This is a genomic window from Thermoactinomyces vulgaris, from assembly GCF_005886755.1.
Taxonomy (GTDB): domain Bacteria; phylum Bacillota; class Bacilli; order Thermoactinomycetales; family Thermoactinomycetaceae; genus Thermoactinomyces; species Thermoactinomyces vulgaris.
The window spans coordinates 74,642-132,312 of record NZ_CP039710.1; the positions used below are offsets into that span (position 1 = coordinate 74,642).

Genomic DNA, 57,671 nt, shown 5'->3' on the forward strand with positions numbered 1-57,671 from the left:
ACGACCGGTTTCGCCACCGTTTCATTCGCCAGTTTGACCACTTCAAACAGCACACTGATGGCATTGGCTGTATTGAAATCATCGTTCATCTCGGCTTCAAACTGCTCTTTGTACCGTGACAGCTTCGCGGCCGTTTCCGGATCTTCCCCGCCGGGCATCGCCGAATCCAACCGGTGTTTTAAATTTTCCACCGCGGTTTGGATCCGTTCAATGCTTCCTTCCGCCTGTCTCATCACTTCATCGCTGAAGGAAATCGGATGCCGGTAATGGGCAGATAAAAGGAAATACCGGATCGCCTCCGGGGAATAGGTCTTACGCAATTCAACCACGCGTTTGACATTCCCGAGCGATTTCGACATCTTTTCATTTCCCATATTAATATACCCGTTATGCAGCCAATAACGCACAAATGTTTTGCCCGTCCATGCCTCGCTTTGTGCGATCTCGTTTTCGTGGTGGGGGAAGCAGAGATCCGCTCCGCCTGCATGGATGTCCAACGTGTCCCCCAGGTATTTGCGTGCCATTACGGAACATTCGATGTGCCAGCCGGGCCGCCCGCGTCCCCAAGGCGTTTCCCAGCTGATTTCCCCGGGCTTGGCGGCTTTCCACAATGCAAAATCCAACGGATGTTCCTTTTGTTCATTGATTTCAATCCTGGCCCCCGCCTTCAATTCTTCCAACGATTGATGGGACAGTTTTCCATAATCTTTTTTGCGCAAGGAGCGGAAGTAAACATCCCCGTTCTTTTCATAAGCATATCCTTTGTCAATCAGATCCCGAATCGCTTCAATCATCTCCGGAATATGCTCGGTTGCCCGCGGATGCACATCCGCCCGTTGCACCCCCAATGTATCCATGTCCTCAAAATAAGCTTGGATGTATTGTTCGGCAATTTCCGGGACCGGTTTTCCCGTTTCTTGGGAGGCCCGGATCAACTTGTCGTCGACATCGGTGAAATTCTGCACATAAGTCACACGATAACCCCGGGAGCGCAAATACCGCCGCACCACGTCAAAAAAGACAAAGACACGGGCGTTCCCGATATGAATAAAGTTATATACCGTCGGGCCGCACACATAGATGCGAACCTCATTATTTTGCACTTGAAGCATTTCTTTCTTTCTGGTCAGCGTGTTGTAAAGCTGTATTGTCATCGTCGGTTGTTCCTCCCTGATCCACTGGATTTTCCCTGCAGTTTAACTTCGCTTCCAACTCACTCAACCGGGCTTTTAACGCATCCATTTCAACATGCATGGATCGCAATGTTTCCGCAACCGGGTCGGGCAGGTTCACTTGATCCAAATCATCTTTCACCCTCACGCCGTCCTGAATCACTACCCGTCCCGGCACTCCGACAACGGTGGAATTGGGCGGCACATCCCGCAAGACCACCGAGCCGGCTCCGACTTTGGCAAAACGTCCGACACGAATGGAGCCCAAAACTTTCGCCCCTGACGCAATCATCACATGATCCTCGATCGTCGGATGCCGTTTTCCTTTTTCTTTGCCTGTTCCTCCCAATGTGACGCCCTGATAAATCGTCACATAGTCGCCAATTTCACATGTCTCTCCGATGACCACACCCATTCCGTGATCAATGAAGACCCCCCGGCCGATTTTGGCACCGGGATGAATCTCAATCCCGGTAAAAAAGCGGTTTAACTGAGATATTATACGCGCAATGAGCAACAAACGTTTTTTGTAGAACCAATGCGCCAACCGGTGAGCCCATAATGCATGCAATCCGGAATAAGTCAACACCACTTCCAAAGTGCTCCGAGCCGCCGGATCCCGGTCAAACACCGCTTGAATATCTGCCTGCAGAGTTTGGCGAATTCCATTTTTCTTACTCCACAGCATGTCAGGTTTCCCCCTCTTATCGCCGATTTGAAATAGGAAATAAAAAATCTCTGCAGCACGCAAGCTACAGAGACGGTATATCCGCGGTTCCACTCTGTTTGGGCCAACCAGGCCCCTCTTTTTCCCGATAACGGCGGGTGGCCGGATCCTCCTACTCCGGACCGCATCCGTTTCAGAGGTCAGCTCCCGGGTGCATATCAGATGTTCAGGAATGGAGCTTCGCACCGGCCAGCTCCTCTCTGGAATCCCTTTAACATCTGACTCTCCCGATCACAGCCTTGTTACTCGTTTCTATCTATATTATTTTGGCGGCTTCACAAAACATTGTCAATGACTTGATGCAAACGTTTTATCACCCGGTCCCGGCCAATCAAAGAAAGGCTTCCGCGCAGATCGGGGCCGTGTTCCAAACCGGTGACGGCCACCCGGACCGGCATGAACAATTTTTTCCCTTTATAACCGGTTTCTTTTTGCACCTGTTTAAACATTTTCTTGATATCATCCGGTTCAAAGGACCCGCTTTGTTGAACTTGTTCCAAAAAGGCCTTCAAGACAGCGGGAACTTGCTCTTCCGCAAGCACTTGCCGGGCTTGTTCAGAGTAATTGATTTCATCTTGGAAGAACAAATCCGACAACTCAACAATTTCCGCCGCATACTCCATTTGCTCCTGATACAAAGCGACCAGGCGGGTCACCCAGGCTTTCTGTTCCTCATCGAGCGGCGTCCGGATGCGGCCAGCTTTTTCCAAGTGGGGAATGGCCAGCTCAACGACCCGTTCCAAGGATGCTTTTTTGATATATTGCCCGTTCATCCATTTTAATTTTCCGGTGTCAAAAATCGCCGGCGCTTTGGACACCCGCTCAAGCGAGAACACTTCTACCAGCTCTTGCGGTGTAAACATCTCTTCTTCCCCTTCCGGCGACCAACCCAAAAGCGAAATGAAGTTGACGATCGCCTCGGGTAAATAACCCAATTCCTTATACTGATCAATGAATTGGATGATGCTTTCATCCCGTTTGCTCATTTTCTTGCCTTCGCCGTTTAAAATGAGCGGAATATGGGCAAAGACCGGCGGCTTGAAACCAAGGGCTTCGTAAATCATGATTTGTTTCGGGGTGTTGGATAAATGCTCTTCCCCGCGGATCACATGGCTGATTTTCATCAAGGCATCATCGACAACCACGGCAAAATTGTAAGTGGGGCGTCCGTCCGGCCGGCGAATGACAAAATCCCCTATGCCGTCGGATTCGAATTGCACCGTTCCGCGAATTTCATCCTCGATGACAATGGTTTTTCCCTCCGGCACACGAAAGCGGACACTGGGAACCCGTCCCTCCGCTTCAAACTTCGCCCGCTGTTCCGGAGTCAAATCCCGGTCCCATCCGCTGTATTTGGGAACTTCTCCCCGGGCAATCTGCTCCTCGCGCTCTTTTTCCAGCTCTTCTTTGGTGGTATAGCTCAAATAAGCTTTCCCTTCTTTGAGAAGCTGATCAATGTACCGATTGTAAATTTCCGTTCTCTCCATGCAACGATAAGGCCCGTAAGGACCGCCGACATCCACGCCTTCGTCCCATTCGATGCCCAGCCATTTCAACATGGCCATCTGTTTTTCATCGGCGCCCTCCACGTTCCTTTCCGTGTCAGTATCTTCGATCCGGACGATAAAATCGCCACCATTGCGTTTGGCGTGCAAATAACTGAATAATGCCGTTCTTGCACCGCCGATATGCAGATGCCCCGTGGGGCTGGGTGCATAACGTGTGCGAACCCTGTCCATGTTTTACTCTCTCCTTTTATGCCAGATTCCATTCTTTATCGATTTTGCACAAGACAAACCACCGCCATGGATGCCATTCCTTCTTCGCGTCCGGTGAAACCCAGCTGCTCCGTGGTGGTGGCTTTCACATTCACCTGAGAGGTTTCCGCTTCCAAAATCTCCGCAATTCTTTGCGTCATTTGAGGAATGTACGGAGCCATCTTCGGTTTCTGGGCAATGATCACGGAATCAAGATTCCCCAATGCGTACCCCTTTTCTTTCACTTGCTTCCAGACCTCTTTTAACAACACCGCACTGTCGGCGTCTTTGTAAGCATCATCCGTATCCGGAAAGATTTTTCCGATATCCCCCATCCCTGCGGCACCCAAAATCGCATCCGTAATGGCATGCAATAAAACATCCGCATCCGAATGGCCCATCAACCCTTTTTCGTATGGAATGGTGATGCCGCCGACAATCAGCGGTCTTCCAACAGCAAACTGGTGAACGTCAAATCCTTGTCCAATGCGAATCATTTCTTCTTTCCCCTCATCTGATAAATCGCTTCTGCCAAATATAAATCATCAGGTGTGGTCAGCTTGATATTTGTATATTCCCCTTGAACCACACGCACATCCACGCCCATTTCTTCCACCAGCATGGAATCATCCGTCGCCACCGTTTCCCGTCCGGCAAAATGCTCATGCGCCGACAACAGGACCTCGCGCCGAAAAGCCTGAGGCGTTTGGACTGCCCACAGGCGCTTCCGGTCCGGGGTGTTTTCAACAATTCCCGCATCATCGACCACTTTGACCGTATCCTTCACCGGCACAGCCAATATGGCGGCTCCGTGCATGCGGGCTTCCTCCAACAAACGGGAAATCGCTTCATGACTGACAAAAGGACGGACCGCATCATGCACCATGACCCAGTCCGTCGAAATCTTCTTCAATCCCAGATAAACACTTTCTTGCCGTTCTTTTCCTCCGGGAACGACATGCGTCACTTTTTGAAGCCCCGCTCCCCTGATCATCTTTTGCGTCCGCCCGATCTCCTTTTGATCAGCGACAACCACCATCTCATCAATTTCGGGAAAAGATTCAAACAAGGCCAAAGTATGTATCAAGATGGGTTGACCGTGAAAGGTTAAAAACTGCTTCGGTTCACGGGTCCCCATTCTTTTTCCCATTCCTGCGGCAGGAACCACAACTCCGACACTCAAGCACCTGTCTCCTTTCGCTTTGCAACAAAATATGCCCGTCCTTGGTTTAGAATATAAACCAATCACGGGCCTCAAGCAACGGCAATTTCATTTTTTCCTTAAAGATTTAAAAAGCCTACAACGCCTTTTCCAAAAGTTTCGGTTTGGCAAAAATCATCCGACCCGCAGATGTTTGCAACACACTGGTGACCAAAACATCAATCCGTTCCCCGATGTATTCACGCCCGCCTTCAATCACGATCATGGTTCCGTCATCCAAGTATGCCACGCCTTGACCATGTTCTTTCCCGTCTTTAATCACTTGAACATTGATTTCTTCCCCGGGCAACACAACGGGTTTCACGGCATTGGCCAAGTCATTGATGTTGAGCACGCTGACTCCTTGCAACTCACAAACTTTGTTCAAGTTGAAATCATTGGTGACCACTTTCCCCGACAAAACTTTGGCCAATTTAACCAGCTTGCTGTCCACTTCCTGAATTTCTTCAAAGTCGCCTTCATAAATCAGGACATCAACATCCAGCTCTTTTTGGATCTTGTTCAGGATATCCAATCCGCGACGTCCCCGGTTCCGTTTCAGCACATCGGATGAGTCTGCGATATGTTGCAGTTCTTCGAGCACAAAGCTCGGAATCACCAACGTCCCCTCCAAAAAGCCCGTACGGCAAATATCGGCAATGCGTCCGTCAATAATCACGCTGGTGTCCAAAATTTTATGCTCAACATAAGGCTTTTCTTCGTTTTTCTGTTTTCCTTCTTTATTTTGACGCCCAAGCGTAAAAACCGAGATCAGTTCATCCCGCTTTTTGTATCCCACCCTGAATCCAAGATAACCGAACAAACCGGAAAAGATAAAAGGCAACACACGGTTTACGCCCGGTATCGGCAGCTGTGCCAACGGTTGTTGAATTAAAAATGCAACAATCAATCCGAAAATTAAACCAAGAGCCCCGAAAAGTCCATCCGCAGCCGGTATTTTAACCAAACGTTCTTCGCTCCAGCGAATCCACTTCACCACATTATTCGACAACCAAAATGTTGCGACAAACATGATGATCGCTCCAAGAACCGCGCCAATATAATGCGGTCCCGGCACTTCGCCAAAATTCAGAGGAGACTCTTGAAGCAACCCGAAAAACTCAGGACCTAAATAATAGCCAGCGGATGCTCCGACCAAGGTGAAAGCAAGTTCGACAAAACGTTTTAACACGGGGCTTCACCTCCTCCCAAAACGATGCTCGTAATAATCATTATAGACATTCTGCAAAAATGAAAACCTGATATCAAAAATTTTTCTTATGACCTTTTTGTTACAACAGAAAATAGAAACGATTATGAGTCCTTATCGGAAAAGATGCCGTCAATCAACTCCATCGCCTTTTCCTCATTCATGTCTCTTGCCAGCACCAGTTCACTGATCAAAATCTGCCTGGCATTGTCCAACATTTTCCTCTCTCCGGTGGATAATCCTTTTTCTTCATCGCGGAGCATCAGCGAACAGACCACTTCTGCCACTTCATAAATGTCTCCGCTTTTGATTTTGTCCATATTGGCACGATAACGTCGGTTCCAATTGAGTGTATCATGGTTGTCCCTTTGCCTCATTTGTTTCAGCACTTTGTCAACGGTCGACTCATCGACCACTTCGCGCAAACCGATTTTCTCCACATTGCTCATGGGAACCATGACCTTCATATCTCCAATGGGCATCCTCATGACATAGTACTTCTTCCGCTCACCCAAGATCTCCTTCTCTTCAATCGATTCTATGACACCTGCACCATGCATGGGGTATACCACTTTATCGCCAACATTGAACAAAAGATCCACCTCCAGAGGCAATATCTGTTTCCAAGATATCACAAAACTTCAGCACAGTCAATAAAATAAAAATCATTATCTTAGCATACAAAACTGATTATCGTCAATCCCTTTTTCCATTTGTCCTGCTGTTCCGTCTTGTCAAAAAATTGACACTATAATTCCGCTCCCTATATAATAAAACTGACTTCCATTGCGACCACAAGGCTGATGACACAGGTCATCCCCCGAAGTCTTTCTATAAATCTGCCGTCTCTATACGAAAAAAAGAGGTGAAAGGCATGAGCGAAAACCCTTTTTCTTCCTTTCAGGAACAAGTCGATGAATTACTCATCCGGCATCGCAGTTTTTTAGATGTGACATCAAAATTTCAAGAATCCGGCACCCGGATCAACCGGTCTCTCACCAAAGCCGTCACCGAATGCGGATGCATCCGGATCGATGCACAGAAACAACCTTACCCCACCGATGCCCCCCGTGAAGAATGGAAAAATCACTTCAAAACGCATTTATCCGGCAGGTTGTGTGACCAATGCCTGGAAACCGTTCAGACCGAAATCGGAAAAAACCTCTTTTATCTTACTGCTTTATGCAATCTGTTGGAGATCTCCCTCCCCGAAGTGATGGAAAAGGAATCAAAAAAACTCACAACACTCGGAGTATTCAATCTCCGTTAATGATTCAAAGGAAAACAACCCTTTTAAAAAAGGGTTGTTTATTTTTCCTATTTCCACTCTTCAATCGCTTTTTCGCCATCTTCTTCACGTTTTAAACTCACGGCTTTTTTCACACCATACAAAGCATACAAAAACAAGGGAATAAACAGGACTTTTGGCAATTCGCGCGGGTATAACACGGCTGTCGCCGCAATCGCGATCAAAAAAAGCGGGGCCATCCATACGGCAGATTTCGGAATGCCCACCTTTTTAAACGTCGGATATTTGATTTGACTGACCATCAGGAAGGATAAGAAAAGCATGGCCACCATGAGGAAATACGCATTGGGCACATGATTATGATACAAAGCCATGGTCGCAAGAATCCCGCCTGCGGCCGTGATCGGCAATCCGATGAAGTAGCCCGGTTCACCAGGATGTACGTTAAAGCGTGCCAACCTCAAAGCTCCGCAAATGGGGAATATGGCTGTCACCAACCAACCTTCCATCCCCATATGTTGAAATGAAGATACATACATGATGACTGCAGGAGCCACGCCAAATGAAATAACATCCGATAATGAGTCCAACTCTTTTCCAAATTCGCTTTGCGTATTCAGCATACGGGCCACCCGCCCGTCCAAGCCATCCAGAATCATTCCGAAAATCACCATGATCGCCGCATATTCCCACGAATCTTGAAATGCCAAAAGAATTGACACAATCCCGAGTAATAAGTTCCCAACCGTTAAACAACTAGGTAATGCTCTGGCAATCATAAAGGGAACCTCCTAATCAGAAATACCAAAACATCTTTCAAAGTTTTCTAATTTGATGTTCTTTGTAATTTTTTAAAGTGGTTTCATTATAGTCTAGGTTATTTATATATGTCTGTCAATAAATACTTGTTCCTGAATTCGCTTCAATCCTTCTTTGATCATCTTTGCGCGCACACTTCCGATTCCTTCGACCTCATCCAGTTCATCGATGGTTGCCACCATGATTCTCGATAAATTTTCAAAGCGCTCAACTAATTTATAAATCACATGGCTTGGCAGGCGCGGGATTTTATGAAGAATCCGGTATCCGCGCGGCAAAACGGCTTCCTCTTCAATGTTGACGGACGATGGATATCCCAAAATCCGCACCAGGTTGGCGTGTTCCAGCAAATCATCCGACGACAACTTCTGCAACTCTTGGAAAACCACTTCTGGAGAAACACACGGATCAATGCAATAGTCCTCAATCAACAACTTCGCTTCATCTTCCGTGTCAGCCACCAGTTCCTCCAATTGCATACTGACCAGTCGGCCTTCCGTTCCCAATTCATGAATATATGTTTCGATCTCGCGTTTGATTCTGAGCACCATTTCTACCCGTTGCAAAACCAGTGCCACTTCGCTCAAGGTGACCAACTCTTCAAACTCCAGCGCCGTCAGGTTCGTGGTGGTTTGATCCAAAACGGATTTGTATTTCTCCAAGGTTTGGATGGCTTGGTTGGCCTTGGTCAAAATCACTCCCATATCTTTCAGGGCGTAACGAAAGTTACCTTTATACAAAGTGATAATATTTCTGCGCTGGGATATTGAGACCACCAATTTCCCGGTCTGCCTAGCCGTTCGCTGCGCCGTGCGGTGACGGATGCCTGTTTCCGTGGAAGGGATTGCGGAATCAGGAACCAATTGTGCGTTTGCATACAATATCCTTTTCCCGTCGTTACTCAGAATAATCGCTCCGTCCATCTTGGCCAATTCATAAAGATAAGCGGGCGTAAACGGACAATCGATATGAAAACCCCCATCCACAATTTCGCGAACTCCCTCGTCATAGCCGATCACGATCAGAGCCCCTGTTTTAGCCCCCAGGACGTTGTCCAATCCTTCTCTCAAGGGAGTTCCCGGAGCGATCATTTGTAAAATACTACTGCTTCCTTGATGTCTGTCGTTTTTCACACCCTACCCTCCCAACGCCACTTCTAATGCTTCTTCCAACGTTTTGACCCCGATTAGTTCGATCCCGTTCGGAGGCGTCCATCCCTGACAATTTTTCTCGGGGAGAATGACTCTTTTAAAACCCATGTTATGCGCTTCGGCCACGCGTTGTTCAATCCGTGAGACCCCTCTCACTTCCCCGGTCAGTCCCACTTCACCGATAAACAAATCAAACGGCGATACGGCCACGTCCCGAAAACTGGATGCCAGACTGACGGCCACACTGAGATCAACGGCCGGTTCGTCAATGCGTACGCCTCCTACAACGTTGATATAAGCATCATAGTTTTGCAAGAAAAGCCCCAATCTCTTTTCCAAAACCGCCATGATCATCGTAACCCGGTTATAATCGATGCCGGCTGCCATCCGTTTGGGGGTGGCAAAACTCGTCGGAGCCACCAATGCCTGCAATTCGACCAAAACCGGGCGGGTTCCTTCCATACTTGCCGTCACAGCCGTCCCCGGCGCTCCCACCGGACGACCCGACAAAAACAACTCCGAAGGATTTTCGACTTCCGCCAATCCTTCTTCCTTCATTTCAAAAACACCTATTTCATTCGTGGAACCAAAGCGGTTTTTGACCGCACGCAAAACGCGGTATGTGTGATGGCGTTCCCCCTCAAAATATAAAACGCAGTCAACCATGTGTTCAAGCATCCTCGGTCCGGCCAGCGACCCCGACTTGGTCACATGCCCCACGATGATGATCGCAATGTTTTGTTCCTTGGCCCACCGCATCAATTGTCCGGTGCATTCGCGAACCTGAGCGACACTTCCCGGCGCTGAAGCAATATCCGGATGAAACATGGTTTGAATTGAGTCGATCACCATCAATTTCGGCCGCACTTCGTCCATCAACAATTCAACGGCCGTCAAATCCGTTTCGGATACCACCAACAAACGGTCGCTCAAAGCATCCAGCCGGTCAGCACGCAACCGGATCTGTTCCGCGGACTCTTCTCCTGACACGTATAAAACGGACAATCCCCGCCTTGCCAGTTCATGCGTCGCCTGCAAAAGCAGAGTCGACTTTCCGATTCCCGGATCTCCACCCACCAAAACAAAAGAACCCGGCACCAATCCTCCGCCCAATACCCGGTTCAACTCTCTGATCCCGGTGTCAGAACGAGGCTGATCCAGCTTCTCCACTTGCGTAATCGGAATGGCTTTTTCCCGTTTGCTCTTTCTGTGCATTCCGGTACCGGGAACGGTTGAACTTTCGCTGTTGAGCTCTTCCACCATGGTGTTCCATTCATGACAGCCGGGGCACCGGCCCATCCATTTCGGCGTTTCATAGCCGCATTCCTGACAAACAAACTTTGTTTTTTTCTTCGCCATGGCTTTTTCTCCCACTTACAATGAATCATGATCTTCAAACATTATAACAAATCACTCTTTAAAAATTTATGGAGACTTTTTCACCGGCAAAATCTCTTCCTATTAAGGAATTTTTTCCCTATACGGGCAAATTTCAACCTCTTTTTTAAAAAATAGTGATAAATAAAAGCACCCGGCCGCTGATACAGCCGGGTGCCTGTTTCTCGATCATTGGGTTGCAGACCGGGACTCTTCTTTTTCGACAACCAATTTTCCGTCTTTCACATCGATGACCACCGAGTTCCCGCGTGCGACATTGCCGCGCAACAACTCTTCGGACAAACGGTCTTCGATGTTTTTCTGGATGGCCCGGCGCAACGGGCGGGCACCGTAGCTCGGGTCAAATCCTTCTTTCGCCAAGTAACGTTTGGCTTCATCCGTCAACCGGAATTCGATTCCCTGTTCAACCAGGCGTTTGCGCAATTGGTTCACCATCAGGGACACGATCTCTTCCAGATGCTCTTCTTTCAAAGGATGGAAAACAATCACATCGTCGATCCGGTTCAAAAACTCGGGACGGAAAGTTTTCTTCAGCTCTTCCATGACATTTTGCTTCATGTGTTCATAGTCATCTTCCGCTTGATTGCCGCCAACGTTAAATCCGAGGCGTGACGTTTTCTTGATGGTGGATGCCCCCACGTTGGAAGTCATGATGATGATGGTGTTACGAAAATCCACCACCCTGCCTTTTCCGTCCGTCAACCGGCCGTCTTCCAGCACTTGCAACAAGATGTTGAAAACTTCCGGGTGAGCTTTTTCGATTTCGTCAAACAGGACGACCGAATAGGGTTTCCGGCGGACTTTTTCCGTCAATTGTCCTCCTTCTTCATATCCCACGTATCCCGGAGGCGAACCGACAAGACGGCTCGTCGCATGTTTTTCCATATACTCAGACATGTCAATCCGGGTCATCGCATCTTCGTCACCAAACATGGCTTCCGCCAAAGCACGGGCCAATTCGGTTTTTCCGACTCCGGTCGGTCCCAGGAAGATGAAGGAACCGATCGGCCGCTTCGGATCTTTCAATCCTGCACGGGCCCGGCGAATGGCACGGGAAACGGAACGGACCGCTTCCTCTTGTCCGATGACGCGGTTATGCAGGATGGACTCCATATTCAACAAGCGTTCCGATTCTTCTTCCGCCAACTTCTTCACAGGAATTCCCGTCCAGCTTGAAACGACATCGGCAATATCTTCCGCGGTGACTTCGGAATCGGTTTTTCCTTGATGTTGTTTCCAGGAATTCCGGTTGATCTCGATTTCCTCACGCAATTTTTGCTCGGTATCCCTCAAAGAAGCCGCTTTTTCAAATTCCTGGCTTTGCACGGCCGCGTCTTTTTCTTTTTTCACTTCTTCCAGCTTTTGTTCCAGTTTTTTCAGTTCCGGCGGCATCATGTAAGATTTCAACCGCACTTTGGATGCCGCTTCATCGATCAGGTCAATCGCTTTATCCGGCAAATACCGGTCCGTAATATAGCGGTCGGATAATCTCACCGCTTGTTCAATCGCTTCATCGGTGATTTTCACCCGGTGATGGGCTTCGTAACGATCCCTCAAACCTTTCAGGATCAACACCGCTTCCTCAGTGCTCGGCTCTTCCACCAAAATCGGTTGGAAACGGCGCTCCAAAGCGGCATCTTTCTCGATGTATTTCCGGTATTCATCCAGGGTTGTCGCACCGATACATTGCAATTCCCCACGGGCAAGCGCCGGTTTCAGGATATTGGATGCGTCAATCGCTCCTTCGGCACCTCCCGCCCCGATCAACGTGTGCAACTCATCAATGAACAAGATGATGTTTCCGGCTTGGCGGATTTCATCCATGATTTTTTTCAACCGGTCTTCAAACTCACCGCGATATTTCGTTCCGGCCACCACCGTTCCCATATCCAGGGTCATAACCCGCTTGTTGCGCAAGGTTTCCGGGATTTCCCCGTCAACAATGCGCTGGGCCAAACCTTCGGCAACCGCCGTTTTTCCGACTCCCGGTTCACCGATCAAAACCGGATTGTTTTTGGTCCGGCGGGACAAGACTTGAATCACCCGCTCAATCTCTTTACTGCGGCCGATCACCGGATCCAGGTTTCCGTCATGCGCAGCGGCCGTCAAGTCGCGGGCCAAGCCGTCCAGTGTGGGTGTATTGACCTGATGATGGGTACTGGAGTGGTTGGAGAAGGTTTCGCTGTTTCCCAAGAGTTGCAAAACCTGCTGGCGGGCTTTGTTCAAGCTCACACCCAAATTGTTGAGAACGCGGGCCGCCACGCCTTCCCCCTCGCGAATCAAACCGAGAAGAATGTGCTCAGTGCCGACATAGGTGTGCCCCAACTTGCGAGCTTCATCCATGGACAATTCGATCACTTTTTTCGCCCGTGGCGTATAAGCAATGTTTACGGGTTGCCCCTGTCCCCGTCCAATCAAATTCTCAACTTCTTTTTGGATTTTTTCCAATCCCAGGCCCAAACCGATCAAGGCCTTGGCTGCAATCCCTTCCCCTTCGCGAACCAATCCAAGCAAAACATGTTCCGTTCCGATGTTGGTATGTCCCAGACGCACGGCTTCTTCCTGAGCAAGGGCGAGAACTTTTTGCGCCCGTTCTGTAAAACGTCCAAACATCATAATCCCTTACACCTCACTTATGCATGGATTTGTCAGGACTTATGTTCCATGGCCAAACGTTCACGAATCAACCGGGCTCTGCGAATGTCCCTTTGTTCGGCATTCAGCCGTTCCCCGGCATACTGTTGCAAAAATCCGGGTTGAATCATCACCATCAATTCATTCATGACACTGGCCGAAACGCCACGGATAAATCCCAAATCAATTCCCAACCGGACATCAGAGAGAAGGCTCATCGCTTCTTTGGAATCAATGATGCGGCAATGGGCCAAAGTCCCGTATGAACGATGGACACGGTCTTCCAGCTGAATCAAAGAAACCTCTTGGAGCCGTCCGCGGGCTGTATGTTCATGTTCAATCATTTGCCGGACAACTCCTTGCAGGTTTTCCAAAATCTCATTCTCATCCAATCCCAGCGTAACCTGATTGGAAACCTGATACAATTGGCCCAAAGCTTCACTGCCCTCTCCGTATATTCCGCGAACCGCAAGCCCGACTTGCGTTATCGCCGGCAACAACCGGTTTAACTGCTGGGTCATGGCCAAAGCCGGCAAGTGAAGCATCACCGAAGCCCGGATTCCCGTCCCGACATTAGTCGGGCAACTGGTCAAATAACCGCACTTTTCATCAAAAGCAAAATTCAAGTGGCTTTCCAACCAATCATCAATCTCATTGGCCAGTTCCCAGGCTTGCTTCATTTGCAATCCGGGGAACAACACCTGAATGCGGATGTGATCTTCTTCATTGATCATGATGCTGACAGATTGGGCTTTATTCAACAAAACGGCGCCATGCCGTGATTCTTCCGCCAACATCGGACTGATCAAATGCTTCTCGACCAACACGCTTTTTTCCAAATCAGACAGGTCCTTCATGCGGATCAATTCAGCACCTGCCAGGAAGGAGTACTTCGACTGATCTTGTTTCAATGCCTGCTCGACTTTGCGAATCACTTCTTCCGCCTGGGATGCGGTGCTCAGCATGGGAAACGGAAATCCGTCCAAATTCCTTGCGACCCTGATCCGGCTGGAGAATACCACATCTGACAGAGGACCTTTCACCCGCATCCATTCACTGATGGCATGGTTCATGAAATGTTCGAGTGACATGGTGTTTCCTCCCTACTTCTTGAGTCGATCCTGCAATTCTCGGATTTGGTCACGCAAACGGGCCGCTTCTTCAAACTCTTCAGCCTGAACTTTTTGCGCCAATTGTTCACGCAGCTGTTCCAATTTTCTCTGCAGTTTTAATTCACCTTTGGCACGGGACGGGATTTTCCCGTTATGCGATGTATGGCCGTGAATCCTTCTCAACAAAGGTTCCAAACGATCCTGGAACGTTTGATAACAATCACCGCATCCAAAGCGGCCGACCTTGCTGAATTGATTATAAGTCAACCCGCATGTGGGACAGCGGAGCAAATTCGTTTCATATCCTGTATGTCCGCCGGAAGAAGAGGAATCAAAATTCAACAGCCCGGACAAAAGTTGATGGAAAGAAAACCCATTGTCAAACCCGGGCATGTGTTCTCCTTTTTCCTGTGCGCAAACTTCACATAAATGAAACTCGGACTTTTCGCCGTTGACAATCTTGGTGTAATGAATCGTTGCCGGCCGTTTACCACACTCGGGACAGAGCATCGGCCGTCACTCTCCTTTGCTGGTTAATAATGTGGTAAGTAAAACTTTCATCATCCTTGACCGCACCGGATCCCGAAGCGGAATCGGCAACTGCAAGGTTTCACGGGAAATCAAACGCTTCATGAGCAAAGCTTCCCGCTTTGTCATCAAATCTTCTTCCATCAATCTGGAAATTACATGTTCCGCCGTCATCTGGGTGACGGCATCCCCGATATATGACAACATTTCATCAAAAATTTCATGACGATTCTTATAACGTACTTTCTGGATGCGGATAAATCCTCCTCCCCCTCTTTTGCTTTCCACGATATACCCTTTCTCCACCGTGAATCGGGTACTGATCACATAATTGATCTGAGAAGGGACGCATTGGAAAATATCCGCCAATTCACTGCGTTTGATCTCAATCACGCCGTCTTCGCTTTCATTGATTATTTTTTTTAAATAGCGTTCAATTATGTCCGAAATACTACTCATTCGGACAACCTCCTGCTGACCTTGACTAACTTTGACCTTCTGATATTCATTATAAGAAAAAAGCTTCCATTTGCCAAGTCCCCTGCATTTATTTTCAGTATTGACCAATTTTTACCTTGACATGTACCGTTTGTTTTTAATCCACGCGAACTGATTTTACACCGTCAAGCTGACGGACTTCCTCCACCAATTGGGGAATGGGGACTTTTTCGTGGATGCGGATGGTAAAAGTGATCTCCAACAGACGGCCCTCATCCTCTTCTTCCTGTTCCTCCATGTGCACCCGCCTTATTTTTCCGCCAAACCGCCCGATCAGCGATGCCAGCTCGCCCAGTTTGCCCGGTTCATCCTCGGCAATGATGTGAAGCAGACAAAGACGTTTCTTTTTGATCCACATGCTTTCCAACCGGTTTAAAAGCTCCAGGCTCACCAAAACCAAAATGGTGGTCAGGACGGCCCCGAAGATAAAACCGGTTCCGACCGCCAGCCCGATGCCTGAGACCACCCACAAAGAAGCCGCCGTCGTCAACCCTGTCACCGATGCACGGTGGCGCATGATCGTTCCCGCTCCCAAAAAACCGATTCCGCTCACCACCTGTGCACTTAACCGGGAAGGATCAAACCGGACATTCTGCTCCGCCATATAATCCGTAAAACCATAGATGGAAATCAGCATAATCAAAGCCGAGCCCACACTGACCAAAATATGTGTGCGAAAGCCTGCAGGATGGTTATGCCGTTCACGTTCCCAACCGACCAACCCTCCCAAAAGTGCCGCCATAAACAAACGAACCGCCACTTCCAGGTAAGAAACCATCCATACACTTTCTCCCATTTTTCACCCTCTTTTCTTTCGTGATAACTCCCGGTACAAAAAGAGATTTCCTTCCTTTTGACTTCATTGTTCCCCGACTTGAAAATCAAAAGGTTGGAAACCTCATCCATCACCTTCACCTGTTCACTTTTTTGTTGCTTCGACCACTTGCTTCAGTTCCGGAAAAGAATGAATGATTGCATCAGCTTCGTCCAGTTCATTTTCTTGACCAAAACAGGGATATCCGGTATAGCGGCATCCAACCGAAAACAGTTGATTCTCCTTGCCGGCTTTGATGTCTGAACTGCGATCTCCGACCATCAAACCGTCCGTCACCCCGTAATCATTTTTTAAAATGCGGACAAGATCCGATTTATCAGCCGTTTGATACTCTCCTGCTGTATAAATTCCCTTAAACAGAGAAATTAATCCTTTTGTTTCCAAAGCCGTGCGCACGTAATCACCGGCCCCGTTGCTGGCCACAAACAAGGGCCATCCGTCTTCATAAAACTGCATCAAGGTTTCCCTGACCCCGGGAAAAATCTCCCCTTTTCCCTGGCGGAACAATTCTAGCTCTTTTTGCAGCATGAACCGATCCGCTTTTTCTTTGAGGGCACTGTCTGCCCCCGGCAACAAAACCTCCCACAATTCCTGATGCGTCATTCCGAAAACGGATTGAATTTTTTCCTCATCGGGGATGTCTCCTTGAAACTTGCCCGTCGTCTGTAAATGGCGAAAAGTTTCCTGAAATGCGGGAACGGCCACTTTTTCGGTTTGAAATAATGTTCCATCCAAGTCAAAGATGATTGCTTTCATGATTCCCCTTCTTTCCAGTGATGTTCTTTTCATTTTACAAGATCGCAAAAAGGATGTTCGACAGTTTGTTCATTTTTTTTCGTTTATTTTCGTGTAAAGTAAATTTTGAAATGGCTTTTGGAGTGATCCCGTTGACTTATAAACAAATCAAATGGCTCATTTTGACAATCCCCACGATCGCGGTGGGGATCTGGGAATATATCCGTCATGAATACCTGTTGCCTTATATCTCCATGGAATTGGGCAACTGGCTCACCCCTCTGATCGTTTTGGGGGTCACATTAACCCTCTTGGTGCATTTATTTGTGATTTATGAAGAAATCCAAGAAGCTCTAAAAAAAGAGCGGGAAGAAAATGCCGTTTTACAGGAACGGGAGCGAATCGCCCGCGAATTGCATGACGGCATGGCACAAACGTTGTTTTTGTGTTCGGTGGAACTGGAATCCCTGCGGGAAAAACACCCCGATCCTTCATTAAACCGGGTTCATCAACACTTGCAACAATTGCACGATGATGTCCGTCAAGCGATCGCCAGTTTAAAAAATCCGGAACACCCCGCTCCTTTTCTTTTAAAGGACAAATTGATGCATTTGTTCCGCGAATTTGAAATCGATACCGGGGTCCGCATTTCAGCCCGTTTCGAAATGGAAACCGGATCCCTTCTCACCAAAGAAAAAGTGGAACTGTATGCCTGTATACAGGAAGCCTTGACCAACGTCCGAAAACATGCCCGGGCCACTTGGGTCCAAGTCTCTTTCGAACCGTTCCGCCAAGGATGGCGATGCACGGTGGAAGACAACGGAATCGGGTTTGAAGGCGATGTGTTTTCCTACCCGGACCGATACGGGATGCGCATCATGCAAGAACGGGTAAAAAGCATCGGCGCCGGACTTCAATTAACACGACAGGACGGAAAAACCATTCTGACCATCCAAAAAGGGAGGGAAAACGAGTGAATCCCCTTTATCGCATTGTCATTGGAGATGATCATGAACACGCGCGCCAAGCCATGCGTTTGATTATCAAAAGAGATTCCCGGTTTCAAATCGTGGGCGAAGCAGCCGACGGAAAGGAAGTGATCGAACTCGCCGAATCCGCCCGTCCCGATCTTATCTTAATGGATATCAACATGCCAAAGATCAACGGCCTGACCGCCACCCGCATCATCAAAGAACAGTTCCCGTCCGTAAAAATTGTCATCGTCACGGTTTCCGATGATGCTTCCGATCTGTTTGACGCTTTAAAACAGGGGGCTCAGGGGTATCTGCTGAAAAACCTGAAGCCTTCCTTGTGGCTGGAATATTTACAAGCCGTTGCCGCAGACGAAACCCCCATGCCCAAAGAAATTGCCCGCCGGATTTTGCATGAATTCCATACCACCCCCGTTCCTTCCAAACAATCCAATCTGACCCAACGGGAACAAGAAATTTTAACATGGGTGGCCCAGGGTTACAGCAATAAAGAAATCGCACGCCAGTGCCTGATATCGGAATACACCGTCAAAAACCATCTGAAAAATATTATGCAGAAACTCCACTTGAATAATCGAGTTCAATTGACCCGTTATGCCTATGAACAAGGATGGATGGAAGGGAACGACCGGGGAGAGAATAGCTCCAAAGAGGGATAGTCATTCCTGCCGCTTTTGCTACAATGAGCATGATACAGACCGGAAGTTACGGAAGGAGTCCGCCATCATGAAGCGTAATTTATTCTTTTTTCATTTGGTTCTCTTTATCCTGGTTGCCGCCGGATGCGGACAGTTAAAACCCGAAACCAAGGAACAGCAAAACCTGCAAACACCGGCCCAGCTGAATATCACTTTCCAATCATCCCCGGACCATCCCGAAAAGAATCAGCCGGTTGAGTTAAGTTCCGTGATTACGGCCGAAAACAAACCGTTTCCGGATGCCAATGTCGAATTTGAAGTCTGGAAACAAGGGAAAGAACATCAAACGTTCAAAGCAACCCATCAGGCCGACGGAACATATACCGCAGTACAGAAATTCCCTGAGGACGGGGAGTATCACGTGGTGGTCCATGTCACCGCCCCCGGCATCCACCAGATGACCAGTGGTTCGTTTACCGTCGGATCCGTCCAAAATGACTCCCACGCGCACCATGATTCCGGGGTGCAAATGCATCTGACGGTCCCGGACAACATTCAGGCCGGGCAAGCCATTGAAGCATCGGCACACATTCAACTGAATCAAAAAGCTTTAAGTGGTGCCGATGTCCGGTTGGAGGTCTGGAAACAAGGCAACGAACAACATAAGTTTGTCGAGGCCTCCGAAAAGAAACCCGGTGAGTACACCGCCTCCTTGTCCTTTCCGGAAAAAGGAACATATCATTTGAAATTGCATGTGGAAAAAGAAAAGATTCACGATCACCAGGAAAAAACCGTTACCGTGCAGTAAAAAAAGGAGCCCGGATCCGGAGCTCCTTTTTTGGTCACGTCAATCCCATTTGGCCGATTTGATACATCATAAAGCCGATAAATACGGCCAGCCCCACGTAGACGGTGCCGTAAATCCACCGCAACTTCGGAGGCACGCTGTAATACTTCTCATCCTGTTTAATACCTCCCACACGAAGAGGCGTATAAGTCCCTTTTAACTTCATTTTCACTTCCGGATCTTCCGGAGAAGGGGGAATCGTCTGTACCAACGTCATCTCATGGATTTGTCCCATCATTTCAAACTGGAGGATCGTCCCAAGCCCGGGATAACCCACTTCCGCCATTTCTCTCTGGTCTTGGATGAAACAATATTGGCGAAACGGCAAAGAACGTTGGTGATATTCACCCGGGATCCACAACCCGGCTTCATCAAAACGCTCCTTTTTCACCCTGGCTTCAATCACAAACTCTCTTTTTTTCGGCTTCTTCTTCCGGTATGCCCCCCATAAATCAATCAAAAACATAATGTAAATAATCAACAGCAAAATACTTTTCAAATATATGATCAAAAAAAGCCCCACAATCAAACCGACCACCCACAGCCAACGGGTAATCGCCACGACAATCCTTCCGCCATCCAAAGGATGAATGGGGATCAGGTTAAACAAATTTAAAAACAAGCCGATATAGGCGATGGCGATCAAAAGATCCTGATCAAGCCAAACTCCCAAACCGTAGGAAACAACCGCCCCCAACGTGCCCAAAAGAGGACCGCCCAAAGCGACAAAGGCTTCCGTCGCCGCATCGCTCGGCTGCTTCTTCATGGTGATCAACGCACCCACAAACGGAATAAAGGCCGGTGCCGACACAGGCAATCCCTTGATCTTTGCCGCCCAAACATGTCCCATTTCATGGATGAAAATCATCAAAACCAAACCGATGGCAAATTGATAAGGAAAAAGCAGCGCATATCCTCCGACGGAAATCGCCATGGTGATCAATGTGCCGCCAAACTTTCCAAATTTCAACAAGGGCAAGATCGATTTCAACTTGGTTCCGATGCTGACCAAAAAAAGTCCGAGCCAACCCAAATTTCTTCGATTTTTCTGATTGGACTGTTCCTGCTCCACTCACAGAGCCTCCTTAACCCGTCTTTTACTATATCTTTCACCGGTTGAATCCGGTCTCATTCCCATATCTTTAAGCATATAAAACAATTCCCCTTACAATATACCATGAAACCCGTTCATCAAACAGCCTCGACATTGACAGCATTGTATACAATTTTGCCGCAATTCCCCTGACAACCCATGAAAAAGGCTGTTGACCTACCGGGGTTGTCAACAGCCTTTTTGGGTGTCACCTTTTTTCAACCTGAATATCCAAAGGCAGAGGATCTTTCTCGATTTTATCCAATTGCATTTCCAATTTCGGGGTCCGGACGATGATCGGAACGCCGGCTTTTTCATCATCCCCTCCAACCGCCCAAACGACCGCGCTGATCACAGCGACCACCAGGATGAACGGAATCAAGAGTTTACTTATTGGCTTCTTCATCTTCCGGTTTTGCCTCCTTATTTTGTGGTGTGGCCTGCATTTGTTGGGCTTTTTTAATCGCATCCTGATACAAAGACTGGTTCGGATCCAACTGGTATGCGCGTTCAAAAGCTTTCAGCGCTCCTTCTTTGTCTCCCAGCCCCATGCAGGTGATTCCCAGTTGATAGTGGTAGAGAGGATTTTTCGGATCATATTTGGCGGCTTTTTCCGCTGTCTGATTGGCGGAGATGAAATATCCGTACAAATAGTAAGCCATGGAACGGTAATATTGCGCTCTCGGATATTTGGATTCTTCATCCACTGCATCATTGAAAGCCCGGAAAGCAGATTTGGAGTAGCTGGCAAGTTCTTTTTTCTTCTCTTCGGCGTTCATGTTTTTGTCTTGATAAACTTGTTCCCATTTTTTCAAATAAAGGACACCCAGCGTCACATAATATTCTTCTTTTTTGCTGCTGGCCAATTTGGCCGCTTTTTTGGCTTGTTCGATCGCTTCATCAATCTTTCCCTGTTTGAAAAGATAAACCGCCAGGTCATGTTGGTAACGTGCATTTTTCTTTTTCAAATAGGTGGCAAACTTCAGGGATTGGACTGCTTGATCATAATCCCCCATGGCCCCGTAAATTTTCCCTTGATGGTAATAAACTTCTGCTTCTTCACTGGTCAGGGAAACCGCCTGATCCGATGCTTCCTTGGCCAGTTCATAATCCTTCAGATAATAAGCGTACACCGACAAGGCATCTTGTAACTCATAATCTTTCGGGAATTTATCCGTTGCCGCTTTTAAAATCTGCAATCCGGTTTGATAATCTTCTTTCAATCCGTATAAGTTCGCCAAATGCAAGAAATACTCTTTTTGTTCCAAATCGGCGCTTAACGCCTTGCGCCCCAGGAGAATGGCCTGATCCAATTGCTTTTGGTCATAAGCTTGTGTCGATTGGCGGAAGTAATTGAACGCTTCTTGCGGATTTTCTTCCACGGTCGGATCAATCACCCCGGCCAACGTTTCCCGGGTGTTGTCGGCAAACATTTGGATCACCACAAAAGCCAACACAACGGCCGCTGCCACCAACCCGAACCGCTTCCATCCTTTCCGGCTTTTGGCCGGTTCTTTTTTCTCTTTCTTGGCGCTTTTCGCCTTCTCTTTTTTATCGGATGCAGCCGGCTTTTTCATTTTCCCTTTCTCTTCCGCCGGTTTCTCCTCCTGATCATCCGCAACCGGTTTTTCATCCAAGGCTTTTGGTTTTTTCTCTTCATATTGATAGGCCCATTTCCAGAAATCATGGATGCGCGGACGCTTAATGGCGTCATTGGATAATGACCGCAACAGCAGCCCTTCCAATTGCAATGGCAAATCCGAACGGGAGGAACGAATGGAATCGATCTGCGTGGTTTTGTCGTCAATCCGCTCTTTGGTCAGCATAAAATAAAGTAACTGACCCAATTTCTTCACATCTTCGGTCTCTTGGCGGTAGTGACTGAACAAACGGTTGGGGCCCCCGTACAAAAAGCGGAGATGGCCGTCCGATTGCAACACCATGTTTTGCGGGTCGACCAGGGCAAATTGCTCATCGTCATAACATTGTAACAGATGGCTGGTGATGTTTTTCAACAAGTTGGCCACTTCCGCCATGGGAAGAGGAGCGGAACGCATCAAATAAACCCCCAGCAAGTCCCCCTCCATACGCTCAAACACCTGATACAGGATCCCGTCTTCGATGAACACATCCTGGACCGGGAAAAACACTTCGCTGTTTCGCTTTTTTAACTCTTCCAACTCGTGCTCTTCCGGCTGGTTTTTCAGCTTTACGGCATGAATAAACCGGGTGGTGCCTTCTTCTGCCTCTTTTTTTACGGACGTAAAATACAAAACCCCTTCCACAAAAGGGAATACACTTAAAACTTCATAACTTCCCCGAATTCGTTCACCTTTCTGTTTAAACTCACTCATTTTTCTCCTCCAACCTTTTTTTCTAAACGTTCTGCCATCCAATCCAAGAAGTCGGCAATCTCTTCGATATGAGGTCGTTTATGGATATCAAAAGAGATCGATCGCTGCACAAATTCATCCAGTTCAGCCGGGCAGTCTCGACGGTATTGAGAAACAGAGGGAATTGTGAGTCCTTGTGCCATGGGATTCTTTCCAGTCAACATCTGATATAACAATGCGCCAACGGTGTACGTATCATAAATCCGGTCCGCGCTGGTGTTTCCCGAAACAGATCCTGCAAATCCTTTGGGCAATTCTCCTTTATTTCCCCCATATAAAAACCGCAAAGACCGGCCTGATGTCAGCACCATATTTTGCGGATGGACAAGTGTGAACTGGCCTATTTCATAAAGCCGGAGCAAATGCTGTATGACTTTGCGGCCTAAATTTACGGTTTCTTTCAAAGACAATGGTGCATGCGTTCCCAGATAATGTGCCAGAAGCGTTCCTTCCAAGCGCCGGAAAACCTGGAAAAGCAACCCTTTTGTTTCATCGGAAAAAACCTCACGGATTGGGAAAAACACATGTTCATCCCGATGAAGAAGTGACTTCGGATCAAAATCAGCATTCACCAATTGAAGGTCAAGGGCATGAACAAACCGGGTATGTACCTCATCCTGACCACAATGATATTCCGTATAGTATAATGTGCCAATCACAAATGGAAAACCTTTTAATACACGGTATCTTTCTTTAATCCATTCACCCTCTTGCACTTTCCTCAATCATTCATTCCCTCCTTCCCTCTGATCCGTTCTGCTTGCCCATCTGCCATGCACTCGAATTATTTTCTACGCTTCATTCTATCATGATTATGAAAAAGAGAGTAGAACCTTGACGGATGGATTGCCTGATCCGTCCAAACGTTCAAATTTCTTTCACCGAAAAAATTTTCCTGTGTTGAAATGAATGAAAAAAAAGGAGAAATGCATGAACAAGCAAGCCGTTTTTGGTTGGGTGATGTATGACTGGGCCAACTCAGCTTATGCCACGATCATTATGACCACCGTGATGCCGATTTTTTACTCGGAAGTAGCCGGAAAACACCTGGCTCCCTCCGCTTCCACCGCCTATTGGGGATACACGCAGTCCATTTCTCTCATCCTGGTGGTGCTCATCACTCCGGTTCTCGGAGCCATTGCGGACAGCATGCACAATAAAAAAAGTTTCCTTGCCTTTTTTACGGGTCTTGGCATCTCATCCACCCTGTGCATGTTCACGATCAATGAAGGGGAATGGTTGTGGGCATCGGTTACGGTGGTTATGGGAACCGTTGCTTTTTCCGGAGCCAACATCTTTTATGACGCCTTTTTAAACGACATTGCCCCGGAACACGAACGGGACCGCATTTCTTCCCGCGGATATCAATTGGGCTATCTTGGCGGAGGCATCTTGCTCGCATTGAATTTATTTCTGATCCAATTTCACAATATTTTTTCTTTTACAAGAACCTTCGCCACACAGGTCACCTTTTTAACCGTGGCCGTCTGGTGGTGGGTTTTCTCCATTCCGATGTTTCGCCATGTTCAAGAAAAAAAAGCGTTCTTCCCCTCCCGCTTCCGTCTTCCGCTTGACACGAAAAGGCATCCGTTCCGTCACCGGCACCTTCAAAAGTACAAGGAAATACCCGGAACTCTTGAAATTTCTGATCGCTTTTTGGTTTTACAGCGACGGGATCAACACCATCATCAAAATGGCAATATTTATGGTGTGGAAATTGGCATTCATCAGACCGATCTCATCATCGCTTTGCTCTTGACACAATTCGTCGGGATTCCCTGCACGTTCCTCTTCGGGAAACTGGCCGTCCGCCGGGGTTCCAAACCCACATTGATCTTCACCTTGGTTGTTTACCTCGTCATTGTCATCTTCGGTTATTTTATGCAAACGGCTCTGCACTTTTATATCTTGGCGGTCATGGTCGGATGGGTGCAGGGAGGAAGCCAGGCGTTGAGCCGGGCCATATTCAGCCGGCTGATTCCCCGGGGGCGGCAGGCGGAATTTTTCAGTTTGTACAGTTTGTCCGGCAAATTTGCCTCCATTTTCGGACCGGCCGTGTTTGGTCTGGCCGGGCAATGGATGGGATCGGGCCGGACGGGCATTGCCTCGTTAGTCCTTTTCTTCATCATCGGAATTGTATTGCTTTTCACCGTCAATGAAGAAAAAGGCCGGGCCGAATCTGCATTGGATCCCTCCTTCACCGAATAACAACATTTATCCCATTGACGAAGTAATTTTATTTTAATAGCATAGGACTTAGTCTTAAAGGAGGTTGGGTTCGATGAGGATTGTCCCATTCCTTTTGGCTTCTGCCTTATCTTTGAGCCTGTTAACCGGTTGTGAATCTTCTGCCGGTGCAGATCCGGTTCCGGAAGATCACATCGATCTTTCAGAGGCACAACCCGCACAGGAAACCTACGAAGAAATTCCTTTTACGTTGATCAATTGGAAAGAAGGCGAACCCGAAAGACAACCGCATGGAGGCGTATGGGTATATACGAAGGAAAAGCACCCCGCCATGTTTCAGGATACCCTTGATTGGAATAACAAAGACATGCTGTTGGTTCAAATCAAAGACGAATCATACATGGGAAAAGGGCTGAAAATCAAGGCCCTGCAAAAAATCCAGCCCAAGGTGACCCGCATTCTGGTTGAATTTGATGAGGAGGGCGGAAGAGCCGGAAAAGCACCCCGGCGTTATGCGGAAATTCCCAAAGGCTCCATCGGCCCGCAAAACCAATTCGTCATTCAGACCGCCGATGGAAAAACGATTCAATAACGAGACTGAAAATCCATTCCCTGGCATCCGCCCCCACGGAATGGATTTTTTCATGCCCTTTCCCATAAAAAAAAGCTTGGTTTCCCAAGCTTCATCTTTTCATGAAAGATAAAATAAGTGCTCTTGTCAATCCCATTCTCTGTCTGTTTATTATGTACAAAGATGCCAACCGATTAACCGATCGCCAGCTTTTTCATCCGCTCTTGTTTTTCCAACACTTCTTCTTCCGTCAGGTTGGACTTCCGCTCGATATTCAATTCCCCCAGCAATTTCCCCGCTGTGGAGTCAATCACCGAGATATGGATGATTCCATCACTGTCATACTCAAAAATAACCTCGAGGGGAGCGCCTTTGGGATATTCCGGCAAGTCGATCATGCCTTCCCCCACGATTTTTACATAATCCAGATCCATGTCTTCCCCTTCCGTCACTTGCAAATGCAATTGGGACTGTTGATCAACGGTGGTTTCATAATGGCCGCTTACTTTGCTGGGGATCACGGTATCTTTTTTGAGTACGATGGAGTTGAATTCTTGCCCGGATTCATCCAGCGCCACAACCCCCATGCTGTGAGAATTGACATCCTGCACTTCAACCACCGGGAAGGACTGGCTGAGTGAGAGGTCGGCATTTCCTTCCTTAATCTGCAGGATCGCACCTTGGATGGCAGCTCCCAAAGCCACCACTTCATCCGGATTGACATCCAATGACGGCTTGATTCCCGTGACACGCTCGATCATGGCAGGAACTTGTTTCATCCGGGTCGAGCCGCCGACCAAAAGGACTTTGTCAATGTCTTTCCATTCAATGTTTGCGTCTTCCAAAACGAATTCCATGATTTTTTGGGTCCGGTTCAGGAGAGGAGCGGTTAATTCATCAAAAATCTCTCTTGTCAGGGTGATGGATGCGTTGATTCCATTGGCAGACAGGAATACATTGGTGCGGTCACGGACAGAAAGGGTTTTCTTGGCGATTTCCGCTTTATCACGCAAGTCCTGTTCCAGCATGGGGTCTTCCAACAGATCGATGCCCCCTTGCTTTTGGAACTCTTCATTCAGGTAGTTCATCACCACATTGTCCCAGTCAAAGCCGCCAAGGTTTTTGGCACCCCCGGTGGACAACACCCTCAATCCGCTTGGAGACAAGTGCATAATGGTCACGTCAAAGGTTCCGCCACCCAAATCATAAACCAGAATGTTTTGCTCCATATGCATCTTGTCCAATCCGTATGCCAGTGCCGCTGCGGTGGGTTCGTTAATGATGCGAAGAACATTGAGACCTGCAATTCTTCCCGCGTCTTGTGTCGCTTTCCGTTGTGCATCGTCAAAGTAAGCGGGGACGGTGATGACGGCATCTTCCACTTTTTCCCCCAGCAGGGTTTCCGCGTCTTCTTTCAGGCGCCGGAGAATCATGGCCGAAATTTCTTCGGGGGTAAAGTCTTCGTTTTGTTCCGTGGTGAATTTCCATGCCTTGTCGCCAATCTGTCTTTTCACAAATTGGACAACATTAAAAGGACTTGCAACTGCAGAACGTTTCGCAATACTGCCCACAACCACATCCGAACCATCAAAGAGAACGACAGAAGGAGTAATCCGTTCCCCTTCCCGGTTCACCATAATTTCCGGTTTCCCGTATTTATTTACAACAGAGATCGCCGAATAGGTTGTTCCCAGGTCGATCCCAACGACTCTTCCCATCTTTTTTCACTCCTTCGATCACTTATAACCCATGGGTTACGGGAAAGCTCCCATATACTACCCTCTTTCACGCAAAATGGCAAAATCTATGTAGTGTAAAAAACGGTTGACAAAAAAATGCGTCTTTCACCCCGGTCCCCAAATGCTCATGAAAAGGGTTCAATGATGAAAGATTAGCCAACATCATGGCTAATCCTCGTTTGTTGTCATATTCCGTTCAATCAGGGATTATATTTTTTTATCACCACTTCTTCAGGTCTGAGAACCACGTCTCCATATCTAAAGCCATGGCGGATCATATGGACAACCATATTATCTTCTGCAGGGTTATTGGTGGGAATCACTTCAACCACTTGTTGAATTTTGGGATCAAATTTGTTGGACGGGGCAACAATCAATTCAACGCCGCGACGGTACAAAATTTCCAGCACTTCATGGCTCAAGGTTTGCAGAATGTCAATTAATTCGGGATTTTGTCCTCCGACATCCAGCTGATCGTTATAAATGTTGTTCATCCGGTCAATCAGCAGAATCAAATCAATATAAAGCGGACGGAGTTGTTGAAGTTCCTGGTCCTGCTTCAACTCTTCCATCTCTTTATAAAGGCGGTCAAACGCCATTTCTTTCGTTTTGTCATAACTGAGCCGGTTGGTAACCACATTCAACAGCGATGTGAAATTTTGTTGCAATGCACTGAGCATGTTCAAAACTTGTTGTTGGGAACGAGATTCGCTTTTGGTTTCTTTGATCGGACTCGGAGCCACGTTTTCTTTTTTTGTTAATCCAAAACGCGCTTCAGGAAATGAAAGCTGGTTACCCTGTTCTAAGAATCTATGGTTCTCTTTCCTGGAACCCATAGCTTAACCTCCCTGGTGTACACTATTTTCATATTCTGTGATATATATCAAGGCCAACTATCCATCATTCTCTGTATATTGAATGATTTGCCTCTTTTTGTAAACTGAACGGAACAGTACTGCTCCTACCATTTTACTAATAACCTCATTCATGTCGCAAGTGGATGAATTCAAAAAGAATATCAAATATCTACATCAAAAAATGTTTTTCTCGCCGGACCAACGAAAATGAAGTAAATCATGCGGTAATGCCGGGAAATATTGCAAAACTTGATAGATTCCATGATATCATGATGCAACCTAGGGCAATTATAGACGTTTTGAAGTTTTTATACAAGGCGATTTTTATAAACTATTCCAAGATATTCCCGTTTCCTTTCATTTCTGAAGTTTTTTGGTCCGGCAAAACGCCATGGCTGAACTTCCCCATACAACTTCGAAATTGTCCCTGAAAACTCCTTCTTCAAAGAAAAATGCCCGTTCAGGGCATCCGGGTGATAACAAGATTGGTCTTTTTTTTGTCAGTTTGTTGAAGACATTCGGTATAACACATCCGGCAATAATACTTGCCATTGAATTGAAAAAATTGAATGTATAAGGACTTTGCGCCGCATTTGGCACAGGTGCATTTATCCATGTGCTCCCAACCTCCCTTTTCCTAGCTGTCAGGGTTGTCTATATCTTTCAACACCCAGGCAAAATTTACCTTTTTATTCCTGATATTTATTGATATTTTCTTTATTTGGAAGATCGGGGCTGTTTTTTCACAAGTTATCCACAATTCGCACAGGCGTTTGTGTATATTGTGGATAACTTGTGAAAAAAGCTTCTGATTCATAACGAATCAGAAGCTTTTCCATCAGTCTTCCTGCTGGTTTTCGCGCATATGCGGGAACAAGAGAACGTCGCGGATCGACGGGCTGTCTGTCAACAGCATCACCAAACGGTCCACACCGATTCCCAGACCGCCGGTGGGCGGCATTCCGTATTCCAGTGCTTCCAGGAAATCTTCATCCATCGGGTGCGCTTCGTCGTTACCGGCTTCTTTTTCTCTCAGTTGTGCTTCAAAACGCTCCCGTTGATCCATCGGGTCGTTCAATTCGGAGAAAGCATTCGCATGTTCCCGTCCCACGATAAACAGCTCAAACCGGTCCGTAAACCGGGGATCTTCTTCATTTTTCTTCGCAAGCGGGGAAATTTCCACCGGATGTCCGTAAACGAACGTCGGTTGAATCAATTGGTCTTCCACTTTTTGTTCAAAGAACTCATTGACAATGTGACCAAAGGTCATAAACTCTGTAATTTCCACGCCATGTTCTTTCGCAAGCCGGCGGGCTTCTTCATCGGTCATCTGCCGGGTAAAATCCACCCCGGTCGTTTCCCGGATCAATTCGGTCATCGATTTGCGTGCCCAGCCGGGGGAAAGATCCACTTCATGCCCTTGGTAATGGATTTTCGTGGTGCCCAAGACTTCTTGCGCCACATGGGCGATCAAATCCTCCGTGAGATCCATGATGTCATGAAAATCCGCATAAGCGGCATACAATTCCATCATGGTGAACTCCGGATTATGGCGGGTGGAAATCCCTTCATTGCGGTACACCCGGCCGATTTCATAAACTTTTTCAAATCCGCCCACAACCAGGCGCTTCAAATGAAGCTCAAGGGCAATCCGCATATACAGCTTCATATCGAGTGCATTGTGGTGGGTGATGAACGGACGTGCCGCCCCGCCGCCGGCGATCACATTCATAGTCGGGGTTTCCACTTCCAAAAACCCTTGTTGATCCAGATACCGGCGCATCGCGGCAATGATCCGGCTCCGGGTGACAAACGTTTCTTTGACTTCCGGGTTCATGATGAGATCCAGATACCGTTTCCGATACCGGAGCTCCACATCTTTCAGTCCATGATATTTTTCCGGAAGGGGCCGGAGCGATTTGCTCAGGAAATCCACCTGATCGGCTTTGACACTGACTTCCCCGCGGTTGGTTTTAAAAACAACGCCTTTGATCCCCAGAAAATCCCCGAGATCGGCTGTCCGGAAAATCTCATATTGCTCTTCCCCCACCCGGTCCAGCCGGACATAGATCTGAATCCGGCCGCTCATGTCCTGGAGATGGGCAAAGGAAGCCTTTCCTTGTTTCCGTTTGGCCACAAGACGACCCGCAATCGATACGGAAATGTTTTTTTCTTGCAATTCTTCTTTGGACATCGATTCGTACTGATCCAAAATCTGCTTTGCATGATGGGTACGCTCAAACTTGTGGCCGAAAGGATTGACACCTTTCTCCCTCAACGCAGAAACTTTTTCACGCCTGATTTGAAACAGATCGCTTTGTTCTTCATGACTCATCGTTTCGCACTCCTTCGTTCATCCGTTACGCAGTTTCTTGATTGACGGCTTCTTGTTTTTCGCGCTGACGCTTTTCGTATTCCTCCGCAAACGAAAGCAGGAGATTTGCCATTCCATCCCTGGTTTCTTGTTGATTCACTTTTTCTTTCACCTTGCTGGCACCAGGCAGTCCTTTGAGATACCACGCCGCATGTTTTCGCATTTCGCGGACGGCAATGTCTTCCCCACGCAGTTTGACAAGCCGATCCATATGCAAAATGGCAATCTCCATCTTTTCCCTCACTTCCGGTTCCGGAAGCAGTTCGCCGGTCTGAAGATAATGGACCGTCCGGTACAACATCCACGGATTCCCCAATGCGCCGCGACCGATCATGACCCCGTCACAACCGGTTGTATCAAGCATCCGCTTCGCATCTTCCGGTGTAAAGACATCGCCGTTTCCGATGACAGGAATCCCCACGGCCTCTTTTACTTTTTTAATCCAACTCCAGTCCGCTTGCCCGCGGTACATCTGCTTCCGCGTGCGACCGTGTACGGAAACCGCTTTTCCTCCGGCGCGTTCGACCGCTTTGGCGTTTTCAACCACATAAATATGATCTTCATCCCAACCAATGCGCATCTTGACGGTCACCGGTTTGTCCACGGCTTCCACCACGGCAGACACCATCTCTTCAATCTTGTCCGGATCAAGGAGCCAGCGGGCGCCCGCATCGCATTTGACCACTTTCGGAACCGGGCATCCCATGTTGATATCGATAATATCCGCATTGGTTTGTTGGTCGACAACTTTGGCCGCTTCCACCAGCGTTTCTTTGTCTCCGCCGAAAATTTGCAAACTGAGCGGTTTTTCCCGTTCATCCACATAAAGCATCTCCCGGGTCCTTTTATTTCCGTGCAAAATGGCTTTGTCGCTCACCATTTCCGCACACACCAATCCCACGCCAAACTCTTTGGCAATGAGGCGGAAAGCCGGATTGCAGACCCCTGCCATCGGAGCCAACACGACACGGTTTTTTAACGCAATGTCACCAATTTTCAGCATCGAAATACCTCCTTTCCCCATGGTTAAACCGGAATCATTTCCAATTTGTACACTTTTTGTTCACCGGGAATCTCCTTCATCCACTGGGAAATTGTTTTATGCGTCCCCGGGATTTCGATATCCCCGGCAATTTCAAACAAGGGGACCAAAACAAATGCCCGCTCGGTCATGCGCGGATGGGGCACCACCAGATCTTCCTGCCGGATCACGCGATCTTCATAAAGGAGCAGATCCAGATCCATGGTGCGCGGTCCCCAGCGGATCTTTCGCACCCGATGTAACTTTTGTTCGATCCGCAAAAAAGCTTCCAACAATTGCCCGGGAGACAAAATCGTCTGGATTTCCGCCGCCATGTTGTAAAACGGCGGTTGATCGAGATACCCGACCGGAGCGGTTTCATAAATCGAAGAGGTTTGCCGCACGTGGATTCCTCTGGTGTTGTTCAACAGATGAATCGCCTGTTTCAACTGTTCCCGCCGATCTCCCTGATTGGTTCCCAGTCCCAGATAGGCCGTCACTTTTCGGCTCATGGCCTTGTCCTTACCACTTCAACCCCGACCGACTCATAGTGTCCCTGAATCGGCGGATTGGGTTTGGTGACGCGGACCCGTACTTCTTCAATCGGGAAATCAGCCAACAAACGTCCGGCAATTCGCTCTGCCAAGGTTTCAATCAATTTCACCCGGGTTCCGGTCATGATGTTTTCCACTTTCTGATATACCGCTCCATAATCAACGGTTTTCTGCAAATCATCCGTTGTGCCGGCAGGCCTTAAATCCAATTTCATTTCCAGATCGACATAAAAACGCTGCCCCAGCCGGTTTTCTTCGGCATAAGCCCCATGATACCCGTAAAAGCTCAGCCGTTTCATAAAGATTTTATCCACGGGCCTCCGCCTCCTTTGGCAGAACCCCGTAAAGCATCGCATCCATCATCCGGCAAACCCTGGTCATCTCTTTGACATCGTGGACCCGTACGATCCGGCATCCTTGGGAAATTCCGAATGCCACCGTTGCCGCCGTGCCTTCCACCCTTTCATGAGCCGGCAGGTTCAATGTCTTGCCAATCATGGATTTCCGGGACGTTCCCAGCAACACGGGATACCCCAACGCGGTAATGCGATCCAGGTGGCGCATCACGGTTAAATTTTGTTCAAGGTTTTTGGCAAAGCCGATCCCGGGATCCAAAATGATATTTTCATCTTTGACTCCGGCTTGTTTCGCATTTTGTACCATCGCCATCAGATCCTGAATCACATCGTCCATCAGCGAATCATAATCAGGTTGTTGCCGGTTATGCATCAAAATGACCGGCACATCCAACTCCGCCGCAACCTTGGCCATGTCCGGATCTTTGAGCGTTCCCCATACATCATTGATGATATGCGCCCCGGCCTGGATGCATTGCCGGGCCACCTCTGCCTTATACGTATCCACGGAAATGGGGCAGTCCAACTCGCGATGCAACACCTCAATCACCGGGAGCAAGCGGGACAATTCCTTTTCCGGCGGTACATACTCCGCCCCGGGGCGTGTGGATTCTCCGCCGATGTCTATGATATCCGCGCCATCACGCACCAGTTGTTTGGCATGTTCGATAGCCCGGTCCACCGTATTGTATTTTCCGCCGTCTGAAAAAGAGTCCGGGGTCACATTCAAAATGCCCATCACCAGCGTGCGGCGGTCATAAGACAACGTATACGGACCGGCTTGAATCGTTGAATGGTTCATGGCTCCAGCTCCTCTCTGATGAATACAAGCGCTTGATGCTGCATCGATGACAAAAAAAGATGGCCGACCGATTCCTTCTGTCAGTGAGCCATCTCATATCTATCTTTCTTCTTCCGCAGAAGGAAATGGATTTGTTTTCTGAATCCGGTTCTTCAAAATGGTTTTTCATCTCTGCTTTCACAGGGATTCCGGATGGGACCGGGTCTCTTTCCGTCGGATTCCGCTCCAATCAGACTGGAAAGCAGCCTGCGCCATGATGACGGAAAAGAGGAATTCCGGCGCCCGACGTTCATGCAATCCCCGCAAGGGAACCTTTCAACACCGCTCCCGCTTCTTCTTCAAACGCTTTCGGATCCGACGCCGGTGATTACGCTTGCTTTTCTATTTCATCGATGTCCATGGCATCGCTTTTGCTCATCCCGCAAACCAATTTCATGATGATCCAATCCCTTCCCGGCTTTTCCCGACAGGCTCAACTCTTCTAATCACATCATTTTACCACATAAAACCGGGATCTTCATCACAATTTTCCCCGAAAGCAAAAGAAGCTATCCTTTCCGATCAAGGACAGCTTCCAACAGATGTATTTGGTTTACGCTTATGCTTCATCTTCGAAATTGAAAAGAGCCGTGGACAAATAACGTTCTCCGTTACTTGGAACAACAGCGACAACTTTTTTGCCTTCTCCCAACCGGCGGGCGATTTTCACCGCGGAAGCAATGGCCGCACCGGAGGAGATTCCCACGAGAATCCCTTCTTCACGAGCTGCACGACGCGCCCATTCAAAAGCTTCCTCGTTATCCACTTGCAAGACTTCATCGTAAATATCCGTATCGAGAATCTTGGGTACAAATCCGGCACCGATACCCTGAATTTTGTGAGGCCCTGGTTTTCCTCCGGACAAAACGGGGGAATTGGAAGGCTCAACAGCAACCACGTGAACATGAGGATATTTTTCTTTCAAGACCCTGCCGACACCGGTAATCGTTCCGCCGGTCCCGATTCCCGCAACAAAGGCATCCAATTCACCGCCTGTTTGTTCAACGATTTCTCTGGCGGTGTTTTCAAAGTGTGCTTTCACGTTATCCGGGTTTTCAAATTGTTGGGGAACGAAATAATCGGGATGTTGTTCATGGATTTCTTTGGCTTTTTGAATGGCCCCTTTCATTCCTTCCGCACCGGGAGTCAGCACCAGTTCGGCTCCATAGGCCCGCAGAAGATTTCTGCGTTCCACGCTCATCGTGTCAGGCATGACCAACACGGCGCGGTAACCTTTGGCTGCTGCCACCATCGCCAGTCCGATTCCGGTGTTTCCGCTGGTCGGCTCCAAAATCGTGGAACCGGGTTTCAGCTCCCCGCGTTTTTCAGCTTCTTCAATCATGCTGAGGGCAATCCGGTCTTTGACACTGCCACCCGGGTTAAAAAATTCCAGTTTCAAATAAACATCGGCATCCGTCTTTCCAACAATCCGGTTTAATTTCACAAGCGGTGTTTCGCCAATCAACTCAAGAATATTATTTCCAACCCGCATGTAGGAAGCCTCCTTATTCCGAGTAAACTCATAGGTTTTGTATTTATCATCATACTAATCCCGATCCGATTTGTCAATCAATTTCTTCTATTATAATCCTTTCTAATTCCTCATCCGTAAACAAGTATCTTTCATTGCAAAAATGGCAAACGACCTCGGCACGGCCCAATTCGTCCCGGATGGATTCTATTTCCTCCTTGCCAAGCGCCCGCAACATTGCCTTTGAACGTTCCCTGGAACAATTGCATTGAAATTGAACCGGCGATTTCCCCAGGATTTCCAAATCGTCCCCCATTAAAAAGCGCAGCATTTCTTCCGGCGTTTCCCCGTTTTTCAACCGGTCTGAGATCGACGAAAGCCGGGAAATCCGTTGCTCCAGGTTTTGAATCACTTCTTCCCCGGCCCCCGGCAAAAGCTGGATCATATACCCGCCGGACGCCAAAATTTCGTTCCCTTTGACCAATACCCCCAATCCCACGGATGATGGAGTTTGTTCAGAGGCCGTAAAATAATAAGTAAAGTCTTCCGCCAATTCCCCTGAGATAATCGGTGAAGCGCCTCGATACGGTTCCTTCATGCCCAAGTCTTTGATGATGTGAATCATTCCTTTTCCCACAGCGGAAGCCACATCCAGCTTGTTACCTTTGGATTTGCCTTCCACTTGCGGTTGGTCGACACATCCGCGCACATGGCCTTGCCCGTCGGCATCCACCATGATCCGCCCGATGGGTCCGTCACCTTCCACCCGGATCAATACTTTGTGGTTCTTCTCTTTTAAAGTCACGCCCATCATCGCACCCATGGTCGCCGTTCTGCCCAATGCCGCGCTGACCACCGGAAAAGTGCGGTGACGTTGTTGCAGTTCCTGTACCAGATTCGTCGTCCGTGCCGCAAACCCGCGCACGGCCCCGTCTGCAGAGATCGCTCGAATAACATAATCTTCCATCAGTGATTTCCTCCTTAAAAAAAGGACTCCTTCGCAAGAAGCCCTCTGTTTCCCATTCTGTTACTTTGCATTCAGCTCATGGATCAACTTTAATCCTTCCAAGGTTAACAGCGGATCCACCTTGTCAATCGTCTTGGTATCCTTGCAAATCAATGAGGCATACCCGCCGGTGGCCACCACCGTGGGACGTTGGCGCATCATCTTTTTCATGCGGGTGACAATTTCATCCACAAGCCCGACATAACCATAGTATATGCCAGCCTGCATGGATTGAACCGGATTTTTGCCAACCACCGAATCCGGTTTGTCAATTTCCACCCTTGTCAACTTGGCGGCCCGTTGATACAGCGCCTCCATGGATATACTGATACCGGGCGCAATGGCTCCTCCGACGTAATTTCCCTCTTCATCAATAAAACAGAAGGTGGTTGCCGTCCCAAAATCGACAATCACCAACGGCGCCCCGTATTTCTCAATGCCGGCCACCGCATTGGCAATCCGGTCGGCCCCGACCTCGCGTGGATTGTCATACTTGATATTCAATCCGGTACGAATGCCCGGTCCCAAGATTAATGGGGTCAAACCAAGATACTTTTCAGCCATCCGCCGCAAGACAATCGTCAGCGGAGGGACAACGGAAGAAAGGATGGCAGCCCCCACATCTTTGATGGACAGGTTGGTATAGGAAAGCAAATCGGCCAATTGCATGCCGTATTCATCTTCGGTCGCGTGGCGGTTTGTTTGCAAACGCCAATGATGCAACAATTTTTCCTTGCGGTAAATGCCCAAAACGATATTGGTGTTTCCAACATCCATGACCAGCAATAAATCCTTGTTCAAGTTATTCACCTGCTTTAGTGATGTAATCCATTTTACTTATAGAATACCATCCTCCCGGATTGTTTTACATCCATTAATTCACAAGAAAAAAGAGGCGGAAACGCCTCTTTTTTTCTACACCGATTGGTCTGAATCCGAATCTTTATCCACCGGATCGTTATTGACAAACGGATTATCCTTTGCAGGGCTTTCTGTCCGGTTTGCATCAACCGCCCCGGAATTATCCTGTTTTGTGGACTCTTTATTGGTTTCTTCTTCCTCTTTGGATTGGATGTTGACTTTCACGGAATCGTCATCATCCAACTTCCCGTTTTCAAGCAATTGTTTGATTTGCCGCTCATCCAACGTTTCTTTCTCCAGCAAGGTTTGCGCCAACAGTTCCAATTTGTCGCGATGTTCCATGATCAGGTTTTTCGCCCGGTTGTAGCAGGAACGGATCAAATCTTGCATCTCCGTATCGATCTCATAGGCGATTTTATCGCTGTAGTTGGATTCGTGTCCCAGGTCACGCCCCAAGAACACCTGTCCTTGCGAACGCCCGAAGGTCATGGTGGCCAACCGGTCGCTCATTCCGTATTCCGTAATCATGGAACGGACAATGGAGGTTGCTTTCTCAAAGTCATTGCTGGCCCCGGTGCTGATTTCACCAAACACAATCTCTTCGGCGACACGGCCTCCGAGCAACCCGGTCACCCGATCCAGCAATTCGTTTTTGGTGGCCAAATAACGATCTTCCTTCGGCAACATCATTGCATATCCGCCGGCTTGCCCGCGGGGGACGATTGTCACCTTGTGAACCACATCGGCATGCTGCAGGTAATATCCGCACAACACGTGTCCGGATTCATGATAAGCAACAATTTTTCTTTCTTTTTTGCTGAAGACGCGGCTTTTCTTCTGAGGACCTGCAATCACGCGGTCCACCGCTTCATCAATTTCTTCCATCGTGATTTTCTTCTTCCGGTGCCGTGCCGCAAGCAGAGCCGCTTCATTCAACAAGTTCTCCAGATCGGCTCCGGAAAAGCCCGTGGTACGCTGGGCAATGACTTCCAATTTGACGTCTTCTGCCAGGGGTTTGTTACGGGCATGCACTTTCAAAACGGCTTCCCGGCCTTTCACATCAGGACGGTTCACCAGAATCTGGCGGTCAAAACGGCCCGGGCGCAACAATGCCGGGTCGAGGATATCCGGACGGTTGGTTGCCGCCATGATGATGATTCCGGAATTGACATCAAATCCGTCCATTTCCACAAGCAATTGGTTCAATGTTTGTTCGCGCTCGTCGTGACCGCCGCCGAGCCCGGCCCCGCGTTGACGGCCCACTGCGTCGATTTCGTCGATGAAAATGATACAAGGCGCATTTTTCTTCGCCTGTTCAAACAAATCACGAACACGGGATGCCCCCACCCCGACAAACATTTCCACAAAGTCCGAACCGCTGATGGAAAAGAACGGAACTTTCGCTTCTCCGGCCACCGCCCTGGCCAACAAAGTTTTCCCTGTTCCCGGCGGTCCGACCAAAAGAACCCCTTTCGGAATCCGTGCCCCCATTTGGGCGTAACGCCGGTTGTCTTTCAGGAAGTCAACAATTTCGACCAACTCGGCTTTTTCCTCGTCTGCGCCTGCCACGTCATCAAAAGTTACACGCCTTTTCTCTTCATTGTATAACTTGGCTTTGCTTTTGCCGAAATTCATCACACGGCTTCCGCCGCCTTGCGCCTGGTTTAACAAGAAAAAGAAAAGGAAAAGAATGACGACAAAAGGAATGATGTACGTAAACAAGGTGATCCAAATCGAGTCACCTTTCGGTTTTTCATAAGTCACCTTGACATTTGCATTTTGTAAATCCTGAAGCACCGTTGAACCGTAGTTCGCGGGTCCCCGGGTTACAAAAGACTTGTTCGGCTGGTCCTTGAACTTACCTTCAATATGGTAAGTACCCCCATCCAACTGTACCTTGATGTCAGTGAGCTTATTCGCCGTCAGCTGTTGCCTGTATTCATTGTAAGCCAGCTGCTGCGTGTCTGTTGCCGGATTGGCAAACATATTGATAACCGCAATGGTTACAAGGATGAGGATAATATATAATACTCCATTTCTGAGGAAGTAGTTTTTCATCCCTGGCCTCCTCTCAGTCCACTTGTATCATTTTAGCATAGCAAGCAAACGGTTCTCAACAAAACAAAACGTCACGGCTAATCCGTATAAACTTCCTTTTTGAGGATTCCTATGTATGGGAGATTCCGATATTTCTCCGCATAATCAAGGCCATAACCGACAACAAATGCATCCGGAATCGTATATCCGCAGTAATCAGGGCTCAGATCCACTTTACGGCGTTCCGGTTTGTCCAGCATGGTGATGATTTTAACCGATGCCGCATTCCGGGCTTTCAGCATTTCCACCAGATAACTGAGCGTCAAACCGGAATCAATTATGTCTTCGACAATCAGGACATGACGTCCTTCGACGGATGTCTCTAAATCTTTAATAATTCTCACAACCCCTGAGGATTTGGTGGAATTCCCGTAGCTGGAAACATCCATAAAGTCCATCTCAATCGGGATGTCAATCTCCCTGATCAAATCGGCCATAAAAGGAACGGCCCCTTTTAACACACAAACGCACAGCGGGTTCAACCCTTTGTACTCACGGGAAATGATTTTCCCCAACTCCTCTACTTTTTCCCGGATTTGCTCTTTGGTAAACAACACTTCCGCAATGTCTTCATGCACGGTGGGAACCTCCTATCTTTCTTCGGGTGCATCATTTTGATCCCACAATAAATATAGAAAACGTTTCGTTGATGCTGTCGCAGGAGCCAGGTCGGACCTCCTCACTCCCGGTATCCAGATAATTTCATCACCGGATCCAACCAATGGATAGCGCGAACGCATTTTTTTGGGGATTTTTGCTTCCATCATTAAACTTTTTACCTTTTTTCTTCCGCGCATACCTGAACAACGCATTTTGTCTCCCGGTTTCCGGGCCCGGACATAAAGCGGTCCTGAAAGAAGATCAAGGTCAAACACAGCATGGCTAAAAACGTTTTTCAATCTATGTATGGGGATGGGTTGATCTGACTCCAATATTTCCATTCTACCCAAAAACCCCGGTAATGAAGACACTCCATGACCGGGCAACCAGATCATTTCCGGCGTTTCCTGCCTGTCCCGGGCTTCATCCGGTGTTTGTGGCTTTTTTGTGAAAATCAACTTGGAATACTCTCTTTCTGCAACGATTCCTTGAAACATCCGGATCATTGCCGACGGATTGTTGTTTTCAGCCAATTTTCGAACCTGATCCACTTTATCAAGGGAAAGTTCCGTTAAATCTTGGTGGCAAAGATAACTTAATATTAGTTTAACCACTCTTCTTTGTAAAGCAACCGACAAGTGAATAAAACTTGAAACATCAAGCGTGTAACAGTTTTCACCCCGTTCGGTGACCACTTCTTTCAATGCCTTTTTCACCCGGAAATCCCAGTCTCTTTCTTCTTCCCGGATCAGATCGCTCAACTTTGAAACCGCTCTGTCGGCATGCGGATACAGCCTTCTCACCACGGGAATCAGTTCATGACGGATCCGGTTTCGCGTATATTCCAGAGAGCGGTTGCTTGAATCTTCACGCGGGGACAGATTTTGTTCCCGGCAAAAAGAAATGATTTCCTCTTTCCTAAATCCCAATAAAGGCCGGATCAACACGTAACCTTCCCAAGGCCGGGACCAATCCATCCCGGAGAGGCCGGAGATCCCTGTTCCCCGGAACAAACGCATCAACACCGTTTCCAATTGGTCATCGGCATGGTGCGCCAACGCCAGCCGGTCTGCTTTTATTTCCTCAGCCACCCGTTTGAATGCCCGGTAGCGTAATGTTCGCGATACGGCCTGTTTATTCCCACCGTGTTTCTTCCGTTCTCCGGCCACATCCACATGCATGACACGGACGGGGATGTTCCATTCCTTTGCGCGGCACACCACATATTTCTCATCTTCATCGCTTTCTTCCCCGCGCAAGTGATGATTCACATGAACGGCAAACACTTGATGCCCCAATGTCTTTTCCAACTGTTTTAAAGCAAACAGCAAGGCCGTGGAATCGGGACCGCCCGATACCCCGACCAATACGTTGTCACCGGGTCTGATCAATTTTCTCGTTGCAATCTCTTCTTCCAAGCGTTTCAAAAACCAGGACAATGTCATCTTCCCCTTAAATAAAAAGGCCCGGGAAGCCCCGGGTTTGTTTCATCCTTCCCTGTACTCATCATATATTTTTTCAGGAAGGGAAGCAATTTACAACATGGTTTTTGTCCGTTTTAATTCACGGGTTCCGGCCGGACGAGCTTTTTGACGCCGGGCAAACGGATCGTCGACCATTCGGGGGAATGCTTTTCCACCTTGGAAACGACAATCGTCATATCGTCCATGATCCGTCCCCCGTGATGCCGCACCACTTTTTCCAAAAGGCAATCCGCAAATCCCTGCGGATCTTTGGTGTCAATTTCCGAAATCATCCGCGCCATGAAAGCATCTTTGTTGACCGCATGATCCGGTGTGTCATAAACCCCGTCCGTCATCAAAATAATCAGGTCGCCCGGCTCCAGCTGCATTTCAATCGGTTCAAATTCAATGTGATTTAAAATGCCGATGGGAGGATTGGCTGCCGACAGCGTGATCACCTTTTTCCCCCGCTTGATAAAGCCCGGGGTGGAACCAATTTTCATAAACCGCCCTTCCGCGGTGTTCAAATCCACAATGGCCAGATCAATCGTCGCAAACATTTCGTCGGCCGACCGCAAACTCAAAATCGAATTGACCGTATCCACCGCCCGCTCTTCATTCATACCCGCCTGAAGCAAACGGCGCAACAACTTCAATGCCGCACTACTTTCGGCTTGTGCCCGTTGTCCGTTCCCCATTCCGTCCGATAAGGCCACGGCATACTTTCCTGTGCCCAAATTCATGTAACAATAGCTGTCTCCGGAAATCACTCCCCCGCCTTTGGCCGCACAAGAAGCTCCCGTTTTCAGTTCAAAACGCTGTGCCGATCCCAAAATGACAACCGCACCAGGCGATCCGTCTTTGACCACCTTCCGGTACACAGCCACCGGCTCTCCCAAAATCTCTGTCAACAAGGGAGCCACCAACTTTTTGCACTCTTCCAGCCCGTCCCGGTCAGCCATCGTAACTTCAATCTCCACTTTTCCTTCTTCCAGGTTAATGATATCCACCCGGTGAATGGACAAGCCCAACTCTTCCAGCGCCTCGTGAATCTGCTCTTCATGCGCGGACAGCACTTGTGTTTCATGCCGGATTTCCCTGGACAGCTTGGACATCACTTCCGCCATTCCGGTCAACTGGTCGGAAACCAACCGGCGCGATTCCTGCATTTTTTCCTTCCAATAGATGTTTTGCTCGTAGCGTGCATACTGACGCTGAATTTCGTTTACCACTTTGTCGGGACGGATGCAGTGACGTTCCCATGATTTTGGAACCGGCGCAGGATTTTGCGGCCCGTTCTCCTCGACACGAGCCATTAAATCCATCATCCCCTGATAAGTTTTCACCACTTTTTGATCCCAACAATGTTCAAACTTGCTGCACCCCATGCAAGCCTGATCCATGATCTCGGAAATAAAAAACCGGACCTGGTCTTCATCTTCTTTTTTGTGTTTGGTCACATCTTCACGGAAACTGAACGCCAACTCCTGAAACAATTCCGTGAATTTCTCCACTTTGCTCGCCGTCACATCCCTGAGCCGTTTGATGTGCTCCTGTTGCGCCGTATGATTTTCCAACGTGCCGGGAACATACCGGGACAATGCTTTCAACCAACGTTCCGGAGTCAGGAAAAACAAACAGACTGCCAATGCCGATTCTTGCATGGAAGGCCAGATGGCCTGGGAACCGCCGTCATATAAGGTCAGGATGGCCGAACCCAACAAAAAGCCGACCGATACGCCGATTTTTTTCCCTTCTTTGAACAAACCGGCCAGCAAACCGGCAAACGCCAGCAAACTGATCTGCAAAATGGATTTGGGTTCGGAGAGGCTTAAAATCATGCCTGTGACCACCCCCATGGAGGAACCCAACATTCCCCCACCCACCAAAGCCAGCACCAGAATTGCGTAACGGGAAATAATGTTGACGATCGATAACTGCCCAGCTTCCCACCCCATGGTTCCGGTCATCGCGGAACCCAGAAGAATCACCAAACAGACAATTTCCTCCTGACGCAGTGAAACGCGTCTTTTTTTCATGGTGAAAATCGGGAGGGATTGGACAAAGATAAACGTCAAGATGAAACTGAGCAGCACATCGATCCCGGCCAACAACAATTCATAAGAAGTCCCGTCTTTCCACCACCACTCAGCCAGGCGGGCCACGGCCCCCGTGATCCCCACCATAAAAGGAGCAAAACTGAGCTCTCCTTTTCCCAAGGCCGCAAAAATTTTCTGGATAAAAAGGAAAAGAATTAAACTGCCGGTCATCTTGGCCATCTCTGCCCCGCCCAGGGTGGCCGCACCGAGAATCAGTGACAACATCACCACCGGCCATTGCTTTTTGGCCAAATGATACACCACGGCCAGATAAGCAACAGCAAACGGGGAGATCATCCCCAAGATCGTGGCCCTTCCCAAGAGCACTCCCATCACAACAACCGGAACATTCCACATGTTCGCCAAACGATGCATGATCCGTCTTCGCTTACTGCTTTCCCAACCGAACCAACTTCCCACCGGTCGAATCAATAAATTCCGAAAATGAGTTCCCACTTGCATCCCTTGTCACCTCGCGTTCAGTTTGTGCCACTCATTATAGCGGGGAGGCAAGCGGAAAGTTTGTTGCAATTTCTGAAAAGAAAAATTTTTTTGGCGACATTTTTCTAACCGGCCGCGATCCCGTATGATTTGCCATCGGGACAAAGAAGGAACGGCAAGGGATTCAGCCAAATGAGCCCCCGGCTTCCTTTGGGAGCTCACTCGGATCCCGTCTTCCTTTGTCGTTTTCTCTCAAGACAAACATGGGAGCGACAAAACTTCCTATTTCTTTTTCCGGTTTGTCGAAAATCGGATTCACCGGCGCCGGGAAGGGGAATCCGTCAACGGATACATCTTGGCCTCGCGAATAAACGAGGGAATCAGCTTGCGATCGGCATGCAAACGGATCATCTGATCCAGCGTCCGCAACGCATGCACTTGCTGTCTGCGTTTGATCTGCCTGCGTTCAATGGAATCGGCAAATTCATCAATATCGATCACATGATAATGATCATCCCGGTCAATGATCAGATCCAACAAAAGATCCACCATCACATAACGCATGCGGCCCACCTGGTGCATTTGCATCACATCGCAATAATAGTAAAGGAATTCTCCGGAGCGGCCGAACACCTTTGAAATTGTGTATCCTTTGCGCACAAAATAATACGTCAAAAAGATCCGTTTTCCGTCCGGATTGGCATACTGCGTGGAGAACAAATGACGCCCCCGCCAATCCCGGACTTTTTCCGTATAGGTTTTATTTATGGTCGTAAACTTTATTTTCTTAATCACGACATTCACACAATCACTCCCATGCACTCGCAACTTGCTGATCCTTAAAAATCACATAAAAAAAAGGCGACATTCACCCAATTGGGGAAGCTCGCCTTCTCCTACTTTGGTAGCGGCGGAGGGCCTCGAACCCCCGACCTTACGGGTATGAACCGTACGCTCTAGCCAGCTGAGCTACGCCGCCATATATTTTGGTTGCGGGGACAGGATTTGAACCTGCGACCTTCGGGTTATGAGCCCGACGAGCTACCTGACTGCTCCACCCCGCGTCAATTCATCATTTATCACCGCGAACAATCTCAATTATACATAGCCTGTGTTTCGGTGTCAACATCCAATTTCATTTAAAATTGAATTCAGATTTTTCACGATGAATAGAGAAGGTATTTTTTCCGTATCCCCTTAAAGTGATTGATTTCTTTTTTCCATTGTCGGGTGATTTCCCGGGCTGACTTCCCCTGATCCAATTGACGGCGTATTTGGTCCGTTCCAGCCAGCAGATCTATCCAGTATTTTTCCCCTGATCGGACCCAGGCAAACTGTTCCGGATACAATTTTTTCGTTTTCTCCAAAATCGTGATCCCCGTTAAAACCGGATCAAATTGGTCAACGTCCGTAACATGGATTTGGACACCGCCCACCTCTTCCCCTTGGAATTTTGAAAAAGTGGGAATAAAATATGCCTCCCGAAAAACAACCCCCGGCAGACGGGCCCGGTTCAACGCCTGAGACAATTCCCAACCGTTGACATAGGGGGCCCCGACCAGTTCAAAAGGACGGGTCGTCCCTCTTCCTTCCGACAAGTTGGTTCCTTCCACCAACCCCGTCCCCGGATAGACAAGGGCGGTCAACGGGGAGGGCATGTTCGGAGAAGGCATCACCCATGGCAATCCGGTATCTTCATACCTCTGATCCCGTGTCCATCCCTCCATATTCACCACGTGCAATTCCGCTTTCGGCGATTGCTGATCATTGATCAAAAGAGCCAATTCCCCCATCGTCATTCCGTGTACGAGCGGAATGGGAAACCGTCCCACGGAAGAGCGGAATGCCGGGTTTAAAAGCGGCCCCTCCACCCGTGTTCCGCCAAGCGGATTGGGCCGGTCCAAAACATACAAAGGCTTCTTTAACATCCCCGCGGCCTTCATCGCATCCGCCATCGTGTAAAGATAAGTATAAAACCGGGTGCCGGTCTCCTGCATGTCAAAGACGAGGACATCCACCTCTTGAAAGAGGGAAGCCATTTCTTCCGGCTTTTTTCCATACAGGTTTTCGAAAGGGATTCCCGTTTTGGGATCCACCACCGTCTCCGGTTCCTCTCCGGCTTGTTCAGCCCCGCGGACCCCGTGCTCCGGACCGAAAACTTTCGTCACTTGAATCCCGCGGGCCAGCATCGCATCCAGCGCATGCTGATAATCCGGGGTGATACTGGTCGGATTGGCGATCAAGCCCACCCGTTTCCCTTGAAAATCCTCCGGATTCCTCAACACTTTTTCCAAGCCGGTGATCACCTTTTTTTCCCTGTTTTCCTGCACGTTAAGACGGAAACAACCGGATCCGGCCAAAACCAACAACATAATGCAAAAAAGCCCGATCCACTTTCTCCCCATCGCCATCCCTCTTCCTGACACAGATAGAAAAATCCTCTTGTTCCCCGACAGAACAAGAGGGATCTGCTTCACTCTTTGTTTTCAATGGAGTAAATTTGTTCACCCGGTTTTCCGTAACCCATTTTATGAGCCAATTCCATCATATAATCTTCCGATTTTAACTTTTGAACTTCCTGCTTTAACGTTTTCTGTTGTTCATAAGCCTGAGACAACTGCCTTTGTTTGTCGGCCAGTTCTTTTTCCTGATCCCAGATGCGCACCTGCTGGATGACGCTTTGCGCCGCCGCCCAAACAATAAAGACAACCATGCAACCAAGCCAGATCAGCCGGCGCCTTTTGACGGCGGGATGCAAAGGGCGTACGGATTGGGATTTGGATGCGGATTCCGGTTTTTTCACGGGTTTTGCGGACCGCTGGATGAAAAGCACATTATCTCTGCCGTGTTGATAAGCCATCTTTTCATTCACCCTTATCCCGGTTTTTATTCCACCATGCTTTGATCTTTCGGACTTGGGCCTTTCCTTTTTGAATCCTTCGGGAGAGCCAGGGTTCCAACCTGGCTTGAACAGGGCGAAGCAGGAAGAAAAACGGGGACAAAATCAGCTTGATGCATGCAGTGGTTCCTTTCCAGATCAGACCCGCCAACCGCCGGCATCCCCTGAACAAGATCCGGGCGGGACTGAATATCAACAGGTGAAACAGCCGTGCGAGAAAGAAAAAAATCCGTTCCATGATATTAAACAACATCCGGATTCCGCGAAGTACCGAGCGGCTTGCCCACTTAAAATAAATCAAAAAACCCAGGCACACCGCAACAAAGAAATAAAAGCGAAGCTCTCCCCAATTGCTCCAAAACAATAAACCAAACACCAAAACGGCCGAAACCATCCAATAAATGAGGTCAATGAGGGAAATCAACCACTTGCGAATCCGGAAACGGACTGTCAACACCCGGTAAAAATCAAGAATGATCCCGATAAAAAAACCGGATCCGAGCATGAGAAGCATGGTAAACCATTGCGTTTGCAGCGTCACTTGAAGATCCGGCCCCAGACGCTTTTAACTTTTTCCTGCGCCGGCACAGGCATGTCCAAATAGCTCATGTCTGAAATTTGCCCTTCAATGGAAACCCTGCCCTGATCCAAATCCAGTGTTTTGATATGCAACCCTTGCCCTCTGATCCCCAGATAACCGTAATCGGTCTGAAGCAAAAACTCCTCGCTGTCAAAACTCTCCACCCGGGTTACACCGCTGACATCCAGCGTGTTGCGGTTGGTCATCACGATCTCATGCGGAATCTGGTTAAAGGTTTCTTCCATATCACGTTCCCCCCTCTTGGTACATGATATGGACAAAATCTCCGTTTAGAACTGTTCTTGGGGATCTTTTTGTCCGCTGAGGCTCTCTTCGCGGATCAGGCTGAACATGCTCCCGGCATCTTCTTTGCGGACGGAATCCTGTAACTTCTCCACACAGACCGTCACCAATTTTTGCCCGAAACGAATCTGGATTTCATCTCCCACGTGAAGAACCGTTCCTGCTTTGGCCGTTTTTCCGTTGACTTGAACCCGCCCTTCGTCACACACTTCCTTGGCCAATGTCCGTCTTTTCACCAAACGCGACACTTTCAAGAACTTGTCCAATCGCATGATGTCACCTTCAATCTTTTAACGTTTTCTTGAACAAAGGAAAAAATCCTGCCTCGGCTCATAAATCATTCGCCTTTTTCCAGACGCTTGGCTTCATCCCACCAGGCATCCAATTCTTCTAAAGAGAAGTCCTCCCAACTTTTTTGGGACATCCTGACTTGACTTTCAATGTAGCGAAAACGGCGCTCAAATTTATAACAAGATCCGTGGAGAGCCAGTTCCGGTTGCACTTTGAGAAAGCGGGCGAAATTAACCAAAGCAAACAACACATCCCCCAGTTCTTCTTCCTTTTCTTCCTGGGTTTCGGCTTCCGACATTTCTTTTAATTCCTCTTGCACCTTTTTTAAAACTTCCTCTGCATCATTCCAGTCAAATCCCGCTTTGGCCGCTTTTTTCTGCAGTTCGTAAGCTTTCATCAAAGCCGGGAAATGTTTGGGCACACCCTCCAGCAACGAGGAAGATTCCTCTTGTTTTTTCTCTTTTTGCTTCAACTGGTCCCAAGTCTGCTTCACATCTTCCGCCGTCTCGGCCTTTAAGTTGCCAAACACATGGGGATGGCGGCGGATCATTTTCGCATTCAAGTGGCGGATCACATCATGAATGTCAAACGTCCCTTCTTCGCTGGCGATTTGAGAGTGCAACATCACTTGAAGCAAAACATCCCCCAATTCCTCGGCCATTGCGTCGGAATCCTTTTCTTCCACCGCTTCCAAAAATTCATAAGCTTCCTCCAGCAGGTACGGGCGCAAACTGTCATGGGTTTGTTTGCGGTCCCAAGGACAGCCTTCCGGGCTTCTCAAATGGCGGATCACTGCTTTTAAATACTCAAAGCGCGGGTATAAATCTTCCTCTTTCACAAGAGGTGGGAGATAAACGGAGGTCAAGTCGCTGAAAAGCTCCTTGCGATCCAATTCATACAAGGGAACTTCGGTGATCTTTTCCAATCCGTCGATCCCGCAAGCAGTGACAATTTTAACCGGGTGATCATCGGGATAAATTTCCATCAACGTCAATTTGACTTCAGAAGCGACAAACCGGCTGTATACCTGGGCAATCAAAAGGTGGTTTTCCGGATTCACCTTCCCTGAATCAAAATCCGTCCCGTTGAGCAATTGAAACCCTTCAATGGGATCCACCTGCAAACGGGCAAAAAACGTTTCCAGGAAACTCACACTTCCTCCCCGGATATCGATTTCCACCCCTTGCCCCTCCCCTTGATCAAGGAGCAACCGGACCGTCCGTTCCGCAACCATCGGGTGCCCCGGAACCGCATAAATCACCGTGGAATTCTTTTTGGCCGCCTGAAGCAACCGCCCGGCAATTTGATCATAAACCGTATCAAAATCATGATTTGACTCATAAACATCATCAAAAGTGGCAAAAGAAATCCCTTGTTGACTCAGCCACCCGGCAACCGGGATTTGCCGGGTCCGCAAAAAAACCGGGTTTTCTCCTTTTAATAACCGGAGCACTCCCAAAGACAACGATTCCTCATCGCCTGCACCCAAACCGACAACCACAATTTTTGCCATTTTTCTCCTCCTCTTGCGGATTCCTTAATTCCGTTCTTTCTTCAGCCATCCCCATTTATCCAGGAGCGGGACCAACTTTTTCCGCAACTTCGGAACTTTCTCCAGATCCCGCCGTGTCCAGACCCCGAAGCGGAAAACGGCCCACGGGTAAACCATCACGCCGACAAGCACCGACAATAAGGAAGCAGCCATCATCGCCACTCTGAATTCCAGGAAAGGAACCGCGATTTGCTGAACCACAACTGATGTCACGTAAACTGCAATCCCCATCCAGACTGCTGCCCATGCGGCAAACAGCTCTTGCCTGGGGATCCACGATTTCCAACCGAAATGCTGTTTCATTTTCACCAGTTGCAAAATGGCCGTGCACAAAAAGGCAAGCACCGTTGAAAGGGAAGCCCCCCGGATATCCCAAAGGGGAATCAGCAACACATTGAACCCGACTTTCAAAATCATCCCCAATGCCAAATAAACAGCGGGCAAATATACTTTTCCCAATCCCTGCAAAACTCCTGCCGATACAATCCACAAAGATGAGAGGACTCCGGACCATGCCAAAACAGCCATGGCATCCGATCCCGCCGCGTCTTCATACAACATCACGTTGACAGGTTCGGCGATGACCATCAGACCGACCGCAGCCGGAAGCCCCAAGCCCCAAGTCAACCGCAAAGCGAGGACAGCTTGCTCTTCAACTTCCTTCACCCTCTGTTTGCTGACCAGATCCGAAATGGCCGGAACGATGGAGAGCGCGATCGCCGTGGCAAAAAACGAAGCAAATTGAACCAAAGGTTGCCCCCGGTCAAAAACGCCTTTTAAGCGAATGGCTTCTTCAGTTTCCCATCCCCGATCCACCAGCAAATTGGCCACCGTGAAAGAATCCGCCAAAGAAAACAAAGGGAGAATGAGCGAACCGATACAAATCGGCAATGACAAACGAAACAGGTTTTTCATCACTTCAGCCGGCGGCTCGATGCCGGGAGCAACTGCAAAGCCTGCCTCTTTTTTGGGAAACGGCTGGGCTTTATGCCAGTAATAGACCAACACAATCAGCGCTCCGACGGCTCCGGTGATGGATCCAAACACAGCTCCCGCACCGGCATAAACCACGCCCATCCCCGAATCCATAAAATACCAGGAAAGAACAAGAATGGTCACAACCCGGATCAACTGTTCAACCATTTGTGAATTTGCAGTCGGAACCATATTTTGCTGTCCTTGAAAACAGCCGCGCATCACCGCCAGAAACGGCACAGCCAAAAGAGCAAAGGAAACGGTTTGAATCGGCAAAGTAAGCAAGCTACGGTTTCCCATCCATTCCGCGATTTGGCCGGCCCCAAAAAACAGGAGCAAAAAGGAAACCGCCCCCAGCAAGGACAAAGCTGTCAAAGAAACACGGAAAATTTGCGCGACTCCCGCCATTTGCCCGCGGGACCACTTTTCCGAGACCAACTTTGAAATCGCGGCCGGAAACCCGGCGGTGGCCAGGATCAACAAAACACTGTACAAGGGATATACTTGCTGATAAACATACATCCCTTCATCGCCGGTAATATTTTGATAAGGAATTTTGTAAACAGCCCCTAATATCTTCGAAAACAAAGCAGCCCCTCCCAAAATGGCCGCACCACGGATGAAGGACTGCCGGCTTTGCTCCATCATCTTCCATTTGCTCTCCTCTCCACGCTGCAATTGCTTTTCATTATACAAAAGTGCGGGAGGTTACAAAAGAAAAAAGCAGGTACATTCACCTGCCCGACAAAGAATTGTTAATGTTCCATTTGTTTGGCCAGAAAAGTGGCAGCCGTGCTGGCCAGTTTTTCTTCCAATTCCCCCAACTTCCCTCCTTCTTTCTTGCTGAGCACGATGACTGCACCGATCGGATCGCCTCCCGCATTAATGGGAACAATGAGATAGGACTGATATTTTTCAGGCTTTCCTTTGAATATCTCGGCAGTTCCGGGGTTTGTTTCCAGATGAGTTCTTCTTTGATCCATGCATGATTCCACGATTTCACCAATGTTTTTCTCCAAATATTCTTTTTTGGATACCCCTGCAACGGCAATTACATGATCCCTGTCACAAATGAGTGTGGGGTAATGCATATTTTCATATAATGCTTCGGAAAATTCCTGTGCAAAGTCACCCAACTCGCCGATGGGTGAATACTTTTTTAAAATCACTTCACCTTCTCGGTCCACAAAAATCTCCAAAGGGTCTCCTTCTCGAATACGCAGTGTTCGTCGAATTTCTTTCGGGATGACAACACGCCCCAAATCGTCAATCCGGCGAACGATGCCTGTTGCTTTCATAGAATAATTTCCTCTCTTTCTTTATATATTTTTTATAATTTCTGGTTTAATTTGTTTTATCAGCCATAGTATTTATTTTCTTCCAGCAGATTATACAGACCTCCGGACATAAAAAAAGAGCCCTAGTGCGGCATAACATGCCACGGGCTCTTTTCCGGCAGTTCAGGATCCTTTTTGGTCATTGGAAAGAAGGGACTTAAAGCCTAATTCCTCTTTGACCAGTTGATCATACACTTCTTGCCGTTTTTGCATTTTCACTTGTTCGTCCGCTTCGTCCACCGGCTTTTTCCCCCGGTCCAACACTTTTACGATATGAAAACCGTAATCGGTTTTAATCGGGTCGCTGATTTGGTTGAGGGGCAACTCCCGGCATGCTTTGGCAAATTCAGGGACAAACTGGTCCGGTGTGCCTTCATAAACTCCGTTTGAGTCTTTGGATCCGGGATCATCCGAATACTCCTTCACCAACTTTGCGAAATCGCCGCCGTCATCCAATTTTTTCTTGACTTCCTCCGCGCGTTTTTTCGCTTGTTCTTCCGTTCGTTTCGGCTGATCTTGCTGCGAACCGTCATTGATGGAAACCAACACGTGCTGTACTTTTACATAGTCATAAGTTTGCCCTTTTAATTGTTCGTCATAGTATTCGTTGACCCGGTGATACTCCACAAAAAACTGCCGTAATTGCGTCTTGTCAAACCCTTTTCCTTTGATCGCCTCATCCAGGGTTTGAGGATTGTTTTGGCCTTGTTCCTGCCCTGCTTGCTGTTTCAGGCCTTCTTCGATTTGTTTGATCGTTTCATCCGCTTGTTTGGCGAACGATGCATCATCTTTGATTTTGGTCAACATATACTGGCGGGCCGCATACTCTTTCGCCAATTCCGTTTTTAATTCCTGATTGTCCTTGATCGATGACATCATAAACGACAATTGGGGATCCAAATACGCAATGATGTTGATGTAGCGGTTCAAATCCCCTTCAACCACTTTGCCTCCCTTGTATTCGGCAACCACCTTTTTGCTGGTGGTGTCAAGGGGCTGGAATTCCATCGCCCCGGCCGTCTGCTCTTCTTCTTTGTTGTCTTTTCCCATCGCACATCCGGCAATGGTCGCGGAAAGAATCAGCACGAAGGCCAACGTCCCGGCGATCCACTTTTTACTCAGTCGCATGTTGAACGGCTCCTTTCGGTTTGGGAACATCTTTATATTTTATCAGAAACTGTTCGATCATTTCTAATGCCTGTTTATGGGGCATCCCTTTGGTTTTGAAGATGATCCCGATCTTCTCTCCCGTTGAGAAACGAATTTTTCCCGGGAAATCCTGAGCAATTTCAAACAATTTCGGGCCGTCGATTTGGTCATTTTGTTCCGGCCGCAACCGGAGAATGATATCCCCGTCTTTCTGCTCAACTGATTCCATGCCGTACAGAATGGCATAAGCTTTGATTTTGGAAATTTTTAACAGCATTTGCACAGGATCCGGCAAATCCCCGAAACGATCCTCAATCTCTTCTTCCAAGTCGGTCACTTCATCCAATGTGGTGACGGCACGGATCTTTTTATACAATTCAATTTTCTGTTTCTCATCACCAATGTATCCGGAAGGCAAATAGGCGTCCACATTTAATTCGATGACTGGCTCGGTTTCTTCCTTTGTGGATTTTTCTCCTTTCAGTTCCTCAATCGCTTCCTTCAGCATCTGGCTGTAAAGCTCAAATCCCACGGTTGCAATATGGCCGTGCTGTTCGGCTCCCAAGATGTTCCCGGCTCCCCGGATGGATAAATCGCGCATCGCAATTTTAAATCCGGATCCCAGCTCGGTAAATTCTTTGATGGCCTGCAGGCGCTTCTCCGCGGTTTCGGACAACACTTTATCCCGTTGGTACGTAAAGTAAGCATAAGCAATGCGATTGGAACGCCCCACCCGGCCGCGCAACTGGTAAAGCTGGGACAATCCCATCTTGTCGGCGTCATAAATGATCAATGTATTCACATTGGGAATATCCACACCGGTTTCAATGATGGTGGTACTGACCAAAACGTCGTATTCCCCGTCCAGGAAGTCCAGCATCACTTTTTCCAGTTCGGATTCCTGCATCTGGCCATGGGCCACCGCCACCCGTGCTTCCGGAATCAAAAGCCGGATTTGGTCGGCCATCTGTTCGATGTTGTGCACTTGATTATATAGGAAATAAACTTGTCCGCCACGCGCCAGTTCCCGTTCCACCGCTTCCCGGACCAACGCCCCGGAGTATTCCAACACGTATGTCTGCACCGGGAACCGGTTTTCAGGAGGCGTTTCAATAACAGACAGATCGCGCACACCCATCATGGCCATGTGCAGGGTGCGGGGAATCGGTGTCGCCGATAACGTCAACACATCAATATTGTGCTTCAGCTGTTTGATTTTCTCCTTGTGTTTCACGCCAAAGCGTTGTTCCTCGTCGATGATGAGAAGCCCCAAGTCTTTGAATTGGACATCTTTGGATAAAAGACGGTGCGTGCCGATGACGATATCCACCGTTCCTTTTTTCAGCCCTTCCATCGTTTCTTTCTGTTCTTTCCGGGTGCGGAACCGGCTCAACACATGAATTTGTACCGGGAAGTCAGAAAAACGCTCACGAAAAGTCTCATAATGCTGTTGAGCCAAAATGGTGGTCGGAACCAACACAGCCACCTGCTTGCCGTCCATCGTCGCTTTAAACGCCGCGCGGATGGCCACTTCCGTTTTTCCGTATCCCACATCCCCGCACAACAAGCGGTCCATCGGCTGGCTTCGTTCCATATCCTTTTTGATCTCTTCCACTGAACGCAATTGATCCGGCGTTTCCTCATAAGGGAACATCGCTTCAAACTCTCTCTGGTAAGGCGTATCTTTCGAAAAAGCAAAGCCTTTGGCCTGTTGCCGCTTGGCGTATAATTCGATCAAATCCTGGGCGATATCCTGCACCGAAGACCGGACTTTATTTTTCACCTTGCTCCATTCGCTGCCGCCCAGACTGTAAACCTTCGGCGTTTTTTCCTCGCTGCCGACATACTTTTGCACTTGGTCGATTTGCTCCACCGGCACGTAGAGCTTGTCGTTTCCGGCATACTGGATGTGCAGATAATCCTTGTGCATGCCGCCGACTTCCAGCGTTTCAATGCCGATGTATTTCCCGATTCCGTGATTGACGTGAACCACATAATCCCCGGGTTTCAATTCTTGGTAATCTTTGATTTTTTCGGCATGGTCCATCTTGGCATGGCGCCGGGTCCGCCGTTGCTTTTGCGTGAACACTTCGCTTTCGGTGATCACTGCGAGCCGGACCGGGTTCATCTCAAAGCCGTTTTGCAGATTGCCCAGGCAAATGACGGGTTTTCCCGGCAAAGGAACCTGGTCGGACAAATCTTTGGCCGCATTCATTCCGTAATCATTCAACACCCGTTCCAGACGGTCCATCCGCTCTTCACTGCTGGCCAAAAACACCACACGGTAATTGGATTTTTCCCAACGTTCCCATTCCGCCTTCAAAACATGCATTTGCCCGTGAAATTGCTGCATGCTGCGGCACACCATCTGGATCACATTTTGCGGCTTGATTGCCGGAATCTTTCGCATGAACAAGGAAAGATAAATCCGTTGGTGGTCCTTGTTTTCAACCACTTCATCAAAAGAAAAAGATATTTTCAACCCTGGCAAAAGCTCTCCTTGTTGCAACAAGACGGTCTGCCATTCCCCTTCTTCCCTTTCCATCTGCCGGGCACTTTCAATGATCCGGTTCGGTTCATCCAAGATGACCAACGTGTCCGAAGGCATGTAATCCACAAGGCTTTGGCACTCCGGGTAAATTTGCGAAATATACTTGTACATGCCGGTAAAGTATGTGCCGTTTTTCAATTGTTCAATATCATAACCAATCGATTGATTTAATTTTTCCCTCAGTTCAGTCTCTTTGGTGACGCTTAACCGTTCCCCCAACCGTTTTTCCACTTTTTCGCCCGCTTGATACAACTCATCTGCCGATGCGAACAATTCTTTTGCCGGAGGAATGGTCAATTCCTCCCATTTGTCAAAAGAACGCTGATCCGACACGGAGAAAGGACGGATGGAATCCACTTCGTCGTCAAACCACTCCACACGGACGGGATTTTCAAAGTGAACGGGATAAATGTCCACAATGCCGCCACGCACACTGTATTCACCGGGTTTTTCCACCATTTCAACCCGCTGGTACCCCACATTCACCAGCTGCGTGAGCAATGAATCAATTTCCTGAACCTGCCCCACCTTCAACGTGGTATAGTTTTTCGCAAACACTTTTTTCGGCAAAAACAATTTGCGCAAGCCGGAAAACGGGACCACAAGCACCCCGTTGAATCCATGAATCAAACGGGTTAACACACCGATTTTTTCTCCCAGTGTCTCCTGGCCGGCCACGGCAATTTCGGTGGTGACCAGTTCATTGGCCGGGTACAGCAAAACCTCGTCCTTTGACAAGATTTCCTGCAGGTCTTCGGTCGCTTTTTGCGCCTGATTTAAATTATGGCAAACCAACAGGACGGGCCGTTTCACTTCCTGGAACAGCGCAGCGACATATAACATGCGGGCGGTGCCTGACAATCCGGCAACCAACTGCTCTTTCAACCCGGTTTTGATTCCTGTTACCGTTGACTGAAAATCTTTGTCCTGCTTAAATATATGCGTTAACGGTATCAACAGTTGTTCCTCCCCTTTTTTCCATCAGTCTACAGGTCAAATAGAAAAGAAGCCTTAGCTATCAACAGCCAAGGCCGTTTTTTCATTATAATCAGAAAAATATCCACCATTATTCCTAATGAAAGAGTGAAGGATACAAAACCCGTTCCGGATCTTTTTCCAATACCTGCTGACATGACTCACAAGTCACTTTCACCACTTGGTTTCCTTCAATATCACTGGTTATTATATCTTCCCGTTCTTCCGGGGTCAACTGATCAAACCCCAACTGGGATTCGGTTACCCTTGAAGAATCGATTCTTCCGATCGATTTTTGACAATGTCGGCAAATATAATGTATGGCCATGAAAATGCCTCCTGCCTGTTTATGTTAGTCATAGTATCGTCTTTCAAACAAAAAATATTCAACTTCGCTTTGGTTTCCATGGCCATACCAAATGCAACATTTATTTCCGCACATTAAACTGGTTCATCGCTTGCAAAAAGTCTGACTTCACCCATTCATTCACCGCTTCTTTGGCACGGTCAACGGCATCCAGCACCGTTTCCAGTTCTTCTTGGCGAAATGGGGACAAAACATAATCCGGAACCGAAAGATTTCCCGACGGCCGGTCAATGCCGATCTTGATCCGCTTAAATTGATCCGTTCCCAAATGGCGGATAATGGATTTCATCCCGTTGTGACCGCCTGAACTTCCTTTTAACCGCAAGCGGATTTGCCCGCACGGCAAATCGAGATCGTCGTAGATGACGCACAAATCCTCCAAATCCAGTTTCAACCAGTCCAATGCCGGCTTCACCGACTCCCCGGACAAATTCATATAGGTCATCGGTTTCAATAAAATAACTTTCTCCCCGTGCACAAAGCCTTCGCCCACTTCGCCTTTCCACTTTTCTTTCCCCACGGGAATTCCCCATTGTTCACTCAGTTGATCAATCACCCAAAAACCGACGTTATGGCGTGTCCGCGCATACTGTCGCCCCGGGTTACCCAAACCGACTATTAGCTTCATCCTGTACCTCCAACTTTCCCTGAACTCATCTCAATCCTTTTTATTTTATCATGGAATCATGAAAAAGGCGCAACCGGTAAGGATTGCGCCTTTTTCTTCATTCTGTTTCTTCCTCATCTGTATCTGTATCAACGGCTTTTTCTTCGTTGTCAATGTCTTCACTTTTGGCAGGAGGCACGACCGTAGCCACTGTTGTTTCCGGTTCGAAATGAAGCAGTTCCACTCTGTCCGGCACCTTGATATCCTTTAACAACAGGGAATCCCCCACCTGCAGATGGGACACATCCGCTTCAATGGATTCCGGAATGTCGGACGGCAACGCCTTCACTTCGACCAAGCGGAGATGCTGTTCCAAAATCCCCCCGCTTTTCACACCGGCCGCTTCCCCCGTCAGGTGAACAGGCACCTCGACATGCAAAGGTTCATTCATTTCCACTTTGAGAAAGTCAATGTGCAAAATGGAAGATTTGATCGGGTCTCTCTGGATGTCTCGAACCATTACTCGATGCGTCTTGCCTGCTACGTTTAAATCCACAA

Annotated in this window: 54 protein-coding genes, 2 tRNA genes and 1 other annotated feature (2 of these 57 running past the window's edge); of the genes, 6 read left to right on the plus strand and 50 right to left on the minus strand. The window is 48.2% G+C overall.

The features are described from left to right. The 7 genes from cysS to FA954_RS00540 all read right to left on the minus strand — a co-directional run. A protein-coding gene (gene cysS, locus FA954_RS00510; protein WP_037997003.1) for a cysteine--tRNA ligase crosses the window boundary here: on the minus strand, nucleotides 1–1,154 show its 5' portion. The gene continues 244 nt to the left of window position 1, outside the view; 1,154 of the gene's 1,398 nt are visible here — the first part of the coding sequence; the start codon lies at nucleotides 1,152–1,154; the stop codon falls past the left edge of the window. Beyond that, complete coding sequence (gene cysE / locus FA954_RS00515; protein WP_082240742.1) at nucleotides 1,093–1,836, minus strand: serine O-acetyltransferase; 744 nt, start codon at nucleotides 1,834–1,836, stop codon at nucleotides 1,093–1,095. The genes cysS and cysE overlap by 62 nt, the downstream gene beginning before the upstream one ends. An 89-nt stretch (nucleotides 1,837–1,925) precedes the next feature. Continuing rightward, nucleotides 1,926–2,143: a binding site (T-box leader), on the minus strand. A 31-nt stretch (nucleotides 2,144–2,174) separates the two neighbouring features. Then, the gene (gene gltX / locus FA954_RS00520; RefSeq protein WP_062843349.1) at nucleotides 2,175–3,638 is read right to left on the minus strand and encodes a glutamate--tRNA ligase; all 1,464 of its coding nucleotides are present in this window, start codon (nucleotides 3,636–3,638) and stop codon (nucleotides 2,175–2,177) included. Nucleotides 3,639–3,673: 35 nt separating this feature from the next. Continuing rightward, nucleotides 3,674–4,153 carry a 2-C-methyl-D-erythritol 2,4-cyclodiphosphate synthase gene (gene ispF, locus FA954_RS00525; protein ID WP_037996998.1) on the minus strand — a complete coding sequence of 160 codons (480 nt, stop codon included), beginning with the start codon at nucleotides 4,151–4,153 and terminating at the stop codon, nucleotides 3,674–3,676. Further along, nucleotides 4,150–4,839, minus strand: a complete 690-nt coding sequence (gene ispD, locus FA954_RS00530; protein ID WP_232335178.1) for a 2-C-methyl-D-erythritol 4-phosphate cytidylyltransferase — start codon at nucleotides 4,837–4,839, stop codon at nucleotides 4,150–4,152. The genes ispF and ispD overlap by 4 nt, the downstream gene beginning before the upstream one ends. Nucleotides 4,840–4,954: 115 nt before the next feature. Further along, the gene (locus tag FA954_RS00535) at nucleotides 4,955–6,049 is read right to left on the minus strand and encodes a PIN/TRAM domain-containing protein (RefSeq protein WP_037996994.1); all 1,095 of its coding nucleotides are present in this window, start codon (nucleotides 6,047–6,049) and stop codon (nucleotides 4,955–4,957) included. A 122-nt stretch (nucleotides 6,050–6,171) separates the two neighbouring features. Further along, entirely contained in the window at nucleotides 6,172–6,669 is a 498-nt protein-coding gene (locus tag FA954_RS00540) for a CarD family transcriptional regulator (RefSeq protein WP_231564634.1), read from the minus strand. A gap of 272 nt (nucleotides 6,670–6,941) precedes the next feature. On the opposite strand from FA954_RS00540, the gene FA954_RS00545 reads away from it, so the two are divergent. After that, nucleotides 6,942–7,337, plus strand: a complete 396-nt coding sequence (locus FA954_RS00545) for a nucleoside triphosphate pyrophosphohydrolase family protein (RefSeq protein ID WP_037996988.1) — start codon at nucleotides 6,942–6,944, stop codon at nucleotides 7,335–7,337. Between the two features lie 47 nt (nucleotides 7,338–7,384). Here the strand turns inward: FA954_RS00545 and pssA are convergent, their stop codons facing one another. The 9 genes from pssA to FA954_RS00590 all read right to left on the minus strand — a co-directional run bounded on the left by pssA (nucleotide 7,385) and on the right by FA954_RS00590 (nucleotide 17,047). Continuing rightward, complete coding sequence (gene pssA / locus FA954_RS00550) at nucleotides 7,385–8,095, minus strand: CDP-diacylglycerol--serine O-phosphatidyltransferase (RefSeq protein WP_037996982.1); 711 nt, start codon at nucleotides 8,093–8,095, stop codon at nucleotides 7,385–7,387. A 102-nt stretch (nucleotides 8,096–8,197) separates the two neighbouring features. Beyond that, nucleotides 8,198–9,226: a DNA integrity scanning diadenylate cyclase DisA gene (gene disA / locus FA954_RS00555; RefSeq protein WP_049720835.1), complete on the minus strand. Its 1,029-nt coding sequence runs from the start codon at nucleotides 9,224–9,226 to the stop codon at nucleotides 8,198–8,200. Between the two features lie 45 nt (nucleotides 9,227–9,271). Further along, on the minus strand, nucleotides 9,272–10,645 hold the full coding sequence (gene radA, locus FA954_RS00560) for a DNA repair protein RadA (RefSeq protein WP_138614812.1): 1,374 nt from the start codon (nucleotides 10,643–10,645) through the stop codon (nucleotides 9,272–9,274). Nucleotides 10,646–10,852: 207 nt separating this feature from the next. After that, on the minus strand, nucleotides 10,853–13,300 hold the full coding sequence (locus tag FA954_RS00565; RefSeq protein WP_037996976.1) for an ATP-dependent Clp protease ATP-binding subunit: 2,448 nt from the start codon (nucleotides 13,298–13,300) through the stop codon (nucleotides 10,853–10,855). Nucleotides 13,301–13,332: 32 nt separating this feature from the next. Beyond that, nucleotides 13,333–14,409: a protein-arginine kinase McsB gene (gene mcsB / locus FA954_RS00570; RefSeq protein WP_037996974.1), complete on the minus strand. Its 1,077-nt coding sequence runs from the start codon at nucleotides 14,407–14,409 to the stop codon at nucleotides 13,333–13,335. Between the two features lie 12 nt (nucleotides 14,410–14,421). Further along, nucleotides 14,422–14,940 carry a protein-arginine kinase activator protein McsA gene (gene mcsA / locus FA954_RS00575; RefSeq protein WP_037996971.1) on the minus strand — a complete coding sequence of 173 codons (519 nt, stop codon included), beginning with the start codon at nucleotides 14,938–14,940 and terminating at the stop codon, nucleotides 14,422–14,424. 6 nt (nucleotides 14,941–14,946) lie between these two features. Next, entirely contained in the window at nucleotides 14,947–15,417 is a 471-nt protein-coding gene (locus FA954_RS00580; RefSeq protein ID WP_037996967.1) for a CtsR family transcriptional regulator, read from the minus strand. 136 nt (nucleotides 15,418–15,553) lie between these two features. Next, nucleotides 15,554–16,252: an MgtC/SapB family protein gene (locus FA954_RS00585; protein WP_037996966.1), complete on the minus strand. Its 699-nt coding sequence runs from the start codon at nucleotides 16,250–16,252 to the stop codon at nucleotides 15,554–15,556. Nucleotides 16,253–16,375: 123 nt separating this feature from the next. After that, nucleotides 16,376–17,047 (minus strand): HAD family hydrolase, encoded by a 672-nt coding sequence (locus FA954_RS00590; RefSeq protein WP_049720816.1) that lies wholly within the window; start codon nucleotides 17,045–17,047, stop codon nucleotides 16,376–16,378. 131 nt (nucleotides 17,048–17,178) lie between these two features. On the opposite strand from FA954_RS00590, the gene FA954_RS00595 reads away from it, so the two are divergent. The 3 genes from FA954_RS00595 to FA954_RS00605 all read left to right on the plus strand — a co-directional run bounded on the left by FA954_RS00595 (nucleotide 17,179) and on the right by FA954_RS00605 (nucleotide 19,464). Continuing rightward, a complete protein-coding gene (locus tag FA954_RS00595; RefSeq protein WP_037997069.1) occupies nucleotides 17,179–18,003 on the plus strand; it encodes a sensor histidine kinase in 825 nt (274 codons plus the stop codon). Further along, the gene (locus FA954_RS00600; RefSeq protein ID WP_037996963.1) at nucleotides 18,000–18,677 is read left to right on the plus strand and encodes a response regulator; all 678 of its coding nucleotides are present in this window, start codon (nucleotides 18,000–18,002) and stop codon (nucleotides 18,675–18,677) included. Before FA954_RS00595 ends, FA954_RS00600 begins: the two co-directional genes overlap by 4 nt. A 67-nt stretch (nucleotides 18,678–18,744) precedes the next feature. Next, nucleotides 18,745–19,464, plus strand: coding sequence for a FixH family protein (locus FA954_RS00605; RefSeq protein ID WP_037996961.1), 720 nt, complete (start codon nucleotides 18,745–18,747; stop codon nucleotides 19,462–19,464). Nucleotides 19,465–19,498: 34 nt separating this feature from the next. Here the strand turns inward: FA954_RS00605 and FA954_RS00610 are convergent, their stop codons facing one another. The 4 genes from FA954_RS00610 to FA954_RS00625 all read right to left on the minus strand — a co-directional run bounded on the left by FA954_RS00610 (nucleotide 19,499) and on the right by FA954_RS00625 (nucleotide 23,714). Further along, on the minus strand, nucleotides 19,499–20,575 hold the full coding sequence (locus tag FA954_RS00610) for a site-2 protease family protein (RefSeq protein ID WP_037996957.1): 1,077 nt from the start codon (nucleotides 20,573–20,575) through the stop codon (nucleotides 19,499–19,501). Between the two features lie 229 nt (nucleotides 20,576–20,804). Further along, nucleotides 20,805–21,002, minus strand: a complete 198-nt coding sequence (locus FA954_RS00615; protein WP_037996955.1) for a hypothetical protein — start codon at nucleotides 21,000–21,002, stop codon at nucleotides 20,805–20,807. Next, entirely contained in the window at nucleotides 20,983–22,950 is a 1,968-nt protein-coding gene (locus FA954_RS00620) for a tetratricopeptide repeat protein (RefSeq protein ID WP_049720815.1), read from the minus strand. Before FA954_RS00620 ends, FA954_RS00615 begins: the two co-directional genes overlap by 20 nt. Next, nucleotides 22,947–23,714, minus strand: a complete 768-nt coding sequence (locus tag FA954_RS00625; protein WP_049720814.1) for a protein kinase family protein — start codon at nucleotides 23,712–23,714, stop codon at nucleotides 22,947–22,949. Before FA954_RS00625 ends, FA954_RS00620 begins: the two co-directional genes overlap by 4 nt. Before the next feature lie 205 nt (nucleotides 23,715–23,919). Here FA954_RS00625 and FA954_RS00630 point away from each other — a divergent pair, with 205 nt between their 5' ends. Next, a complete protein-coding gene (locus FA954_RS00630; protein ID WP_342353651.1) occupies nucleotides 23,920–25,197 on the plus strand; it encodes an MFS transporter in 1,278 nt (425 codons plus the stop codon). A gap of 73 nt (nucleotides 25,198–25,270) precedes the next feature. Further along, on the plus strand, nucleotides 25,271–25,768 hold the full coding sequence (locus tag FA954_RS00635; RefSeq protein WP_037996943.1) for a hypothetical protein: 498 nt from the start codon (nucleotides 25,271–25,273) through the stop codon (nucleotides 25,766–25,768). Nucleotides 25,769–25,941: 173 nt separating this feature from the next. On the opposite strand, the gene FA954_RS00640 is transcribed toward FA954_RS00635, so the two are convergent. The 30 genes from FA954_RS00640 to FA954_RS00785 all read right to left on the minus strand — a co-directional run. Continuing rightward, nucleotides 25,942–27,465, minus strand: coding sequence for an Hsp70 family protein (locus tag FA954_RS00640; protein WP_049720813.1), 1,524 nt, complete (start codon nucleotides 27,463–27,465; stop codon nucleotides 25,942–25,944). A gap of 221 nt (nucleotides 27,466–27,686) precedes the next feature. Next, a complete protein-coding gene (locus FA954_RS00645; protein ID WP_175413157.1) occupies nucleotides 27,687–28,229 on the minus strand; it encodes a nucleotide exchange factor GrpE in 543 nt (180 codons plus the stop codon). A 952-nt stretch (nucleotides 28,230–29,181) separates the two neighbouring features. Beyond that, nucleotides 29,182–30,678 carry a lysine--tRNA ligase gene (gene lysS / locus FA954_RS00650; protein WP_037997879.1) on the minus strand — a complete coding sequence of 499 codons (1,497 nt, stop codon included), beginning with the start codon at nucleotides 30,676–30,678 and terminating at the stop codon, nucleotides 29,182–29,184. A gap of 25 nt (nucleotides 30,679–30,703) precedes the next feature. Then, complete coding sequence (gene dusB / locus FA954_RS00655; protein WP_049720811.1) at nucleotides 30,704–31,720, minus strand: tRNA dihydrouridine synthase DusB; 1,017 nt, start codon at nucleotides 31,718–31,720, stop codon at nucleotides 30,704–30,706. Between the two features lie 23 nt (nucleotides 31,721–31,743). After that, a complete protein-coding gene (gene folK, locus FA954_RS00660) occupies nucleotides 31,744–32,250 on the minus strand; it encodes a 2-amino-4-hydroxy-6-hydroxymethyldihydropteridine diphosphokinase (protein WP_037997876.1) in 507 nt (168 codons plus the stop codon). Then, on the minus strand, nucleotides 32,247–32,606 hold the full coding sequence (gene folB / locus FA954_RS00665; RefSeq protein WP_037997867.1) for a dihydroneopterin aldolase: 360 nt from the start codon (nucleotides 32,604–32,606) through the stop codon (nucleotides 32,247–32,249). The genes folK and folB overlap by 4 nt, the downstream gene beginning before the upstream one ends. Beyond that, a complete protein-coding gene (folP, locus tag FA954_RS00670; RefSeq protein WP_037997865.1) occupies nucleotides 32,599–33,450 on the minus strand; it encodes a dihydropteroate synthase in 852 nt (283 codons plus the stop codon). Before folP ends, folB begins: the two co-directional genes overlap by 8 nt. Before the next feature lie 598 nt (nucleotides 33,451–34,048). Next, a complete protein-coding gene (cysK, locus tag FA954_RS00675) occupies nucleotides 34,049–34,981 on the minus strand; it encodes a cysteine synthase A (RefSeq protein ID WP_037997863.1) in 933 nt (310 codons plus the stop codon). Nucleotides 34,982–35,054: 73 nt separating this feature from the next. After that, nucleotides 35,055–35,927 (minus strand): Hsp33 family molecular chaperone HslO, encoded by an 873-nt coding sequence (gene hslO, locus FA954_RS00680; protein ID WP_037997861.1) that lies wholly within the window; start codon nucleotides 35,925–35,927, stop codon nucleotides 35,055–35,057. 60 nt (nucleotides 35,928–35,987) lie between these two features. Next, nucleotides 35,988–36,743, minus strand: a complete 756-nt coding sequence (locus FA954_RS00685) for a type III pantothenate kinase (RefSeq protein ID WP_062843359.1) — start codon at nucleotides 36,741–36,743, stop codon at nucleotides 35,988–35,990. Between the two features lie 138 nt (nucleotides 36,744–36,881). Next, nucleotides 36,882–38,885 (minus strand): ATP-dependent zinc metalloprotease FtsH, encoded by a 2,004-nt coding sequence (ftsH, locus tag FA954_RS00690; RefSeq protein ID WP_037998022.1) that lies wholly within the window; start codon nucleotides 38,883–38,885, stop codon nucleotides 36,882–36,884. Between the two features lie 77 nt (nucleotides 38,886–38,962). Next, nucleotides 38,963–39,502 carry a hypoxanthine phosphoribosyltransferase gene (gene hpt, locus FA954_RS00695; RefSeq protein WP_037998020.1) on the minus strand — a complete coding sequence of 180 codons (540 nt, stop codon included), beginning with the start codon at nucleotides 39,500–39,502 and terminating at the stop codon, nucleotides 38,963–38,965. A gap of 12 nt (nucleotides 39,503–39,514) precedes the next feature. Further along, entirely contained in the window at nucleotides 39,515–40,963 is a 1,449-nt protein-coding gene (gene tilS / locus FA954_RS00700) for a tRNA lysidine(34) synthetase TilS (RefSeq protein WP_175413158.1), read from the minus strand. A 119-nt stretch (nucleotides 40,964–41,082) separates the two neighbouring features. Further along, complete coding sequence (gene spoIIE / locus FA954_RS00705) at nucleotides 41,083–43,548, minus strand: stage II sporulation protein E (protein ID WP_037998014.1); 2,466 nt, start codon at nucleotides 43,546–43,548, stop codon at nucleotides 41,083–41,085. A gap of 294 nt (nucleotides 43,549–43,842) precedes the next feature. Then, nucleotides 43,843–44,331 (minus strand): ribonuclease FAU-1 family protein, encoded by a 489-nt coding sequence (locus FA954_RS00710; RefSeq protein ID WP_037998011.1) that lies wholly within the window; start codon nucleotides 44,329–44,331, stop codon nucleotides 43,843–43,845. Nucleotides 44,332–44,429: 98 nt separating this feature from the next. Then, nucleotides 44,430–44,506, minus strand: a tRNA-Met gene (locus FA954_RS00715). Nucleotides 44,507–44,514: 8 nt separating this feature from the next. Beyond that, a tRNA-Met gene (locus FA954_RS00720) sits at nucleotides 44,515–44,591 on the minus strand. Nucleotides 44,592–44,687: 96 nt separating this feature from the next. Further along, a complete protein-coding gene (locus FA954_RS00725; RefSeq protein WP_037998008.1) occupies nucleotides 44,688–45,932 on the minus strand; it encodes an exo-beta-N-acetylmuramidase NamZ family protein in 1,245 nt (414 codons plus the stop codon). A gap of 68 nt (nucleotides 45,933–46,000) precedes the next feature. After that, nucleotides 46,001–46,387, minus strand: a complete 387-nt coding sequence (locus FA954_RS00730; RefSeq protein WP_037998005.1) for an FtsB family cell division protein — start codon at nucleotides 46,385–46,387, stop codon at nucleotides 46,001–46,003. A 4-nt stretch (nucleotides 46,388–46,391) separates the two neighbouring features. Then, nucleotides 46,392–46,967, minus strand: a complete 576-nt coding sequence (gene yabQ, locus FA954_RS00735) for a spore cortex biosynthesis protein YabQ (RefSeq protein ID WP_138614815.1) — start codon at nucleotides 46,965–46,967, stop codon at nucleotides 46,392–46,394. Next, nucleotides 46,964–47,251, minus strand: coding sequence for a sporulation protein YabP (gene yabP / locus FA954_RS00740; protein WP_037997999.1), 288 nt, complete (start codon nucleotides 47,249–47,251; stop codon nucleotides 46,964–46,966). Before yabP ends, yabQ begins: the two co-directional genes overlap by 4 nt. Before the next feature lie 45 nt (nucleotides 47,252–47,296). After that, complete coding sequence (locus FA954_RS00745) at nucleotides 47,297–47,581, minus strand: RNA-binding S4 domain-containing protein (protein WP_037997997.1); 285 nt, start codon at nucleotides 47,579–47,581, stop codon at nucleotides 47,297–47,299. A 65-nt stretch (nucleotides 47,582–47,646) separates the two neighbouring features. Then, nucleotides 47,647–49,113, minus strand: coding sequence for a bifunctional methyltransferase/pyrophosphohydrolase YabN (gene yabN, locus FA954_RS00750; RefSeq protein ID WP_037997995.1), 1,467 nt, complete (start codon nucleotides 49,111–49,113; stop codon nucleotides 47,647–47,649). Between the two features lie 24 nt (nucleotides 49,114–49,137). Further along, nucleotides 49,138–50,775, minus strand: coding sequence for a putative polysaccharide biosynthesis protein (locus tag FA954_RS00755; protein WP_049720804.1), 1,638 nt, complete (start codon nucleotides 50,773–50,775; stop codon nucleotides 49,138–49,140). A 107-nt stretch (nucleotides 50,776–50,882) separates the two neighbouring features. After that, nucleotides 50,883–51,425 carry a stage V sporulation protein T gene (gene spoVT / locus FA954_RS00760; protein WP_049720803.1) on the minus strand — a complete coding sequence of 181 codons (543 nt, stop codon included), beginning with the start codon at nucleotides 51,423–51,425 and terminating at the stop codon, nucleotides 50,883–50,885. Between the two features lie 162 nt (nucleotides 51,426–51,587). Continuing rightward, nucleotides 51,588–52,592 carry a peptidylprolyl isomerase gene (locus tag FA954_RS00765; protein ID WP_175413159.1) on the minus strand — a complete coding sequence of 335 codons (1,005 nt, stop codon included), beginning with the start codon at nucleotides 52,590–52,592 and terminating at the stop codon, nucleotides 51,588–51,590. Then, nucleotides 52,579–56,121, minus strand: a complete 3,543-nt coding sequence (mfd, locus tag FA954_RS00770) for a transcription-repair coupling factor (RefSeq protein ID WP_037997986.1) — start codon at nucleotides 56,119–56,121, stop codon at nucleotides 52,579–52,581. Before mfd ends, FA954_RS00765 begins: the two co-directional genes overlap by 14 nt. 115 nt (nucleotides 56,122–56,236) lie before the next feature. After that, nucleotides 56,237–56,467: an anti-sigma-F factor Fin family protein gene (locus FA954_RS00775; protein WP_037997983.1), complete on the minus strand. Its 231-nt coding sequence runs from the start codon at nucleotides 56,465–56,467 to the stop codon at nucleotides 56,237–56,239. Between the two features lie 100 nt (nucleotides 56,468–56,567). Next, nucleotides 56,568–57,134, minus strand: a complete 567-nt coding sequence (gene pth / locus FA954_RS00780; RefSeq protein WP_037997980.1) for an aminoacyl-tRNA hydrolase — start codon at nucleotides 57,132–57,134, stop codon at nucleotides 56,568–56,570. Between the two features lie 97 nt (nucleotides 57,135–57,231). Continuing rightward, nucleotides 57,232–57,671, minus strand: the 3' portion of a protein-coding gene (locus FA954_RS00785) for a 50S ribosomal protein L25/general stress protein Ctc (protein ID WP_049720801.1). It continues 163 nt past the right edge of the window; only the last 440 of its 603 coding nucleotides appear in the window; its start codon lies off the right edge, out of view — the gene reads right to left on this strand; it ends in the stop codon at nucleotides 57,232–57,234.

What these genes read in the sequence shown, in the direction of transcription:
- FA954_RS00585 (WP_037996966.1), bottom strand. Translation starts at nt 16,252, where the DNA reads ATGGGAGAAAGTGTATGGATGGTTTCTTACCTGGAAGTGGCGGTTCGT.
- folK (WP_037997876.1), bottom strand. Translation starts at nt 32,250, where the DNA reads ATGAGCCGAAAAGTGACGGCCTATCTGGGACTGGGAACCAATCAGGGA.
- FA954_RS00605 (WP_037996961.1), top strand. Translation starts at nt 18,745, where the DNA reads ATGAAGCGTAATTTATTCTTTTTTCATTTGGTTCTCTTTATCCTGGTT.
- FA954_RS00615 (WP_037996955.1), bottom strand. Translation starts at nt 21,002, where the DNA reads ATGAAGAAGCCAATAAGTAAACTCTTGATTCCGTTCATCCTGGTGGTC.
- FA954_RS00730 (WP_037998005.1), bottom strand. Translation starts at nt 46,387, where the DNA reads ATGGCTTATCAACACGGCAGAGATAATGTGCTTTTCATCCAGCGGTCC.
- FA954_RS00755 (WP_049720804.1), bottom strand. Translation starts at nt 50,775, where the DNA reads ATGATGGAGCAAAGCCGGCAGTCCTTCATCCGTGGTGCGGCCATTTTG.
- cysK (WP_037997863.1), bottom strand. Translation starts at nt 34,981, where the DNA reads ATGCGGGTTGGAAATAATATTCTTGAGTTGATTGGCGAAACACCGCTT.
- FA954_RS00590 (WP_049720816.1), bottom strand. Translation starts at nt 17,047, where the DNA reads ATGAAAGCAATCATCTTTGACTTGGATGGAACATTATTTCAAACCGAA.
- FA954_RS00685 (WP_062843359.1), bottom strand. Translation starts at nt 36,743, where the DNA reads ATGGATGTTGGAAACACCAATATCGTTTTGGGCATTTACCGCAAGGAA.
- lysS (WP_037997879.1), bottom strand. Translation starts at nt 30,678, where the DNA reads ATGAGTCATGAAGAACAAAGCGATCTGTTTCAAATCAGGCGTGAAAAA.
- ispF (WP_037996998.1), bottom strand. Translation starts at nt 4,153, where the DNA reads ATGATTCGCATTGGACAAGGATTTGACGTTCACCAGTTTGCTGTTGGA.
- mcsA (WP_037996971.1), bottom strand. Translation starts at nt 14,940, where the DNA reads ATGCTCTGTCCCGAGTGTGGTAAACGGCCGGCAACGATTCATTACACC.
- FA954_RS00635 (WP_037996943.1), top strand. Translation starts at nt 25,271, where the DNA reads ATGAGGATTGTCCCATTCCTTTTGGCTTCTGCCTTATCTTTGAGCCTG.
- folP (WP_037997865.1), bottom strand. Translation starts at nt 33,450, where the DNA reads ATGAACCATTCAACGATTCAAGCCGGTCCGTATACGTTGTCTTATGAC.
- FA954_RS00620 (WP_049720815.1), bottom strand. Translation starts at nt 22,950, where the DNA reads ATGAGTGAGTTTAAACAGAAAGGTGAACGAATTCGGGGAAGTTATGAA.
- FA954_RS00640 (WP_049720813.1), bottom strand. Translation starts at nt 27,465, where the DNA reads ATGGGAAGAGTCGTTGGGATCGACCTGGGAACAACCTATTCGGCGATC.
- ftsH (WP_037998022.1), bottom strand. Translation starts at nt 38,885, where the DNA reads ATGAAAAACTACTTCCTCAGAAATGGAGTATTATATATTATCCTCATC.
- pssA (WP_037996982.1), bottom strand. Translation starts at nt 8,095, where the DNA reads ATGATTGCCAGAGCATTACCTAGTTGTTTAACGGTTGGGAACTTATTA.
- mcsB (WP_037996974.1), bottom strand. Translation starts at nt 14,409, where the DNA reads ATGTCACTCGAACATTTCATGAACCATGCCATCAGTGAATGGATGCGG.
- FA954_RS00545 (WP_037996988.1), top strand. Translation starts at nt 6,942, where the DNA reads ATGAGCGAAAACCCTTTTTCTTCCTTTCAGGAACAAGTCGATGAATTA.
- FA954_RS00765 (WP_175413159.1), bottom strand. Translation starts at nt 52,592, where the DNA reads ATGCGACTGAGTAAAAAGTGGATCGCCGGGACGTTGGCCTTCGTGCTG.
- spoVT (WP_049720803.1), bottom strand. Translation starts at nt 51,425, where the DNA reads ATGAAAGCAACAGGCATCGTTCGCCGGATTGACGATTTGGGGCGTGTT.
- FA954_RS00565 (WP_037996976.1), bottom strand. Translation starts at nt 13,300, where the DNA reads ATGATGTTTGGACGTTTTACAGAACGGGCGCAAAAAGTTCTCGCCCTT.
- yabN (WP_037997995.1), bottom strand. Translation starts at nt 49,113, where the DNA reads ATGGCAAAAATTGTGGTTGTCGGTTTGGGTGCAGGCGATGAGGAATCG.
- FA954_RS00580 (WP_037996967.1), bottom strand. Translation starts at nt 15,417, where the DNA reads ATGAGTAGTATTTCGGACATAATTGAACGCTATTTAAAAAAAATAATC.
- yabP (WP_037997999.1), bottom strand. Translation starts at nt 47,251, where the DNA reads ATGGAAGAAACCTTTAACCAGATTCCGCATGAGATCGTGATGACCAAC.
- spoIIE (WP_037998014.1), bottom strand. Translation starts at nt 43,548, where the DNA reads ATGCAAGTGGGAACTCATTTTCGGAATTTATTGATTCGACCGGTGGGA.
- radA (WP_138614812.1), bottom strand. Translation starts at nt 10,645, where the DNA reads ATGGCGAAGAAAAAAACAAAGTTTGTTTGTCAGGAATGCGGCTATGAA.
- disA (WP_049720835.1), bottom strand. Translation starts at nt 9,226, where the DNA reads ATGATCGCTCCGGGAACTCCCTTGAGAGAAGGATTGGACAACGTCCTG.
- FA954_RS00725 (WP_037998008.1), bottom strand. Translation starts at nt 45,932, where the DNA reads ATGGGGAGAAAGTGGATCGGGCTTTTTTGCATTATGTTGTTGGTTTTG.
- hslO (WP_037997861.1), bottom strand. Translation starts at nt 35,927, where the DNA reads ATGGAAGATTATGTTATTCGAGCGATCTCTGCAGACGGGGCCGTGCGC.
- gltX (WP_062843349.1), bottom strand. Translation starts at nt 3,638, where the DNA reads ATGGACAGGGTTCGCACACGTTATGCACCCAGCCCCACGGGGCATCTG.
- FA954_RS00745 (WP_037997997.1), bottom strand. Translation starts at nt 47,581, where the DNA reads ATGCGATTGGACAAGTTCTTGAAAGTGTCGCGTTTGGTGAAAAGACGG.
- pth (WP_037997980.1), bottom strand. Translation starts at nt 57,134, where the DNA reads ATGAAGCTAATAGTCGGTTTGGGTAACCCGGGGCGACAGTATGCGCGG.
- FA954_RS00630 (WP_342353651.1), top strand. Translation starts at nt 23,920, where the DNA reads ATGAACAAGCAAGCCGTTTTTGGTTGGGTGATGTATGACTGGGCCAAC.
- dusB (WP_049720811.1), bottom strand. Translation starts at nt 31,720, where the DNA reads ATGCTGAAAATTGGTGACATTGCGTTAAAAAACCGTGTCGTGTTGGCT.
- FA954_RS00775 (WP_037997983.1), bottom strand. Translation starts at nt 56,467, where the DNA reads ATGGCCATACATTATATTTGCCGACATTGTCAAAAATCGATCGGAAGA.